The 53304-nt window shown below is 67.0% G+C and carries 65 protein-coding genes (1 of these 65 only partly in view); 21 read left to right on the top strand and 44 right to left on the bottom strand.

Annotation, left to right across the window (positions count from 1 at the left end; translation table 11 throughout):
* Positions 1 to 724: the 5' portion of a type IV pilus twitching motility protein PilT gene (locus tag ACFWZ4_RS08805; protein ID WP_231324242.1), read on the bottom strand. Its footprint begins 314 nt before the window's first position; 724 of the gene's 1038 nt are visible here — the first part of the coding sequence; the start codon lies at positions 722 to 724; the stop codon falls past the left edge of the window.
* 362 nt (positions 725 to 1086) lie between these two features.
* Here ACFWZ4_RS08805 and proC point away from each other — a divergent pair, with 362 nt between their 5' ends.
* Together proC and ACFWZ4_RS08795 are read left to right on the top strand one after the other, a co-directional pair.
* The gene (gene proC, locus ACFWZ4_RS08800) at positions 1087 to 1920 is read left to right on the top strand and encodes a pyrroline-5-carboxylate reductase (protein ID WP_439704321.1); all 834 of its coding nucleotides are present in this window, start codon (positions 1087 to 1089) and stop codon (positions 1918 to 1920) included.
* The gene (locus tag ACFWZ4_RS08795; protein WP_439704320.1) at positions 1917 to 2492 is read left to right on the top strand and encodes a YggT family protein; all 576 of its coding nucleotides are present in this window, start codon (positions 1917 to 1919) and stop codon (positions 2490 to 2492) included. The genes proC and ACFWZ4_RS08795 overlap by 4 nt, the downstream gene beginning before the upstream one ends.
* Positions 2493 to 2610: 118 nt before the next feature.
* Here the strand turns inward: ACFWZ4_RS08795 and ACFWZ4_RS08790 are convergent, their stop codons facing one another.
* Genes ACFWZ4_RS08790 through pdxH form a run of 3 tightly spaced genes read right to left on the bottom strand, consistent with a single transcriptional unit; the run spans position 2611 to position 4435 of the window.
* On the bottom strand, positions 2611 to 3411 hold the full coding sequence (locus ACFWZ4_RS08790; RefSeq protein WP_439704319.1) for a cobalamin-binding protein: 801 nt from the start codon (positions 3409 to 3411) through the stop codon (positions 2611 to 2613).
* Entirely contained in the window at positions 3411 to 3851 is a 441-nt protein-coding gene (locus ACFWZ4_RS08785) for a secondary thiamine-phosphate synthase enzyme YjbQ (protein WP_439704318.1), read from the bottom strand. The genes ACFWZ4_RS08790 and ACFWZ4_RS08785 overlap by 1 nt, the downstream gene beginning before the upstream one ends.
* Entirely contained in the window at positions 3848 to 4435 is a 588-nt protein-coding gene (gene pdxH / locus ACFWZ4_RS08780; protein ID WP_439704317.1) for a pyridoxamine 5'-phosphate oxidase, read from the bottom strand. Before pdxH ends, ACFWZ4_RS08785 begins: the two co-directional genes overlap by 4 nt.
* 39 nt (positions 4436 to 4474) lie before the next feature.
* On the opposite strand from pdxH, the gene ACFWZ4_RS08775 reads away from it, so the two are divergent.
* On the top strand, positions 4475 to 5305 hold the full coding sequence (locus ACFWZ4_RS08775) for a kinase (protein WP_439704316.1): 831 nt from the start codon (positions 4475 to 4477) through the stop codon (positions 5303 to 5305).
* A gap of 68 nt (positions 5306 to 5373) precedes the next feature.
* Here ACFWZ4_RS08775 and ACFWZ4_RS08770 read toward each other — a convergent pair whose 3' ends face one another.
* A complete protein-coding gene (locus ACFWZ4_RS08770) occupies positions 5374 to 6225 on the bottom strand; it encodes an SDR family oxidoreductase (protein ID WP_439704315.1) in 852 nt (283 codons plus the stop codon).
* Positions 6226 to 6231: 6 nt separating this feature from the next.
* On the opposite strand from ACFWZ4_RS08770, the gene ACFWZ4_RS08765 reads away from it, so the two are divergent.
* From ACFWZ4_RS08765 to ACFWZ4_RS08735, 7 genes are all read left to right on the top strand, one after another.
* Positions 6232 to 6771, top strand: coding sequence for a shikimate kinase (locus ACFWZ4_RS08765; protein WP_439704314.1), 540 nt, complete (start codon positions 6232 to 6234; stop codon positions 6769 to 6771).
* Positions 6768 to 7892: a 3-dehydroquinate synthase gene (gene aroB, locus ACFWZ4_RS08760; protein WP_439704313.1), complete on the top strand. Its 1125-nt coding sequence runs from the start codon at positions 6768 to 6770 to the stop codon at positions 7890 to 7892. The genes ACFWZ4_RS08765 and aroB overlap by 4 nt, the downstream gene beginning before the upstream one ends.
* Before the next feature lie 151 nt (positions 7893 to 8043).
* Positions 8044 to 8304 carry a WGR domain-containing protein gene (locus ACFWZ4_RS08755; protein WP_091340633.1) on the top strand — a complete coding sequence of 87 codons (261 nt, stop codon included), beginning with the start codon at positions 8044 to 8046 and terminating at the stop codon, positions 8302 to 8304.
* A gap of 1 nt (position 8305) precedes the next feature.
* The gene (gene hemE / locus ACFWZ4_RS08750) at positions 8306 to 9376 is read left to right on the top strand and encodes a uroporphyrinogen decarboxylase (protein ID WP_439704312.1); all 1071 of its coding nucleotides are present in this window, start codon (positions 8306 to 8308) and stop codon (positions 9374 to 9376) included.
* A 1-nt stretch (position 9377) separates the two neighbouring features.
* Positions 9378 to 9728 carry a DUF3147 family protein gene (locus ACFWZ4_RS08745; RefSeq protein WP_439704311.1) on the top strand — a complete coding sequence of 117 codons (351 nt, stop codon included), beginning with the start codon at positions 9378 to 9380 and terminating at the stop codon, positions 9726 to 9728.
* Between the two features lie 221 nt (positions 9729 to 9949).
* Positions 9950 to 10600: a DUF4328 domain-containing protein gene (locus ACFWZ4_RS08740; protein WP_439704310.1), complete on the top strand. Its 651-nt coding sequence runs from the start codon at positions 9950 to 9952 to the stop codon at positions 10598 to 10600.
* A 176-nt stretch (positions 10601 to 10776) separates the two neighbouring features.
* On the top strand, positions 10777 to 13605 hold the full coding sequence (locus tag ACFWZ4_RS08735; protein ID WP_439704309.1) for a valine--tRNA ligase: 2829 nt from the start codon (positions 10777 to 10779) through the stop codon (positions 13603 to 13605).
* Positions 13606 to 13675: 70 nt separating this feature from the next.
* On the opposite strand, the gene rimI is transcribed toward ACFWZ4_RS08735, so the two are convergent.
* The 3 genes from rimI to pssA are packed head-to-tail and all read right to left on the bottom strand — an operon-like array spanning position 13676 to position 15419.
* Positions 13676 to 14152, bottom strand: a complete 477-nt coding sequence (rimI, locus tag ACFWZ4_RS08730; RefSeq protein ID WP_439704308.1) for a ribosomal protein S18-alanine N-acetyltransferase — start codon at positions 14150 to 14152, stop codon at positions 13676 to 13678.
* Positions 14152 to 14640, bottom strand: coding sequence for a hypothetical protein (locus tag ACFWZ4_RS08725; RefSeq protein WP_439704307.1), 489 nt, complete (start codon positions 14638 to 14640; stop codon positions 14152 to 14154). Before ACFWZ4_RS08725 ends, rimI begins: the two co-directional genes overlap by 1 nt.
* On the bottom strand, positions 14637 to 15419 hold the full coding sequence (gene pssA / locus ACFWZ4_RS08720) for a CDP-diacylglycerol--serine O-phosphatidyltransferase (RefSeq protein ID WP_231324213.1): 783 nt from the start codon (positions 15417 to 15419) through the stop codon (positions 14637 to 14639). The genes ACFWZ4_RS08725 and pssA overlap by 4 nt, the downstream gene beginning before the upstream one ends.
* A gap of 124 nt (positions 15420 to 15543) precedes the next feature.
* Here pssA and ACFWZ4_RS08715 point away from each other — a divergent pair, with 124 nt between their 5' ends.
* The 3 genes from ACFWZ4_RS08715 to ACFWZ4_RS08705 all read left to right on the top strand — a co-directional run bounded on the left by ACFWZ4_RS08715 (position 15544) and on the right by ACFWZ4_RS08705 (position 18285).
* On the top strand, positions 15544 to 15963 hold the full coding sequence (locus tag ACFWZ4_RS08715; protein WP_439704306.1) for a DUF4124 domain-containing protein: 420 nt from the start codon (positions 15544 to 15546) through the stop codon (positions 15961 to 15963).
* An 80-nt stretch (positions 15964 to 16043) separates the two neighbouring features.
* On the top strand, positions 16044 to 17741 hold the full coding sequence (locus tag ACFWZ4_RS08710) for a proline--tRNA ligase (protein WP_439704305.1): 1698 nt from the start codon (positions 16044 to 16046) through the stop codon (positions 17739 to 17741).
* A gap of 223 nt (positions 17742 to 17964) precedes the next feature.
* A complete protein-coding gene (locus tag ACFWZ4_RS08705; protein ID WP_231324207.1) occupies positions 17965 to 18285 on the top strand; it encodes an H-NS histone family protein in 321 nt (106 codons plus the stop codon).
* Between the two features lie 148 nt (positions 18286 to 18433).
* Here ACFWZ4_RS08705 and tldD read toward each other — a convergent pair whose 3' ends face one another.
* The gene (gene tldD / locus ACFWZ4_RS08700; protein ID WP_439704304.1) at positions 18434 to 19873 is read right to left on the bottom strand and encodes a metalloprotease TldD; all 1440 of its coding nucleotides are present in this window, start codon (positions 19871 to 19873) and stop codon (positions 18434 to 18436) included.
* 122 nt (positions 19874 to 19995) lie between these two features.
* On the opposite strand from tldD, the gene ACFWZ4_RS08695 reads away from it, so the two are divergent.
* Positions 19996 to 21177 (top strand): sterol desaturase family protein, encoded by a 1182-nt coding sequence (locus ACFWZ4_RS08695; RefSeq protein ID WP_439704303.1) that lies wholly within the window; start codon positions 19996 to 19998, stop codon positions 21175 to 21177.
* A 165-nt stretch (positions 21178 to 21342) separates the two neighbouring features.
* Here the strand turns inward: ACFWZ4_RS08695 and ACFWZ4_RS08690 are convergent, their stop codons facing one another.
* Together ACFWZ4_RS08690 and rng are read right to left on the bottom strand one after the other, a co-directional pair.
* Positions 21343 to 25227: a YhdP family protein gene (locus ACFWZ4_RS08690; protein WP_439704302.1), complete on the bottom strand. Its 3885-nt coding sequence runs from the start codon at positions 25225 to 25227 to the stop codon at positions 21343 to 21345.
* A 39-nt stretch (positions 25228 to 25266) separates the two neighbouring features.
* Positions 25267 to 26739, bottom strand: a complete 1473-nt coding sequence (rng, locus tag ACFWZ4_RS08685) for a ribonuclease G (protein WP_231324199.1) — start codon at positions 26737 to 26739, stop codon at positions 25267 to 25269.
* A gap of 144 nt (positions 26740 to 26883) precedes the next feature.
* Between rng and ACFWZ4_RS08680 the strand changes: the two genes are divergently transcribed.
* Both ACFWZ4_RS08680 and ACFWZ4_RS08675 read left to right on the top strand, forming a co-directional pair.
* A complete protein-coding gene (locus ACFWZ4_RS08680; RefSeq protein WP_439704301.1) occupies positions 26884 to 27549 on the top strand; it encodes a response regulator transcription factor in 666 nt (221 codons plus the stop codon).
* Positions 27546 to 28898: a sensor histidine kinase gene (locus ACFWZ4_RS08675; protein WP_439704300.1), complete on the top strand. Its 1353-nt coding sequence runs from the start codon at positions 27546 to 27548 to the stop codon at positions 28896 to 28898. Before ACFWZ4_RS08680 ends, ACFWZ4_RS08675 begins: the two co-directional genes overlap by 4 nt.
* A 63-nt stretch (positions 28899 to 28961) precedes the next feature.
* Here ACFWZ4_RS08675 and ACFWZ4_RS08670 read toward each other — a convergent pair whose 3' ends face one another.
* Complete coding sequence (locus ACFWZ4_RS08670) at positions 28962 to 30056, bottom strand: mechanosensitive ion channel family protein (protein ID WP_439704299.1); 1095 nt, start codon at positions 30054 to 30056, stop codon at positions 28962 to 28964.
* 170 nt (positions 30057 to 30226) lie between these two features.
* Between ACFWZ4_RS08670 and ACFWZ4_RS08665 the strand changes: the two genes are divergently transcribed.
* Together ACFWZ4_RS08665 and ACFWZ4_RS08660 are read left to right on the top strand one after the other, a co-directional pair.
* On the top strand, positions 30227 to 30916 hold the full coding sequence (locus ACFWZ4_RS08665; RefSeq protein WP_439704298.1) for an ATP-binding protein: 690 nt from the start codon (positions 30227 to 30229) through the stop codon (positions 30914 to 30916).
* Complete coding sequence (locus ACFWZ4_RS08660) at positions 30900 to 31409, top strand: mismatch-specific DNA-glycosylase (RefSeq protein ID WP_439704297.1); 510 nt, start codon at positions 30900 to 30902, stop codon at positions 31407 to 31409. The genes ACFWZ4_RS08665 and ACFWZ4_RS08660 overlap by 17 nt, the downstream gene beginning before the upstream one ends.
* Positions 31410 to 31457: 48 nt before the next feature.
* On the opposite strand, the gene ACFWZ4_RS08655 is transcribed toward ACFWZ4_RS08660, so the two are convergent.
* A complete protein-coding gene (locus ACFWZ4_RS08655; RefSeq protein ID WP_439704296.1) occupies positions 31458 to 32741 on the bottom strand; it encodes a c-type cytochrome in 1284 nt (427 codons plus the stop codon).
* Positions 32738 to 33469, bottom strand: coding sequence for a c-type cytochrome (locus ACFWZ4_RS08650; protein WP_439704295.1), 732 nt, complete (start codon positions 33467 to 33469; stop codon positions 32738 to 32740). The genes ACFWZ4_RS08655 and ACFWZ4_RS08650 overlap by 4 nt, the downstream gene beginning before the upstream one ends.
* A gap of 119 nt (positions 33470 to 33588) precedes the next feature.
* Between ACFWZ4_RS08650 and ACFWZ4_RS08645 the strand changes: the two genes are divergently transcribed.
* From ACFWZ4_RS08645 to lepB, 3 genes are read left to right on the top strand one after another with little or no spacing between them, the layout of a single operon-like run.
* On the top strand, positions 33589 to 35196 hold the full coding sequence (locus tag ACFWZ4_RS08645) for an amidase (RefSeq protein WP_439704294.1): 1608 nt from the start codon (positions 33589 to 33591) through the stop codon (positions 35194 to 35196).
* Positions 35196 to 35411 carry a GDCCVxC domain-containing (seleno)protein gene (locus tag ACFWZ4_RS08640; protein ID WP_439704604.1) on the top strand — a complete coding sequence of 72 codons (216 nt, stop codon included), beginning with the start codon at positions 35196 to 35198 and terminating at the stop codon, positions 35409 to 35411. The genes ACFWZ4_RS08645 and ACFWZ4_RS08640 overlap by 1 nt, the downstream gene beginning before the upstream one ends.
* Before the next feature lie 57 nt (positions 35412 to 35468).
* A complete protein-coding gene (gene lepB / locus ACFWZ4_RS08635; protein WP_439704293.1) occupies positions 35469 to 36143 on the top strand; it encodes a signal peptidase I in 675 nt (224 codons plus the stop codon).
* Positions 36144 to 36256: 113 nt separating this feature from the next.
* On the opposite strand, the gene ACFWZ4_RS08630 is transcribed toward lepB, so the two are convergent.
* The 30 genes from ACFWZ4_RS08630 to ACFWZ4_RS08485 all read right to left on the bottom strand — a co-directional run.
* Positions 36257 to 37630, bottom strand: a complete 1374-nt coding sequence (locus tag ACFWZ4_RS08630; RefSeq protein WP_439704292.1) for a class II 3-deoxy-7-phosphoheptulonate synthase — start codon at positions 37628 to 37630, stop codon at positions 36257 to 36259.
* A 13-nt stretch (positions 37631 to 37643) separates the two neighbouring features.
* A complete protein-coding gene (locus tag ACFWZ4_RS08625) occupies positions 37644 to 38144 on the bottom strand; it encodes a disulfide bond formation protein B (protein ID WP_439704291.1) in 501 nt (166 codons plus the stop codon).
* A gap of 143 nt (positions 38145 to 38287) precedes the next feature.
* Positions 38288 to 38674, bottom strand: a complete 387-nt coding sequence (rplQ, locus tag ACFWZ4_RS08620) for a 50S ribosomal protein L17 (protein WP_231324176.1) — start codon at positions 38672 to 38674, stop codon at positions 38288 to 38290.
* Between the two features lie 278 nt (positions 38675 to 38952).
* Positions 38953 to 39951: a DNA-directed RNA polymerase subunit alpha gene (locus ACFWZ4_RS08615; protein ID WP_091340547.1), complete on the bottom strand. Its 999-nt coding sequence runs from the start codon at positions 39949 to 39951 to the stop codon at positions 38953 to 38955.
* Between the two features lie 15 nt (positions 39952 to 39966).
* Positions 39967 to 40593: a 30S ribosomal protein S4 gene (rpsD, locus tag ACFWZ4_RS08610; RefSeq protein ID WP_439704290.1), complete on the bottom strand. Its 627-nt coding sequence runs from the start codon at positions 40591 to 40593 to the stop codon at positions 39967 to 39969.
* Positions 40594 to 40603: 10 nt separating this feature from the next.
* On the bottom strand, positions 40604 to 40990 hold the full coding sequence (rpsK, locus tag ACFWZ4_RS08605) for a 30S ribosomal protein S11 (RefSeq protein WP_007513384.1): 387 nt from the start codon (positions 40988 to 40990) through the stop codon (positions 40604 to 40606).
* A gap of 12 nt (positions 40991 to 41002) precedes the next feature.
* A complete protein-coding gene (gene rpsM / locus ACFWZ4_RS08600; protein WP_439704289.1) occupies positions 41003 to 41359 on the bottom strand; it encodes a 30S ribosomal protein S13 in 357 nt (118 codons plus the stop codon).
* A 132-nt stretch (positions 41360 to 41491) separates the two neighbouring features.
* Positions 41492 to 42817, bottom strand: coding sequence for a preprotein translocase subunit SecY (secY, locus tag ACFWZ4_RS08595; RefSeq protein WP_439704288.1), 1326 nt, complete (start codon positions 42815 to 42817; stop codon positions 41492 to 41494).
* A 4-nt stretch (positions 42818 to 42821) separates the two neighbouring features.
* Positions 42822 to 43259 carry a 50S ribosomal protein L15 gene (gene rplO, locus ACFWZ4_RS08590; protein WP_439704603.1) on the bottom strand — a complete coding sequence of 146 codons (438 nt, stop codon included), beginning with the start codon at positions 43257 to 43259 and terminating at the stop codon, positions 42822 to 42824.
* Positions 43259 to 43456, bottom strand: a complete 198-nt coding sequence (gene rpmD / locus ACFWZ4_RS08585) for a 50S ribosomal protein L30 (RefSeq protein ID WP_439704287.1) — start codon at positions 43454 to 43456, stop codon at positions 43259 to 43261. Before rpmD ends, rplO begins: the two co-directional genes overlap by 1 nt.
* A complete protein-coding gene (rpsE, locus tag ACFWZ4_RS08580) occupies positions 43449 to 43958 on the bottom strand; it encodes a 30S ribosomal protein S5 (protein ID WP_209619603.1) in 510 nt (169 codons plus the stop codon). The genes rpmD and rpsE overlap by 8 nt, the downstream gene beginning before the upstream one ends.
* Positions 43959 to 44062: 104 nt before the next feature.
* Entirely contained in the window at positions 44063 to 44416 is a 354-nt protein-coding gene (rplR, locus tag ACFWZ4_RS08575; RefSeq protein WP_439704286.1) for a 50S ribosomal protein L18, read from the bottom strand.
* Positions 44417 to 44513: 97 nt separating this feature from the next.
* Positions 44514 to 45041 (bottom strand): 50S ribosomal protein L6, encoded by a 528-nt coding sequence (rplF, locus tag ACFWZ4_RS08570; protein WP_231324170.1) that lies wholly within the window; start codon positions 45039 to 45041, stop codon positions 44514 to 44516.
* A 9-nt stretch (positions 45042 to 45050) separates the two neighbouring features.
* Positions 45051 to 45446 (bottom strand): 30S ribosomal protein S8, encoded by a 396-nt coding sequence (gene rpsH / locus ACFWZ4_RS08565; RefSeq protein ID WP_231324169.1) that lies wholly within the window; start codon positions 45444 to 45446, stop codon positions 45051 to 45053.
* A gap of 210 nt (positions 45447 to 45656) precedes the next feature.
* Positions 45657 to 45962, bottom strand: a complete 306-nt coding sequence (gene rpsN / locus ACFWZ4_RS08560; RefSeq protein WP_231324168.1) for a 30S ribosomal protein S14 — start codon at positions 45960 to 45962, stop codon at positions 45657 to 45659.
* A gap of 31 nt (positions 45963 to 45993) precedes the next feature.
* The gene (gene rplE / locus ACFWZ4_RS08555; RefSeq protein WP_091340520.1) at positions 45994 to 46533 is read right to left on the bottom strand and encodes a 50S ribosomal protein L5; all 540 of its coding nucleotides are present in this window, start codon (positions 46531 to 46533) and stop codon (positions 45994 to 45996) included.
* A 12-nt stretch (positions 46534 to 46545) separates the two neighbouring features.
* On the bottom strand, positions 46546 to 46860 hold the full coding sequence (gene rplX / locus ACFWZ4_RS08550) for a 50S ribosomal protein L24 (RefSeq protein ID WP_231324167.1): 315 nt from the start codon (positions 46858 to 46860) through the stop codon (positions 46546 to 46548).
* 15 nt (positions 46861 to 46875) lie between these two features.
* Entirely contained in the window at positions 46876 to 47244 is a 369-nt protein-coding gene (gene rplN, locus ACFWZ4_RS08545; RefSeq protein ID WP_231324166.1) for a 50S ribosomal protein L14, read from the bottom strand.
* 15 nt (positions 47245 to 47259) lie between these two features.
* The gene (gene rpsQ / locus ACFWZ4_RS08540) at positions 47260 to 47520 is read right to left on the bottom strand and encodes a 30S ribosomal protein S17 (protein ID WP_209619583.1); all 261 of its coding nucleotides are present in this window, start codon (positions 47518 to 47520) and stop codon (positions 47260 to 47262) included.
* 12 nt (positions 47521 to 47532) lie between these two features.
* A complete protein-coding gene (gene rpmC, locus ACFWZ4_RS08535) occupies positions 47533 to 47718 on the bottom strand; it encodes a 50S ribosomal protein L29 (RefSeq protein ID WP_091340512.1) in 186 nt (61 codons plus the stop codon).
* Positions 47718 to 48131: a 50S ribosomal protein L16 gene (gene rplP / locus ACFWZ4_RS08530; protein ID WP_136259088.1), complete on the bottom strand. Its 414-nt coding sequence runs from the start codon at positions 48129 to 48131 to the stop codon at positions 47718 to 47720. Before rplP ends, rpmC begins: the two co-directional genes overlap by 1 nt.
* An 11-nt stretch (positions 48132 to 48142) precedes the next feature.
* Positions 48143 to 48892: a 30S ribosomal protein S3 gene (gene rpsC, locus ACFWZ4_RS08525; protein WP_091340508.1), complete on the bottom strand. Its 750-nt coding sequence runs from the start codon at positions 48890 to 48892 to the stop codon at positions 48143 to 48145.
* Positions 48893 to 48907: 15 nt separating this feature from the next.
* Positions 48908 to 49243 carry a 50S ribosomal protein L22 gene (gene rplV / locus ACFWZ4_RS08520; protein ID WP_209619580.1) on the bottom strand — a complete coding sequence of 112 codons (336 nt, stop codon included), beginning with the start codon at positions 49241 to 49243 and terminating at the stop codon, positions 48908 to 48910.
* Position 49244: 1 nt separating this feature from the next.
* Entirely contained in the window at positions 49245 to 49517 is a 273-nt protein-coding gene (gene rpsS, locus ACFWZ4_RS08515; protein WP_091340502.1) for a 30S ribosomal protein S19, read from the bottom strand.
* Between the two features lie 12 nt (positions 49518 to 49529).
* Positions 49530 to 50351, bottom strand: coding sequence for a 50S ribosomal protein L2 (gene rplB / locus ACFWZ4_RS08510; protein ID WP_231324163.1), 822 nt, complete (start codon positions 50349 to 50351; stop codon positions 49530 to 49532).
* A gap of 20 nt (positions 50352 to 50371) precedes the next feature.
* Entirely contained in the window at positions 50372 to 50665 is a 294-nt protein-coding gene (gene rplW, locus ACFWZ4_RS08505; RefSeq protein ID WP_439704285.1) for a 50S ribosomal protein L23, read from the bottom strand.
* Positions 50662 to 51264 (bottom strand): 50S ribosomal protein L4, encoded by a 603-nt coding sequence (gene rplD, locus ACFWZ4_RS08500; RefSeq protein ID WP_439704284.1) that lies wholly within the window; start codon positions 51262 to 51264, stop codon positions 50662 to 50664. Before rplD ends, rplW begins: the two co-directional genes overlap by 4 nt.
* An 11-nt stretch (positions 51265 to 51275) precedes the next feature.
* The gene (gene rplC / locus ACFWZ4_RS08495; protein WP_231324160.1) at positions 51276 to 51917 is read right to left on the bottom strand and encodes a 50S ribosomal protein L3; all 642 of its coding nucleotides are present in this window, start codon (positions 51915 to 51917) and stop codon (positions 51276 to 51278) included.
* A 20-nt stretch (positions 51918 to 51937) separates the two neighbouring features.
* Positions 51938 to 52249, bottom strand: coding sequence for a 30S ribosomal protein S10 (gene rpsJ / locus ACFWZ4_RS08490; RefSeq protein ID WP_014402136.1), 312 nt, complete (start codon positions 52247 to 52249; stop codon positions 51938 to 51940).
* A 390-nt stretch (positions 52250 to 52639) separates the two neighbouring features.
* Positions 52640 to 53304, bottom strand: a 665-nt coding sequence (locus ACFWZ4_RS08485) for an EF-Tu/IF-2/RF-3 family GTPase (protein WP_439704283.1), incomplete at its 5' end; no start/stop codon positions are given.

Genomic DNA, 53304 nt, shown 5'->3' with positions numbered 1-53304 from the left:
CGATGATGCGGTCGATGGTCTTGGCCGCCGAGCTGGTGTGCAAGGTGCCGAACACGAGGTGGCCGGTTTCCGCGGCGGTCAGCGCCAGGCGGATGGTTTCCAGGTCGCGCAACTCGCCGACCAGGATGTAGTCGGGATCTTCGCGCAGCGCCGAGCGAAGCGCTTCGTTGAAGCCGTGCGTGTCGCGGTGGACCTCGCGCTGGTTGACCAGGCACTTCTGCGAGGTGTGCACGAACTCGATCGGATCCTCGACCGTGAGCATGTGCCCGTATTCGTTCTTGTTGATGTGGTCGACCATCGCCGCCAGCGTGGTCGACTTGCCCGAACCGGTCGGACCGGTCACCAGGATCAGCCCCTGTGGCTGCTCGATCAGCTCGCGGAAGATGCGCGGTGCGCCGAGGTCCTCCAGCGTCAGCACTTCGGAAGGAATCGTACGGAACACCGCGCCGGCGCCGCGGTTCTGGTTGAACGCGTTGACGCGGAAGCGCGCCAGGCCGGGGATCTCGAACGAAAAATCGGTCTCGTAGAACTCCTCGTAGTCGCGCCGCTGCTTGTCCGACATGATGTCGTAGATCAGCGAATGGACCTGCTTGTGCTCCAGCGGTGGGATGTTGATGCGACGCACGTCGCCGTCCACGCGGATCATCGGCGGCAGGCCGGCCGAAAGATGCAGGTCCGAGGCCTTGTTCTTGACCGAGAAGGCCAACAGTTCGGCGATGTCCATCGGGCGTTTCCCCTTAAAACGTTCGTCTGGATGAATAGCGGTAATGCGCAGGGGACCGCCCGGTCGCGCGCTCGCGCACGCGCTCCGTCGCCTTCGAGCCGGCCATCCGACAACCCCCTCGCAACGAGCCGATACTACTCGCGCGAATGGCTTTGCGACCAGTGGGTTGGCGCCTTCGGATGCGGAAACTGCGATGGCTTCCCGCCGGTTCCCTCGTCCCTTGCAGGAACGCCCTTCTTTGCGCTCGACCGGACATCGCGGTCGCGCACAGGTGCGCTCCCGCAAGGCTTGGGTCGGCCTTGTCACCCGCCCGCCGGCCGCTTCGGGTTAAGGTATCGGGCCCCACAACCCAAGGGACCGGCATGACACGACTTGCCTTCATCGGCGGCGGCAACATGGCCCGCAGCCTGATCGGCGGCCTGCTCAAGACGGGCGCCGCGGCTTCGTCCATCCGCGTGGCCGAACCGCTGGCGCAGGCGCGCGAAGCACTCGCCCGCGAATTCGGCGTGGCGACCTTTGCCGAGAACCGGCTGGCCTCCGAGGACGCCGAGATCCTGCTGCTGGCGGTCAAGCCGCAGATCATGCCGGCGCTCCAGACCGAGCTGCGCGATGTGCTGCAACGCCAGCGCCCGCTGGTGATCTCGATCGCCGCCGGCGTGCGGCTCGACCAGCTCGAGCGCTGGTTCGGCGCACATCTGCCGATCGTGCGCTGCATGCCCAATACGCCCGCCCTGATCGGCGCAGGCGCCACCGGGTTGTGCGCCAATGCCCGGGTCAGCCCGCCGCAGAAGGCCCAGGCGCAGCACATCCTGGATGCGGTGGGCCTGACCCGCTGGATCGACGACGAGGCGCTGATGGATACCGTCACCGGATTGTCCGGTTCAGGTCCGGCCTACTTCTTCGCGCTGGTCGAGGCACTGGAGGATGCCGCGACGGCACAGGGCCTCCCGCGCGAGACAGCCCGCGCGCTGGCCGCGCAGACCTGCCTGGGCGCCGGCCGCATGCTGGTCGAGAGCGGCGAGGCCCCGGGCGAGCTGCGCCGGCGGGTCACCTCGCCCAACGGCACCACCCAGGCCGCGCTGGAAAGTTTCGCCGCCGACGGCCTGCCGCGCATCGCCGCCCGGGCCGTGGCCGCCGCCACCCGCCGCGGGGCCGAACTGGCCGCCGAACTGGACGCCAAGGAGTCACGCCCGTGATCTACCTGCTGAACGCGTTTTCGCTGTTGCTGGAGATCGCCTTCGATGTCGTGGCCACGCTGTTCGTGCTGCGCCTGCTGGCCGAGGCGGGGCGCGCCGACTTCCGCAACCCGATCAGCCAGTTCGTCTATCGCTACACCAATCCGGTACTGGCACCGGTCCGGCGCATGCTGCCCAACTGGCGCCGGCTGAATCTGGCCGCGCTGCTGGTGTGCTACCTGGTGATGCTGGTCAAGCGCGTGGTGCTGTTCGCGCTGGTCGGCACACTGCCGCACGTGGCCGGCCTGCTGGTGCTGGCGCTGGCCGACCTGCTCGACTTCGTGCTGCTGTTCTATCTGGTGCTGGTGTTCGGCTGGTCGCTGCTGAGCATGTTCGCCGTGGACACCTACCATCCCGTGCTGCGGCTGGTGGAGGGCATCGTCGATCCGCTGCTGAAGCCGCTGCGCGGCAAGCTGGTGGTGGGCATGCTCGACTTCTCGCCGGCCGTGGTGATGATCGTCCTGCTGCTCGCGCGCATCCTCGTCGCGGCGCCGCTGTTCGACTGGGGCAACCAGCTGGCGCGCGGGTTCTAGCCTGCTTCACTTCCAGAGCGCACCTGTGCGCGACCTTGGCGCTGCCGGTCGCGCACAGGCACGCTCCTGCAGGCATCAGGGGTGGCAAGCGCCCTGGCGGTCCCGCCCGTGGGCGCTCCTACAGGCGTCGGTTAGCCCAGCCCGCAATGATGCGATGCAGTTCGTTCAGCCCATCGAACAGCGCTGCCGGCCCCGGCTGCAGAATGATCGGCGACTTGACTTCATGCAGCTCGCCGTCGCGTACCGCCGGAATGGCGTCCCACCCGGGCCGTGCCGCTACCTTTTCCGGCCGGAAGCGCTTGCCGCACCACGAACCCAGGATGATGTCCGGCGCCCGGCGCACGATTTCCCCGCCATCGGCCAGGATGCGTTGCTTGGCCAGTGGTTCGCGCGCTAGCTCGGGAAATGCGTCTTCGCCGCCGGCGATACCGATCAGCTCGGCCACCCAGCGGATGCCGGTGATGATCGGCTCGTCCCATTCCTCGAAATACACCCTCGGCCGGCGTGGCAGCTGCGCGGCCGCCGCACGCACCTCGGCAATGTGCGCCTCCGCGCGCTGCGCATAGGCTTCGGCGTTCTCGTACGCACCCACCATCGCCCCCAGCCGGCGGATGTAGGCCAGGATGCCTTCCACGCTGCGGTGGTTGCTGATCCAGACCTCCACGCCGGCCTTGACCAGATCGCGCGCGATGTCCGCCTGGATGTCGGAGAAGCCGATCGCCAGGTCCGGCTCCAGTTTCAGGATCTCGCCGATCTTCGCGCTGGTGAACGCGGAAACCTTGGGTTTCTCCTTGCGTGCCCGCGGCGGCCGCACGGTGAACCCGGAGATGCCGACGATGCGGTGCTCCTCGCCCAGCGCGTAGAGCACTTCGGTCGGTTCCTCGGTGAGACAGACGATGCGCTGCGGAAAACCGTCCATCAGTGCCCCAGCACGGTCACCGAGACCCTGCGCTGGTGCGGTTCGCGGCGGTGTTCCCACAGGTAGATGCCCTGCCACGTCCCCAGCTGCGGCTTGCCGCCGTGGACCGGCACGGTGAGGCTCACGCCGGTGAGGATCGCTCGGACATGGGCCGGCATGTCGTCCGGCCCTTCGGCGTCGTGTTCGAACAGGGGATCGCCATCGCGCACGGCGCGCGCGAACCAGCGTTCCAGGTCCGAGCGCACGGTCGGATCGGCGTTCTCGCAGATCAGCAGCGAGCAGCTGGTGTGCAGGGTAAAGACGTTGGCGATGCCGGTCTGCACGTGGCTGGCGGCGATCGCCTCGGCCACCTTGCTGGTGATGTCGCAGAAGCCACGCTCGCGCGTGTGCACGACGAAACCGTTCTGGGCGACGTGCGGCGCGGGCTGGGCATGGCTCACGGGTAGAGCAGCCGGCTGGTCCATGTCTGCCCGTGACGGCTCCAGCGCACGCGCTCGTGCAGCCGGAACTGCGCGCCGTACCAGAACTCGACCATGTCCGGCTCCACCACGAAGCCACCCCAGTGCGGCGGGCGAGGCACGTCGCGGCCGTCGTACTCCTTCTCGCAACGCGCCATGCGCTGCTCGAAGGTGTCGCGATCGGGCAGCGTCTGCGACTGCAGCGAAGCCCACGCGCCGATCTGGCTGCCGCGCGCGCGACTGGCGAAATAGGCGTCGGACTCCTCCGCCAGCAGCTTGCGCGCCGCACCCTCCACGCGAACCTGCACGCCCTGGCGCAGGTGCTTCCAGTGGAAGCACAGCGCGACCTGCGGATGCGCGTCCAACTGGACGCCCTTGTCGCTTTCGTAGTTCGTGAAGAAGCGGAAGCCCCGCTCGTCGGCGCCCTTCAGCAGCACGACGCGCGAGCTGACCCGGCCCGCCGCATCGGCGGTCGCCAGGTTCATCGCAGTGGGTTCGGGGTCGCCGCCGGTAGTGGCCTCGTCCAGCAGGCCGCGGAAGGTGTCCAGGATCTCGCGTTTGAGCATGACTCTTGCATCGTGGCGGCGCCGCGCCATCATGCGCGGATGACCAACGATGCTAGCACGCAGAACGTCGCCCTCGCCGGCCACCTGCTCGATCACTACGCCGGGCGCATCGCGCGTTCACGCCGCCCCTACATCCTCGGGCTGTCCGGCCTGCAGGGCAGCGGCAAAAGCACGCTCGCGCGGGTGATGAAGGCCGGCGCCGAAGCGCGGGGCTGGGCCACTGAAGTGCTCACGCTGGACGACTTCTATTATCCGCGCAGCGAGCGCGAGGCCTTGGCGCGCGAGGTGCACCCGTTGCTGCGCACCCGCGGCGTGCCCGGGACGCACGAGATCGAACTGCTGCTCTCGGTGCTCGCGGCGCTGCCGCAGGCATCGGAGAAACTGCCGGTCACCTGGCCGCGCTTCGACAAGGGCCGCGACACCCGCGTGCCGCCCTCGCGCTGGCCCAAGGTGACGCGGCCTCCGAAGCTGGTGATCCTGGAAGGCTGGGCACTGGGTCTGCGCCCGCAGTTGCAGGCGGTGCTGGAAACGCCGGTCAACGCGCTTGAGCGCGACGACGACCCGGATTGCCGCTGGCGCCACTGGGTCAACAAGCAGTTGCGCGCCTACCAGCCGCTGTGGCGCAAGCTCGACGCGCTGATCGTGCTGCAGGCGCCCAGTTGGGACGTGGTGCGCCGCTGGCGTGGCGAGCAGGAGGAAGCCCTGCTCGCCCGCAAGGCGCCACTGGCGATGGATGCCGAGGCGATGGTCCGCTTCCTGGCGCACTTCGAGCGCCTCAGCCGCCACGCGCTGGCCACCCTGCCAGCGCTGGCCGACACCGTGGTCGAGTATGACGAGGACCGGCACGTCACCGGCCTGGCACACGCCTGAGCGCTCCGTTCGTCTGCACGAGCCCGCTTGTGGCGAGGCTCCCCTTCAGTCACTTTCGAAGCAGGTTCCTATCGTTCCTCGCGCAGCACGGCGGCGTAGCCCTCCCGCGCATCCGGCCACCGCGGTGCCCAGCCGCTGGCCCTCAACCGTGCATTGCTGAGCCGCTTGCTGCCCACGCCCGCCGGCCCAGCGCCCTGTGGCGGCGGGGGTGCACCGACGAGCGTCGCTAGATGGTCGTACAACACGTGCAGAGGCAGCGGCGTGTCATCCACGCCAAGGTAAAGCGGGCGTGGATCGGGCAATTGCAGCAGGTGCACGATGGCCGTGGCGGCGTCGTCGACGTGGATCCGGTTCGCCCAATGCGGTGCGTCACGAGGCACGGCCGCCTGGCCGGCGCGCAGGCGCTCGATCAGCTGCAGGCGCCCTGGCCCGTAAAGCCCGGCCAGTCGCAGCACCGTGGCTGGCAATGGCTGCGTCGCCAGCCAGCGCTCGGCTTCAAGCAGCACGGCGCCGTTGAAGCCGTGCGGAGCAGTTGGCGTGTCCTCGTCGACCCAGTGGCCTTCCCGCTCGCCGTAGACGGCACTGGAGGAAACGAACACGACGCGCGCCAGTCGCCTGCCATCCAGGCGATCCAGCAATCCACGCAAACCATGGAGGAACACCGCTTCGTACGCCGCCCGCTCGCGCGCGCCCGGCGCGGGCAGGTAAACCAGCCGCGTGATTCCGGCGGGTAGCTGCCCGAGAGTGGCGGGCGCGGTCAGGTCGCCGGCGAGCCAGCGGATACCGTCGTCGCGGTCTGCCGGAGGATGCCGTCGCAAGGCATAAATCTCGTGCCCCAGCGCACGCAGCAGCCGCGCCACGCGCTGCCCCACGTCGCCGCAGCCGGCCAGCAAGACGCGTTCGCCCGTGGTTGCTAGCATGCGCGCATGAACCCCTCGTGCAATCTGTTCCTGATCGGCCCGACCGGTGCCGGCAAGACGTCGATCGGTCGACGTCTCGCCGCGCATTATGGCCTGCCGTTCCTCGATCTCGACCAGGAAATCGAGCGCCATTGCGGCGTGGACGTGCGTTGCGTGTTCGAGATCGAGGGCGAGGCGGGCTTCCGCCAGCGCGAGAGCACGCTGCTCGATGCGCTCAGCGCACGCGCCGGCGTGTTGTTGGCTACCGGCGCCGGCGCCGTGCTGGATCCGGTCAATCGCCGGCGCCTGGTCGAACGCGGTTTCGTGCTGTGGCTCGACACCACGGTCGAACAACAGCTCGAACGGCTGGCGCGCGACACCAAGCGCCCGCTGCTGGCGGGCGAGGATCGCCGCGGCAAGCTCGAGGCGATGGCGCAGTCCCGCGGCCCCCTCTACCGCGAGATCGCCGACCTGCGCCTGCCCGGCGAACACGAAGGCGTGACGGCGGCGAGCGAGCGTTGCCTCGCCCTGCTCGAACAGCACTGGCAACGGCAGCAGGCCGCATGAACGGAACAGACGTCCAGACGATCGACGTGGCGCTCGGCGCGCGACGCTACCCGGTGTGGATCGGCCGCGGCCTGTTGGACGACCGTGCCCGCTGGCGCGCGCGCCTGCGCGGGCGCCATGGCCTGGTGATCAGCAACACGACCGTGGCGCCGCTCTATCTCGATCGGGTCGCGCAGGGACTCGATGGCCTGCATTGGTCCAGCTTCCTGCTCGACGACGGCGAGGCCCACAAGAATTTCGCCAACGTGGGCCGCGCACTGGAGGCGCTCGCCACGCTGGGCGCCACCCGCGACGCCTGCGTGATCGCACTGGGCGGCGGCGTGGTCGGCGACCTGGCAGGCTTCGCCGCGGCTTGCTGGATGCGCGGCATCGACTTCATCCAGATGCCGACCACCCTTCTGGCGATGGTCGATTCCTCGGTCGGCGGCAAGACCGGCGTGAACCTGCCGGCCGGCAAGAACCTGGTCGGCGCCTTTCACCAGCCGCGTGCGGTGATCGCCGACATCGACACTCTTGCAACCCTGCCCGACCGTGAATACCGCGCGGGGCTGGCCGAAGTGGTGAAGGGCGCCGCGATCGGTGACGCGGTGTTCTTCGGCTGGCTCGAAGCCCATGCCGAGGCGCTCGCACGACGCGACACTGCCACGCTCGTCGAGGCGATCGCACGCAAGGTGCGCTACAAGGCCGGCGTGGTCGCACGCGACGAAACCGAACAGGGCGAGCGGGCCCTGCTCAACCTTGGCCATACCTTTGGCCACGCACTGGAAACGGCCGGCCATTACACCGCCCTGCTGCACGGGGAAGCGGTCGCCATCGGCATGGTGCTGGCCGCACGCCTGTCCGAGCGGCTGGGCATGAGCGATGCCGCCGATACCGCGCGCCTGCAGCGCCTGCTCGAGCGCCTCGGCTTGCCCGTCGCCTTGCCGCCCGACATGGTGCCGGAACGGCTGCTCGAACTGATGCGGCTGGACAAGAAGAACACCGCCGGCACGCTGCGGCTCATCCTCTGGCGCGGCATCGGCAAAGCCGAGATCGTGGCAGGTACCGACGAAAGCGCCGTGTTGGGAACGCTGGCTGAGGCGATCTTCGGGGAGCCATTCCTCCGGTCGTCGATGCCGTAGGACGGGTTTCCATCCACCGCACTTCTCCGCAATCGACGATGGGTGGTTTGAAGCCCATCCAAAAGGTGCGCGGTTTCGCGCCTCGCCAGCATCGCGACGGCCCTCTAGAATGTGCGCCTTGCGGCGCCCTTGCCGCACCATCACGGACACCATGCGCCTCTACCTGCAAACCATGCCCGCTTCGGCCGAGGCGCCGCGCTACGTGCAGATCGTGCTCGAGCAGGATCTGCTCGGCGGCTGGACGCTGTACCGCGAAAGCGGCACGCAAGGCGGCAAGGCCACGCTCAAGCGCGAGCAGTTCCTCGAACGCGACGCGGCCATCGCGGCGTTCGAGAAGGCGCGCGACGCGCAGCTGAAGCGTGGCTTCCGAGTGATGTTCGCCCAGGGCCTGGATGGCCCGCACGGACGCTGACATGACTGCTCCGCTCAAGAACGACCGCTTCCTGCGCGCGCTGCGCCGCGAGCCCACCGACACCACGCCGATCTGGGTGATGCGCCAGGCCGGCCGCTACCTGCCCGAGTACCGCGCCACGCGTGAGCGCGCCGGCAGCTTCATGGGCCTGGCGCAGAACCCCGAGTTCGCCTGCGAGGTGACGCTGCAACCGCTGGAGCGCTTCGATCTCGATGCGGCGATCCTGTTCTCGGACATCCTCACCATCCCCGACGCGATGGGGTTGGGCCTGTCCTTCGCGCAGGGCGAGGGACCGCAATTCGCACGTCCCGTGCGCAGCGCCGCCGACATCGCGGGGCTGGCGGTGCCCGATATGGACGGCGAGCTGCGCTACGTGATGGATGCGGTGCACCTGATCCGCCGCGAACTCGACGGGCGGGTGCCGCTGATCGGGTTCTCCGGCAGTCCGTGGACGCTGGCCTGCTACATGGTCGAAGGCCACGGCTCCCGCGACTTCGCCACGCTCAAGGCGATGTGCTGGAACGAACCGAAGCTCGCCCACCAGCTGCTCGCCGTGCTGGCGCGCGCGGTCGCCAGCTACCTGGCGGCACAGGCTGCCGCCGGCGCGCAGGTGCTGATGGTGTTCGACACCTGGGGCGGCCTGCTCGGCCCCGCATCCTTCCGCGAGTTCTCGCTGCGCTACATGAGCGAGGTGGTCGCCGCCTTGAAGGCCGACCCGCACGCCCGCGACTTGCCGGTGATCCTGTTCTCCAAGGGCGCCGGCCCGCACCTGGGCGAGATGTCTGACACCGGCTGCGACGCGTTGGGCGTGGACTGGACCATTGATCTTGCCGACGCCCGCCGCGCCGTGGCCGGCAAGGTCGCCCTGCAGGGCAACCTCGACCCCGCCGTGCTCCGTTCCAATCCCGAAGTCATCCGCCGCGAGGCGCGCGCCGTGATGGACAGCTACGGCAACCATCCCGGCCACGTCTTCAATCTTGGCCACGGCATCACGCCGGAGGTGGAACCCGATCACGTCAAGGTGCTGGTCGACGAGGTGCACGCCTACGGCCGCCGGCTGCGCGAGGGCTGACATGGCCTGGCTGATCACCAAATACCTGGTTACCGCCGCCGTGGTGGTTCTGGTATCTGAGGCCGCCAAGCGCAGCGACCGGCTGGGCGGCCTGCTCGGCGCGCTGCCGATGGTGACGATCCTGGCGCTGATCTGGCTTTATATGGAACACCAGTCGTCGCAGAAGATCGCCAACCACGCCTGGTACACCTTCTGGTACGTGCTGCCGACGTTGCCGATGTTCCTGGTCTTCCCGGCCCTGCTGCCGCGATTGGGATTCTGGTTCACGCTGCTCGCCTGCGCCGCCATCACGGTGGCGTGCTTCGGCCTGTTCGCACTGGCGGTGCGCCGGTTCGGGATCGAGCTGCTTTAGCGGGAAGCGCCCACCTACCATACCCCCGCTTGCCCTGTCCATACCTCAGGCGCATAGTGGGGCCGCCGGCGACTGGCCGGTCGGCAAAAAGGCATGGGGGTGCCGTTATGTCGCGAGTCAATCCTTTCAGCACGCCGGGCTCGGTCGCGAGCGAATCTTCGGCGCCATCGGGGCAATACGTCTTTCGCTCTCCGAACTCGCTCGGCAATGGGGCCCGGGGCGTGATCGGGGCCTTCGTCCTGCTGACGCTGGCGGTCCTGGGCGTCATGGCCTACGGCCTGCAACTGCTCCAGCAGGGCATCGACAGCGGGATCACCGCAACACTGCAGGACAAGCTGGCGGGGGCCGGCTGGCTGCAACTGAACCTGTTCCGCCTGCAATTGGTGCTCATGCTTGCCTGCTACATCTGGGCCGGCTGCTGGGTGTACCGGATGGCCTGCAATGTCCGGGCGCTCGGGGCCAGGGGCCTGGATGACTCGCCCGGCTGGGCGGTGGGCTGGTACGCGGTCCCGGTCATGAACCTGGTGCGGCCGTTGCGCGCGATGACGCAGATCTGGCTGGGCTCCCAGGCACCGACGCGCTGGCAGAAACTCGGCACGCCGTCGTTGCTTCGCCTGTGGTGGGTCTTCTGGGTCGCCGGCAACCTGTCCTACTGGTTCGTGACGCAGTACCTGAAGCCCGAGCACACGTTCGATGGGCTTCATACCCAGCAGTTGCTGCTGATCGGTGGGCAGGGCCTTAACCTCTGCGCCGCGGCGCTGTTCCTGTTGGTCGTGACCCGCCTGACGCGCATGCAGGTGGAGCAGCACGAGCAACAGCAGGCCATGCCTCCGGTACACGCGGCGTCGCTGGCCGACGCCTTCGTGGCCTAGCTCCGGCCACCATCTGGCAACCGTGGGCCCTGGCTCGTCACGAGCCGGGGCCTTTCGGCTGTCCGCCGGAACCTTGCCGGCGGAGGCCTGCGCTTGGGACGATCACGCGCGCCCCGTACAATCACCCGCTTACCTTCATGACGCGCGCGCCGCACGGCGCGCATCGCGAGTTTCCGATGGACAAGAGTTTCGAACCCGGCCAGATCGAATCGAAGTGGTACGCCCAATGGGAAAAGCGTGGGGCGTTCAAGCCGACCGGCCAGGGCGAGCCCTACTGCATTCTGCTGCCGCCGCCGAACGTGACCGGCACGCTGCACATGGGACACGCGTTCCAGCAGACCGTGATGGACATGCTGATCCGCTACCAGCGCATGCGCGGCATGAACACGCTGTGGCAGGTCGGCACCGACCACGCGGGCATCGCCACGCAGAAGATCGTCGAGAACCAGCTCGCCGCCGAGGGCAGGTCGCGGCACGACCTGGGCCGTGAGCCGTTCGTCGAGCGCGTGTGGCAGTGGAAGGAGGAGTCCGGCTCGACCATCACCAATCAGATGCGCCGCCTGGGCGTGGCTGCCGACTGGTCGCGCGAGCGCTTCACCATGGACGAGGGTCTCTCGGCCGCGGTGCGCAAGGTGTTCGTGCAGTGGTATCGCGACGGCCTGATCTACCGCGGCAACCGCCTGGTGAACTGGGATCCGGCGCTGGGCACGGCGGTGTCCGACCTGGAGGTCAACAATGTCGAGCGCGACGGCCACATGTGGTCGATCCGCTACATGACCGCCGACGGCGCCGGCTCCGTGGTGGTCGCCACGACCCGCCCGGAAACCATGTTGGGCGACGTCGCGGTGGCAGTCCACCCCGAGGACGAGCGTTACGCGCACCTGATCGGCTCGATGCTGCACCTGCCGCTTTCCGGCCGGCAGATCCCGGTCATCGCCGACGACTACGTCGATCGCGATTTCGGCACCGGCTGCGTGAAGATCACCCCGGCGCACGACTTCAACGACTACGCCATCGGCCAGCGGCACAAGCTGGCGCCGATCAACATCTTCACGCTGGACGCCAAGGTCAACGACAACGCGCCGGAGAAATATCGCGGCCTGGACCGCTACGACGCGCGCAAGGTGGTGCTGGCCGACCTGGAAGCCGCAGGCCTGCTGGTCGAGAGCAAACCGCACAAGCTGCAGGTGCCGGTCAGCCAGCGCTCGGACGCGGTGATCGAGCCGATGCTGACCGACCAGTGGTTCGTCGATCTCACCTCAGACGTGCTGGCCGATGGCCGCCCGGGCGGTCGCACGGCGATCACCGAACCGGCGCTCGAAGCGGTCCGCTCGGGTGATATCCGCTTCGTGCCGGAGAACTGGACCACTACCTACACCCAGTGGCTGGACAACATCCAGGACTGGTGCATCAGCCGCCAGCTCTGGTGGGGCCACCGCATTCCGGCGTGGTATGACGAGGCGGGCAACATCTTCGTTGGCGAGGACGAAGCCGATGCCCGCCGTCATGCCCCCACCCCGCCGGTGGGCGAGCTTCGCCAGGACGAGGACGTGCTCGACACCTGGTTCTCCTCCGCACTGTGGCCCTTCTCCACGCTCGGCTGGCCGATGCAGGGGCCGGTAAAGAACGAGCGCGGCGAGATCGTCGCCAACTGGGAGCAGGACAAGCTGTTCCTGCCCAGCGCGGTGCTGGTCACCGGCTTCGACATCATTTTCTTCTGGGTCGCGCGCATGGTGATGGCGACCTTGTACTTCACCAAACAGGTGCCCTTCCGCGAGGTCTACATCAACGCCATCGTGCGTGACGCCGAAGGCCAGAAGATGTCCAAGTCCAAGGGCAACACGCTCGACCCGCTGGACCTGATCGACGGCATCGAGCTGGAACCGCTGGTGGAGAAATCCACGCGCTCGCTGCTGATCCCGCAGGTACGCGAGAAGGTCGAGAAGCGCATCCGCAAGGATTATCCGCAGGGCATCCCTTCGATCGGCACCGATGCGTTGCGTTTCACCTTCGCCGCGCTGGCCAGCTACAGCCGCACGATCAACTTCGACATCAAGCGCGCCGAGGGCTACAAGGCGTTCTGCAACAAGTTGTGGAACGCGGCGCGGTTCGTGTTGATGAATCTCCCCGAGGCTCCGATCGACGCGCCTACCGGCGCACCGGTGACCGAGGCGGAGCGCTGGATCCTCACGCGCCTCAAGCAGACCCTGACCGAGGTGGAGGAGCACTTCGCCACCTACCGCTTCGACCTTTTGGCGCAGGCGCTCTACGAATTCGTCTGGAACGAATATTGCGACTGGTTCCTGGAGCTATCCAAGCCGGCACTTGGCGGTGACGATGCGCGGGCTGCCACCTCCACGCGGCACACCCTGCTGGTGGTGCTGGAAACCGTGCTGCGCGCACTGCATCCGGTCATACCTTTCATCACCGAGGAGATCTGGCAGGCGGTGGCGCCGCGGCTGGGCATCGGGGCGTCGAGCATCATGGAACGACCCTGGCCGAAGGTGGCCGAACTGCCGGTCGACGAGGCCGCAAGCGCCGAGATCGAATGGTTCAAGGCGGTGCTCTCGGGCATCCGCCGCATCCGCTCGGAAATGAACATCGCGCCCGGCAAGACCATTCCGCTGCTGCTGGCCGATGGCGACCCGGCCGATCGCTCGCGCACGGCCAAGTTCGCCGCGCAGATCGCCTTCCTTGCACGCACCGAGGCGCCGCAGTGGATCGAGCCGGGTGCAGGCGAGCCGGCGTCGGCCGCGGCGGTCGTCGGCAGCTTGCGCGTGCTGATTCCGCTGGCCGGGTTGATCGACCTCACCGCGGAAAAGGCGCGCCTGGCCAAGGAGATCGCGCGCATCGAGGGCGAGATCAAAAAGTGCGAGGGCAAGCTGGGCAACGCCAACTTCGTGGCCAACGCACCGTCCGAAGTGGTGGCGCAGGAGCGCCAGCGGATCGTCGACTGGGGCACGCAACTGGAAGCGCTGCGGGAACAGGCACGCAAGCTGGGCTGAGCCAGCTCTGTAGAGCGCACCTGTGCGGATGATCTGGTCGCGCACAGGGTGCGCTCCCACGGACGTTGCCTCAGGGAGACGCGGATTCCCGATCCAGCGCCATCACGATTGCATCCTCGCGCCCGCCTTTGGCCGGGTAGTACCGCGGGCGCCGGCCGATCTCCTTGAAGCCGACCGAAGCGTAGAGCTCCTGCGCCACCGGATTGGAGGGGCGTACCTCCAGGAACACCCGTTCGGCGCCGCTCCAGCGAGCCACGTCGAGCAGCCGGCCGAGCAAGTGCCGACCCAGGCCGCGGCCGCGCCAGTCGGGGCCGATACACAGGTTGAGCACGTGCGCTTCGCCGGCGGCGACCGAGAGGATTCCGTAGCCGGCGACGTCGCCCTCGCAACACAGCACCCAGCATGGATGGCCGGCCTTCAGGCAATCACTGAAAATGCCGGAAGACCACGGGAAATCGTAGGACGCGCTTTCGAGCGCACTGACCGCGACCACGTCCTCGCGCCGCATCGCGCGGATCTCGATGCGCGGACGTGCCACCGCCACCATCACGCACCTCCCGCCAGCGCGCGCCGCAGTTGGCGCAGCGCGGTCCACAGCCTGCGCTTGCCAGCACCGTTGGCGAGCACCTCGTTCGGTTCGTCGGCCAGCACGATCTGCGCCTGGTTCATCACCGCCGCGGGCAGTTCCCGCCCCAGCGCGTGCGCCTGCGCCTGTCCGAACACGAGGTAGGCGCGCACCGGCGGCACGGTGGCGGTGGGCCGCCCGTCCCTGACCGTGATGCGTCCCGCGCGCGCAAGCCCGGGACCATAGGCGGCCAATGCCCGGCCGAGCAGGTCCAGCTCACGCGCGGCGCAACCATCCGGCAACAACACCACGCAAGAGGCTGGAGGCGCCATCGGCTCCGCGGCCGCGTCGCCTGGCTCGTCCGGCTGCGCTTGCGCAGTCGCGCGGCGCACCCAGGGCGTCACGCCGAGCACGCGCAAAACCCTCGTGCGGCGTGAGGCCGGTCCGCGGCTGGCGGGCGCCGGGCTCATGGCCTGGCGCGACGGGTCCGCCGGCGATGGGCAGCGCGGCCCCACAGCGTCACCACCGGGCCGGACAGCAGGTACAGCGTGAACACCACGAACAGCACCCGCGGCGGGTCGATCAGGAAGGGCACCAGGACCAGCACCGCAACCAGTACCCAAAGGAACGGCACGCGATCACGTTCGCCCATCGGCAGCGACTTGAAGCTGTAGTAGCGGAAGCGGGAGACCATCAGCAGGCCGACCACCACCGCCATGGCCAGGGTGAGGAAACACAGGCTCGGCCCGGGAACCTGGAACTTCTCCATGGTCCACACGAACGACATGCACACCGCCGCCGCCGCCGGACTGGCCAATCCCTGGAAATAGCGCTTGTCGATCACCCCGACCTGGGTATTGAAGCGCGCCAGGCGCAGCGCCCCGCAAGCGGCATAGAGGAACGCCGCGGCCCAGCCGATCTTGCCCCAGACCAGCCCGTAGTCGCGCAACGAGGACAGCGACCAGTTGTACATCACCAGCGACGGCGCCAGGCCGAAGCTGACCAGGTCCGACAGCGAGTCGTACTGCACGCCAAACTCGCTCTGCGTGCCTGTCAGCCGCGCCACGCGCCCGTCCATGCCGTCCAGGACCGCCGCCACGAATACGGCGATGGCGGCCTCGGTGAAGCGATGGCCAATGCTCGCCACCACGGCGTAGTAGCCGGCGAACATCGCCGCCGTGGTGAACAGGTTCGGCAGCAGGTAAATGCCCCGGTGGCGGGGCGTTCGGACTGGCGTGTTCTCGCTCATGCAACGATCCGTGACGGAATGCGCGAGAGTGTAAACCATCGCCCGTCAACGGCCCCGCCATGCTTGAGTCCGGCCGTTGGGAGTGTTAACTAGTGCCGGGGCCCCATGCCCCTCGGAGAATCCCATGCGCCGCCTGCCCTTCGCCCTCGTGTTGCTGCTGCTCGCGCCCGCGGTCGCCGCGCAGGTGTACAAGTGGACCGATTCCCACGGCACCGTGCACTACTCCGAGACCCCGCCGCCGCAGGGCACCAAGTACAACCGCATCGACACCAACGGCATGGAACAACCTGCGGCGCCTGCACCGTCGACCGCCGCGCCAGCAGCCGCCGCCAAGGCTGCATCCGCGGGTACTGGCGGAATGGCCAATACCCCGGAGAATCGCGCCAAGCTGTGCGCCTCGCTGAAGGCCAACCTGGACCTGCTCAAGGGCAAGGAAGGCGTGGTGCTCGAGCAGGACGGCAAGTCGGTGCCGCTGGACGAGACCCAGCGCAGCCAGCAGGTCGCCCTGGCCGAACAGCAGTACCAGCAGTTCTGCAGCCAGTAGGACTCAGCGACGGCGTCGTTGACGCGTAAGCCGGGGATGGCCCACGTATAATCGGCCTCTTTGTCCCCGGATTACCCGCCATGCGCCTCAGCCAATTCCACCTGGCCACCGTCAAGGAAGTACCCGCCGACGCCGAAGTCGCCAGCCACCGGCTGATGCTGCGCGCCGGCATGATCCGCAAACTCGCCTCCGGCCTCTACACCTGGACGCCGCTGGGCCTGCGCGTGCTGCGCAAGGTCGAGAACGTGGTGCGCGAGGAAATGAACCGCGCCGGCGCGATCGAATTGCTGATGCCCGCGGTACAGCCGAAAGAATTGTGGGAAGAGACCGGCCGCTGGGAAAAGTTCGGCGGCCAGCTGTTGAAGATCCGGGATCGCAAGGACCAGGAATTCTGTTTCGGTCCCACGCACGAGGAAGTCATTACCGACTTCGCGCGCAACGAACTGAAGAGCTACAAACAGCTGCCGGTCAATTTCTATCAGATCCAGACCAAATTCCGCGACGAGATCCGTCCGCGCTTCGGCGTGATGCGCGCGCGCGAATTCCTGATGAAGGACGCCTACTCCTTCCATCTCTCGGCCGAATCGCTGGGCGATACCTACGAGGTGATGTACCAAGCCTATTCGCGTGTTTTCGAACGGCTCGGCCTTTCGTTCCGCGCCGTGCAGGCGGATACCGGTGCGATAGGCGGCAACGCCAGCCATGAATTCCAGGTGCTCGCCGATTCGGGCGAGGATGCGATCGCGTTCTCCGACGGTTCCGATTACGCCGCCAATATCGAAAAGGCCGAAGCCCTGGCGCCCGCCGTCGGGCGACCTGCCCCGCAGGCAGCGCTCGAGCGTGTTGACACCCCCACGCAAAAGACGATCGCCGAGGTCAGCGCCTTCCTGGGTGCCCCGCCCCAGCGGTGCGTCAAGACGCTGCTGGTTCGCGGTCGCGACGGATTGGTTGCGCTCTGCCTCCGCGGCGACCACGAGATCAACGAGATCAAGGCCGGCAAACTGGCCGAATTGCCGGACGAGCCGGTGCTCGCGACGGAAGAAGAGATTCTCGCCGCGACCGGCACGCGTCCCGGCTTCATCGGCCCGGTCGGGCTGCCCGATGCGATCCCCGTAATCGTCGACCGCAGTGCCGCCGTGCTGGCCGATTTCGTCTGCGGTGGCAATGCCGACGGCACCCATTACACCGGTGCCAACTGGGAACGCGACGCGCGTATCACCCGCGTGGAAGACATCCGCCAGGTAGTCGAGGGCGACCCCTCCCCCGACGGTCTCGGCACGCTGCGACTGGCTCGCGGCATCGAGGTCGGCCACATTTTCCAGTTGGGCCAGAAATACGCCCAGGCACTGGGCGCCACGGTACTGGACGACCAGGGCAAGGCGCAGGTGATGATGATGGGTTGTTACGGTATCGGCGTGAGCCGCATCGTGGCCGCCGCGATCGAGCAATCGCACGACGAGGCCGGGATTATCTGGCCGGAAACCATGGCGCCCTGGCGGGTAGCGGTCTGCATCATCAACCCCAAAAACCTGCCCGACGTGCGCGCGGCTGCCGAAGCCCTCTACCGCAAGCTCGAAGAACGCGGTATCGAAACGGTGCTGGACGACCGTGGACTACGTCCCGGCCAAATGTTTGCCGACCTGGAATTGATCGGCATTCCGCACCGGGTCGTGGTAAGCGAGCGGGGCCTGGCTGCCGGCACACTCGAATACCGCCGGCGCTCGGAATCGGAAAACCGCGCCATTACCGAGGACGAATTGTTCACATTGCTGGCGTAACAGTAAGTGGCGATCCGGCAGTACGGTAAATTACCGTGCCGCCGGGTTTGGCAATGAACCGGGCGGTTTTTATGCGGTGGATCGCATTATTCCCTCCCGCGGGATAATCGGCCGTTTTGCAATCGCCCCCGTCGTTGGGCGAGAATGCCTCCGACAGGAAGCACCGCTCTCAATGACGAGAGGCAGAAAACACATAATCGAAGACTTATCCGGGAGCCCACGCATGGCAGTCGACATCAAGAACCTCAATCACAACCAGCTCAATGAACTGATCAGCAAGGCGCAGGTGCGCCAGAACGAGCTGCGCAAGGAGAAGGTCGCCAAGCTGCGCGAGAAGATCCATGCCATGGTCAAGGCCGAGGGCTACAACATGGAAGACATCTTCGGCGGCACCCGCAAAGCCCGTCGCAGCACCGGCACGGTGGCGCCGAAGTATCGCAATCCGGCCAATGCGGAGCAGACCTGGTCCGGCCGCGGCAAGCGTCCGCGCTGGTTCAACGACGCGCTGAAGGCCGGCAAGAAGGAAAAGGATCTGGCAATCTGATCCGGCGACTGCAATGAACTAAAAAAACACCGGCCTTGCGCCGGTGTTTTTTATGCGTTGGATTGGTCTCTCTTCCCCCGTCGAAGTTGGGACGGCATCGCTCCACGGGATCGGTAAAGAGACGGAAGGGAGAGAGATCAACTGCGCGTCAGGCGGCAGTGCCGCCTACGGTCATGCCGTCGATCTTCAAGGTTGGCTGGCCCACACCCACCGGCACGCTCTGGCCGTCCTTGCCGCACACGCCAATGCCCTCGTCGAGCTTGAGGTCGTTGCCGATCATGGACACACGGGTAAGCACTTCCGGGCCGGCGCCGATCAGGGTGGCGCCCTTGACCGGGGCGGTGATCTTGCCGTCTTCGATCAGGTAGGCCTCGCTGGCGGAGAACACGAACTTGCCGCTGGTGATGTCGACCTGGCCGCCGCCGAAGTTGACCGCGTAAAGCCCGCGCTTGACCGAGGCGATGATCTCGGCCGGATCGTGCGAGCCGGCGCGCATGTAGGTGTTGGTCATGCGCGGCATCGGCAGCTGCGCGAACGATTCGCGGCGGCCGTTGCCGGTCGGCTTCATGCCCATCAGGCGCGCGTTCAACCTGTCCTGCATGTAGCCCACGAGGATGCCGTCCTCGATCAGCGTCGTGCATTCGGTCGGCGTGCCCTCGTCGTCCACGCTGAGCGAGCCCCGACGGTTGGGCAGCGTGCCGTCGTCGACCACGGTTACGCCGGGCGCGGCCACGCGCTGGCCCAGGCGTCCGGCGAACGCCGAGCTGCCCTTGCGGTTGAAGTCGCCTTCCAGCCCGTGGCCGATTGCCTCGTGCAGCAGCACGCCGGGCCAGCCGGGGCCGAGCACGACGGTCATCTGCCCGGCCGGGGCGTCGACCGAGTCGAGATTGACCAGTGCCTGGCGCACGGCCTCTTCGGCGAAGGCCAGCGCGCGGCCGTTCTCGATCAGCTCGCGATAGCCGTAGCGTCCGCCGCCGCCGCCGCTGCCCTGCTCGCGACGGCCGTTGGATTCGGCGATCACCTGCACGTTCAACCGCACCAGCGGGCGCACGTCCGCCGCCAGGGTGCCGTCGGCGGCGGCCACCAACACCGTGTCCATGGTCGCGGCCAGACTCACGATCACCTGCTTGACGCGCGGATCGCGCGAGCGCGCCCAGGCGTCAACCTCGCGCAGCAGCGCGATCTTGTCGGCATTGGGCAGGCTCTCGACCGGGTCCAGCGCCGGATAGAGCGACCGCCCACCGTTGAGCGCCAGCGGCTTGCCGGCGCCCTGCCCGCCCTGGGCGATCGCGCGCGCGGCTTTGGAAGCCTCCAGCAATTGCGGCAGCACGATCTCGTCGGAATAGGCGAAACCGGTCTTCTCGCCACTGATGGCGCGTACGCCCACGCCCTGTTCGATCGAATGGCTGCCGTCCTTGACGATGCCTTCCTCAAGCAACCAGGACTCGCTGCGCGAATGCTGGAAATACAGGTCCGCCGCGTCGATGTCCGGTCCCATCAGCTGCGCGAACACGCGCTCGAGGTCGGTGGTCACCAGGCCACCGGGGGCCAGCAGCTTGTTCTCTACGTGGGCAATGAGTGAATCCATGGAGCCGGCAACCTTGGGCGAAAGGGATGACTATCCCACATGGGGTCGCACCCGGCCCTTTAAAGCACGACGCGCGCGGCTGCGGCTACCATGCGCCGACATCACCAAGGAGAGGCCGCATCATGAGCAGGGATACCAGGCACAGGCTCACCCGCGAGCTGCTGGACAACGCCGTGAAGGCGCCCATCGGCGAGACGCACGACCTGCTGCAACGCCACGGCGCGCTGCGCCCGGGCGCGGGCAAGCTCAGCAGCGTGGTGGCCTTGTCGCTGGGATTCCTGGGCCTGCTGGCTGTGCTGGCCTTCCATTTCCCGCAGTACCTGACCACGCCGGACCTGCGCCACCAGTACTCGGTCGACGTGCTGCGCCAGCTGCTGCTGGTGGCGCTGCTGGTCGCCGGTGGCATGTCGCTGGGCAACCTGGTGCTGGGGCGCCGACGCAACCTCAACCTGGTCGCCTTTGCGCTGGTGCTCGCCGCCACCGCGCTGGGCGGCTCGCGGGTGCCGGTGGGCAACTTCCCCGACCACACGCCCTACATCGGGCTGGACTGGTTCATCCTGGACCTGCTCGGCTCCACGTTGGTGTTCGTGGTGATCGAGAAGCTGTTTCCGTTGTACAGGGGACAGACGTTGTTCCGCGCCGAGTGGCAGACCGACCTCAAGCACTTCGCGGTCAACCATTTCATCGTCGGGCTGGCGCTGCTGAGCGTGAACTTCCTGCTGCACCATCTGTTCGGCTGGCTGGTCAGCAGTGGCTTCCAGCAGGCCGTACGGGATGTTCCGTTCCTGCCACAGTTGCTGTTGTGCGTGCTGGTGGCGGACCTGGCGCAGTACTGGACGCATCGCGCGTACCACGAGGTGCCGTTCCTGTGGCGTTTCCATGCCGTGCACCACAGCGTCAAGACGATGGACTGGCTGGCCGGCTCGCGCCAGCACATGCTGGAATTGATCGTCACCCGCGTGTGCGTGCTGGCGCCGCTATACATCCTGGGCTTCTCCGAAGCGGTGATGAACGGCTACATCCTCATCGTCGGCTTCCAGGCAGTGTTCAACCACGCCAACGTGCACCTGCCCTGGGGCCCGCTGAAGTACCTGCTGGTGACGCCCGACTTCCACCACTGGCACCACGCCTCCGACGAGGAGGCGATCGACCGGAACTACGCGGCGCATTACGCCTTCCTCGACCACCTGTTCGGCACGGCAGTGAAGTCGCCCAAGGTGTTCCCGGAGAAGTACGGCGTGGTGGGCGATTACATGCCGGACGGTTTCGTGCGGCAGCAGCTGTTTCCCTTTCGGCGGAAGTAGGCGCAAGCGCGCCGCAAAGGCGACCCTGCCCGCCTTTTGGGCTCCCCGACGAACGGGGCACGGATTCGGCACGCCGCGTCACGCTAAGGAGCCTTGCCCGCGATCGCGAGGGAAGGTGCCGACAGGCGGGGCGGATGGGGCGCGACCTTGCGATGCCGCCGGTTTTCAGCGCCCCGCGCTTGCCGCCGGTGCCGGCACCGAAGCGGCCGGCGCGGGTTGCGCTTCGTGTTTCTCCACCAGCGTGAACACCGGCTTTTCCCAGCTCCCGGTGACGTGGTAGCGCGCGCTGGCGGCCTTGTTCAGCCCCTTGCCGAGCAGCCCCTGCACGGCGAAGCCGGCAGCGGCACCCACCGGTCCGGCGACCACCGCGCCGACCACCGGCAAGCTGTTGCCGACGTGAGGCAGGACGTAGACCTGCTGGTCGTAGTCGCGCGTGCGCAGGCCGGTGCGGCCATGAATGTCGATGTCCGCGGCGGGCCCTCGGATCTGCAGGTTGTCGGTGGTGGCATTGCCGGCGGCGAAGCGGAAGTCGCCCTTGATCGAATCGAACGCCAGCCCCTTGCCGAACACGTCGCCGAAATCGAGCGTGAGGCGTCGCGGCAGCTCAGCCACCGAAACCAGCCCGAACAGGCGTCCCACGCCAGGAGCGAGCTCGGGAATACGACCGTGGCTGACGTCGATGCCGAGCGTGCCGGTCATGTTCGCAAGCGCGAAGGACGTGGGCGCTCCTGGCCAGCTCGCATCGAGCACCGCATGTGTCTTGCCACCGCTGAACAGGCCTTCGTACCCGAAGGCTGTGAGCATGCTGCCCAGGTTCTGCGCCGCGAAGTCGATGCGCATCTGGGTGTGGCTGGCCTGCGCCGTGCCGTTCCAGTCGCCGCCGGCGTTTAGCTGCACGCTCTTGGACAGCGCACGCAGCTGGTCGATGTGCATGCCCTGCGACGTGGGCCAGGTCTCCAGCCGCGCCTCGCCGAGCCGGGCCGCGCCCAGTCGCAGGTCTCCTACCCACAGGTGGAACGGCGGCAGCGACCCCGGATCGATGCCCGTGGCGGACGGGTCGCCCAACGGTTCGGGTGGGGGTTGCGCCGTGGCAACAGGCGATGACGGCGCTGCGGCCCGGGCCGGACTGGCCGAGGGCTTGCCCGTAGGCGGTGGCGCCGCCTGCGGCCAGTACAGGCGTTGCAGGCGTGCGGTGATGCCACGCTTGCGCAGGTCGGCCGAAGGCACGTCCACATGACCGGCCAGCGCCGGACTGTCCACGTCGATTGCCAGCCCGTCGGTCCCGGGCATGGCCTTGATATGCATCTGCGGGAAATCGTGTTCGAACACCAGCGCGCGATCGGCCTGGGCATCGATGCTCTCAAGCCCGGGGCCATCACTGCCGGTGCCGGCCACCGCATGCTGCACCCAGCCGGACACGTCGAGCGCCGTGGCGTGGCCGCGGATGCGCAGGCCCCTGTCCGGCAGGCTCTCGGGCATGGCGGTACCGAAAGCGATCGCCGCGGCCAGCGGCTGAGTGTCGCCCGCGGGGAGGCGGAAGCGCGCGCGCATCACGTCGCCCAGCGCCACGTCCAGCCTGGCGTTGTCCACCGGCACGCCCACGGTCAGATGCAACGGCAGCTCGGCATCGGCCGGTTTGGACAGAGGCACCGGAAGCTTCAACGTGGTGCCGGCGAGCGTGCTGTCGGCGCTGAGCGTCTGCACCGACTCCCCGCCGCTGCCGTGGGTGATGTCGAAGCCGATCGTGTAGTCGCTGCGCCCCTGGGCGGCCTTGCCCAGCCATTCGAGTTGCGGATAGCCCTGCACCAGTTCGGCGATGGCATAGCGCCCCTGGAGCCGCGCCGAAAGTACCGTGTCCGGCTGGCCGGTCGCATCGGCGATCGCCAGGTCCAGCGACGAGGGCTGGCCGCGGAATCCGCCAGCGAGCGGACCGGCATGCACGCCGTGGGCGTCGAAGCTCACCGGGCCATCCAGCTTGTCCAGTTCCAGCTTCCATTCAGGCGCGTCCACGTCCATGCCTGTGAGCTGGGCGCTGCCATCCAGTCGCAGCGCCCGGGTGTCCTTCACCGGCAGCGACAGGTGGAACCCGAACGCACCGCTGCCGCCCAGGTGCAACTTGGCCAGCGTGTCGGCCTGGTCGCGCGCGATCGGGCTTTGTCGCAGGAACTTGATCAGGTTCGCGCCGCTGCCATTGCCCTGCGCGTTGAGATCGACCGTGGTGTCGGAGAACTCGGGGATCAGCGCCACCGCACGATCGATCTTGATGCCGAGCGACTCGCCACCCTGCGCCTCGGCCAACATGCCGTTGCCTACGAAGCTCGCTTCCACGGATAGCCCGGTGGCCAGCGGCCAGCCCTCGCCGTAGTCGAAAGTGAGGCCGCTGATGCGCGCATGCGCCTCGAAGCGGCCCTCGTTGTGGCGGAACGGCCAGTCGGCCAGGTTGCCGCGCACGACGAGGTCGCCCTCGTCCACCGTTCCCGCGACCAGTGCGCGGTCCAGGTATTCGATGGCGGTCGGCGACATGGCGTCGACCGGCCAGAACATCTTGGCGGCCACCACCTGCGCCTGGTCGACGTGCGCATACAGATCGAGAAAGGGCCGGCGTCCATCGTCGGGCAGCGCCATCGTGCCGCGCACGCTGCCGGCGAAGCCATTGCCCTGGAACGCCAGCGGGTCGATGCCGACCTGCCACGCCCCGTCGGCATGCCAGGCAGCTACGGTGGCGGCCAGTCGCGTCAGCCCGAACGGCTTGCGGAAGCCGGGAGTTGCGTCCACCACGGTGGCCTGCGCCGGCAGTTCCAGCGCAAAGCCCTGCGCATCCCCGCGCAACGTGCCGTCGAGGCGGCTGATGCCAGGCAACTTGCCGATCGCGTTGATGCCGGCGTTCGAGAATGACACCTGCAGATCCCGCACGCCGCCGGCACGCGACCATTGCAGCGCGGCCTGCTTGAGCAGGCCATGCGGATGTCCGCTACCGAGCCAGGCGCCCAGCGACGGCGCCAGGCCGGGCTTGAGCGCCAGCCATGGCAGCAGCGGCGCGAGGTCGAGATCACGCGCTGCCAGGCTCACGCGCGGCGTGCTCTCCGCCTGGTGCAGCGCCAGTGCCAGCGCACCGCCGTTATCGGCGGCATAGCGAACCTCGTAACCGTCCACGCTTTGGCTGACGCCCGCCATGCCGCGCAGGACGGGCACCTTCGCGGTTCCTGCAGGCCCCTCGACGGCAAGGTCGGCAAGGTCCAGGCGCAAGGTGGCGCGCACGACCTTGCGATCCTTCCAGTCGAGCCAGGCGGCCAGGCTGCCGGTACCGGTCTTGGCCACATAGCCGTCCATGGCCACGTCGCCAAGCAGCGCGCGCAGGTCGAGCCGGTCGCCGGCCAGCCACAGGCGGCCCTCGCTGCCGTCCTCGCGAAAGCTGCCGGCACCACGCCACTGGCCGCTCGCACCCTCACGCTGCAGCGCCACGCCAAAGCGGACGCGGCTGCCCTGCCGGCTTAGCCGCAGTTGGTCGGCAAGCACGGTGTAACGATGCCCGCTGGCCTCGTCGGTGACGATCAGGCGCAGGTCGCGCAGCCAGATGCCCAGCGAGACCGGGCCCATCGAAAAGTCCTGCCGCGCGCCGCCCCCGGGGCCGCCGATGCCATTGACGTGCCAGCGGCCCTGCCCGTCGCGGCTCAGGTCCAGCTCCAGTCCGCGCGCCCGCAGATCGAGCATGTGCCGCGAGGGCAACAACCAGCTGCCGAAGTCGATCTTCAGTTCCGACTCGGGCAAATGCAGCGGGCTACCGCCGCCGGGGCCTGGGCCGATGGTGACGTCGCGCATCACGAACAGCGGACCGGAACCGCGCCAATGGCCTTCCATCGAGGCGAAGCTCACTGGGCGATGCAGGCGCTCGGAGAGCTGGGCGGCGACCCATTGCGGATGCCGCGCCAGCAGCGGCAGCAGCAATTGCGCCAGCGCGACCAGCACGGCCAGCGTGATCACCGCGATGCCGGCGCCCCAGCCGAGGGCGCGCAATGCCGGGTGCAGGCGCTGTCGCCAGCGCGCGTTCACCTCGTTCCGTCCCGGCCGGCGTTGCGGGCAATCCTTCGCTTACAGCAAGACCACATCGAACTGTTCCTGCGAGTAATGCTCTTCCGGCTGGAAGCGTATGCTCTTGGAGATGAACTCCTCCAGTTCGGCCACCGCCGCCGATTCCTCTTCGAGGATGCGCGAGACGACCTTGGGGCTGGCCATCACCAGCAGCTTTTCGGCGTTGAACTGGCGTACCGCGCGGGTGATCTCGCGGAAGATTTCGTAGGTGACCGTCTCGGCGGTCTTGATCGTGCCGCGCCCGCCGCATGCCGGGCACGGTTCGCACAGCTGGCGCTCCAGGCTTTCGGTGGTGCGCTTGCGGGTCATCTCGACCAGGCCCAGCGCCGACATCGGATAGACCGTAGTCTTGGCGTGGTCGCGCGCCAGACCCTTCTCCAGCATGCGGATCACCTGGCGCTTGTGCTCCTCATCGTTCATGTCGATGAAGTCGATGATGATGATGCCACCGAGATTGCGCAGGCGCAGTTGCCGCGCGGCTGCCTGGGCGGCCTCCAGATTGGTGCGATAGACCGTCTCCTCCAGGTTGCGCGTACCGAGGTAGCCGCCGGTGTTGACGTCGATCGTGGTCATCGCCTCGGTCTGGTCGACGATGAGGTAGCCGCCGGACTTGAGCGGCACTTCCTTTTTCATCGCACGCTGGATCTCGTCCTCCACGCCATAGAGATCGAAGATCGGCCGCTCGCCGGCGTAGTGCTCGATGCGGTCGTCCAGGCTCGGCATGAACTTGTGCACGAACTTGACCACCTTCTCGTGCGTCTCGCGTGAGTCGACGCGCACCTTCTCGATGTCGTCGGTGAGCATGTCGCGCAGGCTGCGCAGCGGCAACGAGAGTTCCTCGTAGACGCGCTCGCCGACCTTGGCCTTGGCGATGTTCTCCTGCACCACGCGCCAGACCTTGCTGAGGTAGGTCACGTCGAAGGCCAGCGATTCTGCCGACTGCCCTTCGGCGTTGGTGCGCACGATGTAGCCGAGCGGATTTTCGCCGATGAGCCCGCCGAGCACGTCCTTCAGGCGCGCACGCTCGGTTTCGTCCTCGATGCGCGCGGAGATGCCCAGCGTGCGTGCGTGCGGCAGCAGCACCAGGTAGCGCGAGGGAATCGACAAATGGCTGGACAACCGCGCGCCCTTGGTGCCAATCGGGTCCTTGACCACCTGCACCACGATCTCCTGGCCCTCGTGCACCAGCTCGCTGATCGAGGGCGTGTGGCCATTGCCATGCACCTCGGCACCCTCGGGCAGCGGCGGGCGCACGATGTCCGAAGCGTGCAGGAACGCCGCGCGCTCCAGGCCGATCTCCACGAAAACCGCCTGCATGCCAGGCATCACCCGCTGCACGCGGCCCTTGTACACGTTGCCCACATAACCGCGCCGGGAGGCGCGCTCGACGTGCACCTCCTGCAGCATGCCGTTCTCGACTACGCCCACCCGGGTTTCACGGGGCGTCACGTTGATCAGGATCTCTTCGCTCACACCCACCCCCGTTGATCTGCGTCTTTATAGCGGGTGGGCGATGAAACTGTCGATGCGCCAGAGCACGGGGCCGGGCGGACGATTTCCAGCCCCGCCGTCCTTCGGGCGGGCGCAACGGCCGCCCACTGAGTAGACTCCGCCCACATGAAACTCCTGCTGGTGGAAGATTCCGAACGCCTGCGCGGCACCCTGCAGCACGGTCTGCGGGGCGCCGGCTTCACGGTCGACGCGGCGGCCGACGGGATCGAGGCCAAGGGCTTCCTGGCGGGCTACGACTATGACCTGGTCGTACTGGACCTGATGCTGCCGCGGCTGGATGGCCTGGGCGTGCTGCGCACCCTGCCAGCCGGCGGACGGCGCCCGCGCGTGCTTGTACTGTCCGCGCGTGACCAGGTGGGCGACCGCATCGAGGCGCTCAACACCGGCGCCGACGATTACCTGGTCAAACCCTTCGCCTTCGACGAACTGGTCGCCCGCCTGCATGCGCTGGCGCGCCGGCCGCTGCAGGCGCAACCGGTGGTCTTGACGCTGGGCACGCTGGCGTGGGACCCGCTGGCCCAGCGCGCCAGCGTGGATGGCCAGCCCTTGCCGCTAACGCCGCGCGAGTTTGCCGTCCTGGGCTTGCTGCTGCGCCACCGCGGGCGCGCCTTCACGCGCCAGGAAATCCTCGAACGCACCGCCGGCAGCGATACCGACGTCTCCGATCGCAGCGTCGAGGTGCTGGTGTTCGGCCTGCGCCGCAAGCTCGATGCCGCCGGACTGGCCGGCCTGATCGAAACCCGCCGCGGCGCCGGCTACCTGATCCCGTGAAACCGCCCTCGCTCGCCGCACGCATCACCCTGCTGCTGGTGGGTACCAGTCTGGCGCTGCTCGGCGGCGGTGCGCTGCTGATGGACTGGCGCATCGACCACGCGATGGAAACCCGCTATCGCGAGAACCTTCTGACCCAGGCGCAGGCGCTTACCACGGTGGTGGAGATCGAGCAGGAGGCCGGCGAACCGCAGGGGCCCGCCGGGCTGCTCGGGAGCGACGGCGAATGGTACGAGTTGCGCTGCGAGGGCATGCCGGCCCAACGCAGCACGCCACCGCCACCGGCGATGCCTCGCGACTGGCCGGCGGCCGCCGGAGCCACGCCGCGCTTCGTCAACCTGCACCACGGGTCCGGACGGCTGGGTGCGGTGATGTTCGCCTTCCAGGAGCCCTCCGCCACCCGGCCGCCCACGCAGCGCTGTGCGTTGCTTTTCGTGCAGGACCGCCGCGCGTTCGATCGCTTGCTGACCACGCTGGACTGGATTCTCGCCCTGAGCCCCGCGCTTGCGCTGCTGGTCGCGCTGGCGGCCGTGCCGCTGATCGTGCGACGCGGCCTCAAGCCGGTGCGCGCGCTGGTCGAGCGCATGCGCGACATCGGCCCGCATGCCCCCGGGCGGCGATTGCCCGCCAGCGGCATGCGCGAGCTCGACCCGTTGGTGGCGCGGTTCAACGACGTGCTGGCGCGGATGGACGAAGGCCTCGCCCGCGAGCGCCAGTTCGCCAGCGGCCTGGCCCACGAGACACGCACGCGGCTGGCCGAACTGCGTGCGCTGGCCGAGGTGGAGGCGCGCTATCCGAGCGGGCGGGAGCTGGGCCAGATTCTTGGCGAGATCGGCCAGATCGGCGCCGAGCTGGAAGCGACCGTCGCTGCGCTGCTGTTGCTCACCCGCCTGCAGTCGGGCCTGGAGCACCCTCAACGCCAGCCGCTGGAACTGGCGCCCTGGCTCGAGCGCCAGTTCCAGCGCCAACGCGCGCACGTTGTCGGACAGGGCGTCGGGCTATCCGTGTATGGCACGCCGCCGGCCAGCCTGCACACCGATCCGGCGTTGCTGGAGGTCGTGCTGGGGAACCTGCTCGGCAACGCCTGCGCCTATGCGCCGGCCGGCGATACGGTGCGGATCGACCTGGATGCCGAAAGCCTGCGCATCAGCAACGCCGCACCCGGGCTGGAACCGGCCGACCTCGCGCGCTTCGGCCAGCGCTTCTGGCGCAAGCAGCCGCCGCACGCCGGGCATGCAGGCCTGGGGCTGGCACTCTCGCACGCGGCGGCCGAAGCGCTTGGCATGGAACTGCACTTCGATCTGCGCGACGGGCGGGTGCATGCGCGACTGGCATGGGCGTCGAGCTGAGCGGCGCAGGGTGGGCTTCGGCCCGCGGGTTTTCCGCGGAATGGCGATGGGCTGGGGCCCGCCTTACGGATGTTCTCGCGGCCGGCCGACCACTCCCGGCGGCTCTCCTATCTCGGCCCGCATCCGCGGCAGGCTATCCGGATAGTTCTGCTGGACGAACGCGATCATGCCCTCGCGCACGTGGCAGCGAAGATCGAAGTTGCTGCCCGAGTCGGCCGAGCTGGCGAGGATGCGTATCTGCAGCGTGCGATCGGTGGCGTCGGTCACCTGCAACACACAGACGCGTCCGTCCCACTGCGGCGCTTCCTTGCACAACCGCTTGACCTCCTCGCGAAGCGGTTCCAGCGGCACGCGGTAGTCCAGCCACAGGTAGACGGTGCCGATCAGCTGCGAACTGGTGCGCGTCCAGTTCTGGAACGGGTTCTCGATGAACCAGTTCAGCGGCACCACGAGGCGCCGCTCGTCCCAGATGCGCACCACCACGTAGGTGCCGGTGATCTCCTCGATGCGGCCCCACTCGCCCTCGATGATCACCACGTCGTCCAGCCGGATCGGCTGGGTGATGGCGATCTGCAGGCCGGCGATCAGGTTGCTCAGCACGGGTTTGGCGGCCAGGCCTACGGCCAGCCCCGCCAGGCCCGCCGAGGCGAGCAGGCTGGTGCCGATCTGGCGCACGCCGGGGATCATCATCAGGCAGGCGGCGAGGCCGATCAGGATCAGCAACACGGAGCCCGTGCGCCCCAGTACGCGCGCCTGGGTCAGCACCCGCCGCGCGCGCAGGTTGTTCTCGGTGTTCACCGGGAAGCGCCGGCAGAAGAAGAACTCGACGGCGTTGATGCAGCGCACGCCCAGCCACGTGGCCACCGCGATCAGGGCGATCACCAGGATCTGTTCGGCCGGCGCAGCGAGGTGCAGCTGGTCCGCCTCGGGCCGTGTACGCAGTGCCAGCACCAGTACCAGCAACGGCACCAGCCAGCCCATCGGCGCGCGCGCCTGCCTGAGCATCTCGCGCGCCATCGGATGGCCATCACTGAAGCGCCACAGCAACGCACGCACCAGCCGGTGGACGACGATCGCGACCAGCAACGCCACGATGATCGTCACGCCCAGGCGGATCCAGGGCTGGTCGTTCCAGATCTCCAGCAGGTTTTCCGTCATGTCCCCACCCTGCCTGCCCGCGCGTCCACGTCGTGTGGGCAGGCCATGGCCGGAACGTTCAGGCGGCCAGCCTGACACCGCAGGGCGGGCTTCAGCCCGCCAGCTTTTCTCCACCGCCAGGACGAGCCGAAGCCCACCCTGCGCAGTTCAGCGTGCCGTAGAGTAGGCCGATGACTGCGACTCCCATTCTCCTCGCCTGGAGCGGCGGCAAGGATTGCCTGATGGCCCTTGAGCGGCTGCGAGCCGATCCGCAGTGGCAGGTCGCCGCGCTGCTGACGACCGTCAATCGCACCTACGGGCGCATCGCCATGCACGGCGTGCGTCGCGACGTCCTGCTCGCGCAGGCCGATGCGCTGGGCCTGCCGCTGCTGGAAGTGGAGATGGACTGGCCCGGCAGCAACGAAGCCTACGAAGCGGCGCACGAACGCGCGCTGGCCGAGGCGCGCATGCGCTGGCCAGGCATTCGCCATTGCGCCTTCGGTGACCTGTTCCTGCAGGACGTGCGCGACTACCGCGTGCGCCAGCTCGGTCGCGCCGAGTGGCGCGCGGTGTTTCCGATCTGGGGCGAGGATACCGACGCGCTATCTCGCCGCTTTGTCGGCGAAGGGCATCGCGCGCTGCTTTGCTGCGTGGATACGCACCAGCTGGCGGCGGAATACTGCGGCCGCCCCTACGATGGGGCCCTTCTCGACAGCCTGCCCGCCGGCGTCGACCCCTGCGGCGAGCGCGGCGAATTCCACACGCTGAGTTTCGGCGGACCGCTGTTCGCCCACGCATTGCGCTTGCGCCGCGGCGAGTCCGTATTGCGTGACGAGCGTTTCCAGTTCACCGATTTCCTCCTCGATGAAGCTGCCGGCTGAGCTGCACGTCCTGCCCGACCTGCTGCGTCCGGGCCTGGCGCTGGTGTTCTGCGGCACCGCCGCCGGCGAGCGCTCGGCGCGCGAGCGCGCGTACTACGCGCACCCTGGCAACCTGTTCTGGCGTGCGCTGTTCGAGTCCAGCATCACGCCGCGCCGCCTCGTACCGACCGAGTACCCGCAACTGCTGGACCTGGGTATCGGCCTCACCGACCTTGCCAAGCGTCACAGCGGCAACGACGCCGATCTGCCGCGCGATGCGTTCGACGTCCCCGCGCTGCTCGCCAAGATCGAACGCTTCCAACCGCGGCTGCTCGCCTTCACCAGCAAGGCGGCTGCGCGCGCGGCGCTCGGCCGGCCGATCGGGGACTGTGGATTGCAGCCCGAGCGGATCGGACAAACCCGGGTGGTCGCCCTGCCCTCGCCTTCGGGCCAGGCGCGCGGTCACTGGGACCTCGAGCCCTGGCGCGCCCTGGCACGACTGGCCGCCGGATAGCGTGCGACCCGTGCGGCGCGGCGCGCCTAGCACCGACCCGCCGGCGGGTTACTCGACAGGCGTGTGTCGATACGCGGCGACGTCGCGCTCCATCACAGGAGCGGCGTTGTTGTCCCAGGCGTGGCGGATGTAGCTGACGACCGAGGCGACGTCGCCATCGCTCAGCTGCTGGGCGAACGGGGGCATCGAGTAGGGACGTGGGTGGGCGGCGGTGGTGGGTGAGAAACCGCCGAGCAGCACGATGCGGATGGCGTTGATGCCGGTCGGTTCGGTCACCGAGGTATTGCCGGCCAGCGGCGGGTACACACCCGCCACACCTTGGCCGTCCTTGCCGTGGCAACTGGCGCACTGCCGGCCATAGAGATCGGCGCCGCGGTCGAGCAGCGCGGTAGCGTCGACCTGGCTGCCTTTGGTTGCGGGTGCGGGACGCGGCGGCAGCGACTGCAGATAGACCGCAATGGCGCGCAGGTCGTCTTCATGCATGTGCTGCGTGCTCTGCATGACCACATCGGCCATCGGGCCGAAGGCGGCACCCTTGCGCGACTGCCCGGTCCTGAGCAAGGTCACGATGTCGTCCGTACCCCAGCCTTCCAGACCACCGTGGGCATGCGTGCTCAGGTCGGGGGCGTACCAGTTCTGCGCGGGAATCTGTCCGCCGGTGAGCGTCTCGTTGCTGGGCAGGCCGCCGAGGTTGTCGCGCGCGATGTGGCACTCGTTGCAGTGGCCCAGGCCCTGCACCAGGTAGGCGCCGCGATTCCACTCGGCCGATTGCTTCGGATCGGCGACGAATTCACCGGGGCGGAAGTAAAGCGTGCGCCAGGTGGTCAGGCCCGCGCGCAAGTCATAGGGAAAGCGCAGCGATGGCGCGGCCGTCTGGCTGCGCACCGGCGGCAGTGTCTTGAGGTAGGCGAATAGCGCGAAGGCGTCCTCGCGGCTCACCCGCGTGTAGGAGGTGTACGGAAAGGCCGGATAAAGCGCGTGGCCGTCCCGACCGACGCCTTCGTGCAGCGCGCGCCAGAACGCGTCGAACGACCACTGCCCCAGGCCCGTGGCATCGTCGGGCGTGAGGTTCGGCGCAGGAACATCGCCGAACGGGGTGGGCAGCGCGCGCCCGCCTGCGTAGGGCTTGCCGCCCTGCGCGGTGTGGCAGGCCGCGCAATCGCCGATCGTGGCGAGGTACGCGCCGCGGGCGACCAACGCAGGTTCCTGCAGTTTGGCCGCAGTGGTCTGCGAGGGCGGCAAAGCGTCGTGGTGACGCGCGAACAGCCACCAGGCCAGGACGGCTACGGCCAGCAACAGCAGGGCCAGGAATGCACGCAACAACCACTTCATCGCTTCGCGCCCTTCGTGCCCAGGACACCGCAGGCCAAGGGAGGCCTCACGGATCCGGCCGGCTGGGCATGGGTGTCGGCCGGCACCTCATGGCTGGCCAGCCAGGCCGATACGGCGGTGATGTCCGCCTCGCTCAGGCGGCTGGCGATGGCTGACATGCAATCGGGGGCCACCATCGCGCGGGTGTGGGTGCGCCACGCGCCCAATTGGGCACTGATGTAGTCGTAGGGGAGGCCGATCAAGCCGGGAATATCCGGATCCACACCGGTCAGGCGCTCGCCGTGGCAAGCGGCACAGGCAGGCACCTTGCGCGCGGGATCGCCCCGCGTCGCCAGCACCTGGCCGCGCTCGAGGATGGCATCGGTGACGCGCGGCAGCGGCGAGGGCTGGTAGGGCACCTGCTGCGCGGCGAAGTAGCTGGCGATCTCGTGCATATATTCGGGCGTCAGTCCGCGCACCGTGTATTCCATCGGCGCGTACTTGCGCAAGCCATCCTGGAAATTGCGGATCTGCCGCGCCAGATAGCCGGCCGGTTTGCCGGCCAGGCGCGGGAAGAAGCCGCTCTCGGGCGTACCCTCGCCGTGTTCGCCATGACAGGCGGTACAGGCGGCGATGCGCTGCTTGAGGGTATCGGGCACGGTCGGGGCATCGGCGGCCCGGACGACGGTGGCGGACAGCGCGACAACCAGAATGGCGGGCGCCAGGCACACGGAGGAAAGCAGGCTCATGCGTCGGATTATAGGTAGCGTCTGATGCGCGACCGGCGCGCGGGAGGGATATGCTGCGCCAGCGCGACACCATGCCGCACCGTCATGCGCCATTGCACACCGACCCACCGGAGGCCGCCGTGAAACCCTCGCCCGCCCGCCTTGCCCCGCTCATCGCCCTGTTGCTTGCCGCCCCGGCGATGGCCGCCCAACCGGCCCAGCCGCTGGCCTGGGCCTCGATCGACCATCTGCAGCAGCAGATGGACGCCGGCTCGCTGGACAGCCGTACGCTGGCGCGGCAGTTCCTCGACCGCATCGCGCAAATCGACCAGGCCGGCCCCACGCTGCGGTCGGTGATCGAAACCAATCCGGATGCGCTCAAGCTTGCCGCGGCGCTGGATGCCGGGCGCGCCAAGACCAAGCGCGGGCCGCTGTACGGCGTGCCGGTGCTGCTCAAGGACAACATCGATACCGGCGACCGCATGCTCACCACCGCCGGTTCGCTGGCGCTCACCGACGCGCCGGCGTCGCGCGACGCGGGGCTGGTCGAGCGGCTGCGCAAGGCCGGCGCGCTGGTGCTGGGCAAGACCAACCTGAGCGAGTGGGCCAACTTCCGCTCCAACCATGCCAGTAGCGGCTGGAGCGGCCGCGGCGGGCAAACGAAAAACCCCTACGTGCTCGATCGCAACCCGTGCGGCTCCAGCGCGGGTTCCGGCGCGGCGGTGGCGGCCGGCCTGGTGACCGTGGCGATCGGCACCGAGACGGACGGCTCGATCATCTGCCCGGCCGCCAGCAACGGCATCGTCGGCATCAAGCCGACGCTGGGCCTGGTCAGCCGCAGCGGCATCGTGCCGATCGCGCACAGCCAGGACACCGCCGGCCCGATGGCGCGCAGCGTGGCCGATGCGGCGGCCTTGCTTAGCGTGATCGCCGGCAGCGACCCGCGCGATCCGGCCACGGCCGAAGCCGACGGGCACGCCACCGACTACACCCGCTTCCTCGACCCCAACGGCCTGAAGGGCAAGCGCATCGGCGTGGTGCGCCAGCTGGCCGGGGCCGAACCCAATGCCGACCGCGTGCTCGAGCAGGCGATCGCGCTGATGAAGGCGCAGGGCGCGATCATTGTCGATCCGGTAACCGTGCCCCACCTGGCTGACCTGGGCGGACCGGAGATGACCGTGCTGTTGTACGAGTTCAAGCACGACATCAACGCCTATCTCGCCACGCGGCCGAACCTCCAGGTGAAGACACTGGCCGACCTGATCGCCTTTGATAAGGCGCATGCGGAACAGGAGATGCCCTGGTTCGACCAGGAACTGTTCGAACAAGCGCAGGGCAAGGGTCCGCTGACCGACAAGAAGTACATTGACGCGCTGGCCAAGGCGAAGCGGCTGGCGGGCCCCGAGGGCATCGACGCCGCGCTGGCAAAAAATCATCTGGACGCCCTGCTCGCGCCGTCCTGGGGTCCGGCCTTCGTCACCGACCCGGTGCTAGGCGACCATATCGTCAGCGGCGATCCGACCGTCGGCGGCGCATCGCAGCCCGCGGCGGTGGCCGGCTATCCGTCCGTCACCGTGCCAGCCGGATTCGCGCACGGCCTGCCGGTGGGCATCGTGCTGTTCGGTGCCAGGTGGAGCGAGCCTACGCTGATCTCGATCGCCTACGGCTTCGAGCAGCATGCCCGCGCCTGGCAGCCGCCGCGCTTCCTGGAGACGGTGGGCGGCAAGCCGGTGACGGGCTCGCCCTGATCGCCGTGCAGTTGCGCCTGCAAAGCACGTTGACCTGCCCGCAATGCGGGCATCGGTCGGTGGAAACCATGCCGACCGACGCCTGCGTGTTCTTCCACGACTGCCCCGGCTGCAGTGCGTTGCTCAAGCCGAAGCCCGGCGACTGCTGCGTGTTCTGCTCCTGGGGCGACGTGCCGTGCCCGCCGGTCCAGGCGCAAAAGGGATGTTGCAGCTAAGGGAACCGCCGGGCCCGGTGGCGGTCTGACACCGGCACTCTGGCAAAGGACATGGCCATGCACGCCCTCTCGCGCTTCCTGCTGCGCAACCGCGGCTTCTTCCTTTTCCTGCTCGGCATGCTGATGTTCCGCAGCGCACTGGCCGACTGGAACACCGTTCCCACCGGCTCGATGCAGCCGACCATCCGCATCGGCGACCGCATCGTGGTCGACCGGATGGCCTACGACCTGAGGCTACCGTTCACGCACCTCTCGCTGCTGCACCGGGCGGACCCGAGGCGCGGGGACATCGTGATCATCGACTCGGCCGCGACCGGCGAGCGGTTGGTCAAGCGCGTGATCGGCCTGCCGGGCGATACCGTCGCGCTGCGCGGCAACGTGCTCTACGTCAACGGGCACGCGGCCCATTACCAGTCCGCCCGCGTGGCGGGCATAGAGGCGGACCGGACGTTACCGGCAAGCTATGCGGTGGAATCGCTGGGCGGGCCCGGCCATCTCATCCGGCTATCGCGCTACCTGCCGAGCCCGGCCAGCAACTACGGTCCCGTCACCGTAACGGCGGGGCATTACCTGGCCATGGGCGACAATCGCGACGACAGCTATGACTCGCGGTTCTTCGGCTTCGTACCCCGCGGAGAGATCGTCGGGCGGGCGCGTTTCGTGGCCTTGTCGCTCGATCCGGCGAGGCACGGCCTGCCCCGGGCGGATCGGTGGGGCCTGACGCTGCACTAGCGCGACAGCTACCTCGGCCTCCGTACGCTCAACCGAGCAAGGTGGACGGCCCAGCGATCCGCTCTCTCCCGTTCAAGAGTGGGATGGCTGGACGGTCATGCGAAGGACCGGCATCAACCAGCGGCGCCCTCGGACTTGCGCACGATAAGCATGGCCAGCTCCAGCGACTGCTCGTAATTGAGCCGCGGATCGACCATCGACTTGTACGCGCGCTTGAGGTCCGATTCGGACAGGTCGCGCGCGCCGCCCATGCATTCGGTGACGTCCTCGCCGGTCAGTTCCAGGTGGACACCGCCCAGGCGCGTGCCGGACGCCGCATGGATGTCGAAAGCCTGGTCAAGCTCGCCACGGATATTGTCGAAGCGGCGCGTCTTGTAGCCGTTGGAAGTGCTTTCGGTATTGCCGTGCATCGGATCGGCCACCCACAGAACACGCCGCCCCTCGCGCCTGACCGCCTCCAGCAGCGGCGGCAGCGCGCGGGCGATGCCGGCGTTGCCCATGCGATGGATCAGGGTCAGACGCCCCGGTTCGTCGTGCGGGTTGAGCGCGTCGATCAGCGGCAGCAGCTGATCGGCGGTGACCGAAGGCCCGACCTTGACCGCGACAGGGTTGCGGATCCCGCGGAAGTACTCCACGTGCGCACCGTCCAGCGCAGCCGTGCGCATGCCGATCCAGGGGAAATGCGTGGACAGGTTGAACCAGCCGGGATTGCGCGGCACCTCCCGCGTCAGCGCCTGCTCGTAGTGCAGGAGCAACGCCTCGTGCGAGGTGAAGAAATCCACCCGCGAGAAGCTGGCGATGGGGCCGGCCAGGGTTTCCATGAAACGCAGCGAGTCGCCGATGGCGGCGACCATGCGCCGGTAGTCGGCGGCCAGCGGTGAATGCTCGACCCAGGCCAGATCCCAGTATTCGGGATGATGCAGGTCGGCAAAGCCGCCGTCGATCAGCGCACGCACGAAGTTCATGGTGAGCGCGGAGTGCGCGTGCGCCTGGATCAGTCGCTGTGGATCGGCGCGGCGCGCCTCGGCAGTGAAGGCCGGGCCATTGACCACGTCGCCTCGAAAACTGGGTAGCGTCACGCCGTCGCGCGTCTCCGTATCGGCCGAACGCGGCTTGGCGTATTGGCCCGCGAACCGGCCAACTCGCAGCACGGGCTTCTTCAGGCCATGCACGAGCACCAGGCTCATCTGCAACAACACCTTGAGCCGGTTGGAAATCACCGGGCTGGTGCAGTCGGCGAAACTCTCTGCACAGTCGCCGCCCTGCAGCAGGAACCGCTCGCCATCCTGCGCTTCGGCCAGGGCCTGCTTGAGCGCAAGCACTTCCCAGGAAGTTACCAGCGGAGGCAGCGCGGCCAGTTGCGTCGTGGCTCGCGCCAGTTCTGCCGCATCCAGGTATTGCGGCTGCTGCAATGCCAAGCGCCGCTGCCACGATGCCGGCGTCCAGTCTGCGGGCAGTTCGGCCAATCGGTCCGGTCGGTTGTTCACGATGATGTCCGAATCAGCTATTGCGGCGGCGCGCGGTGGCGACGAGTGCGAGGATCGCCAGCAGCACGAACCACAGCAGGGTCCAGGCGGGCATCGGCAATCCGAGAACAGGCTCGACCTTGGCGCATTCGCCCGAGCCGGTAAACACCATGCGCAGCACCTGCGCGAACGGGAAGGCGTCGAACATGTAATCGAGCGGCGGCCCGCACGAAGGCACCTGGTCGGCCGGCAGCGACTGGATCCACAAATGCCGACCCGCCACGGCGATGCCCCATAAGGCGCCCAGCAACACGCCAGCGGTGTAGACCCAACGCGACCCGCGCCGTGGCGCGTGCAGTGCACCGATCAGGAAGAACACTGCCATCACCAGGAAACCGATGCGCTGGAAGATGCACAGCGGGCAAGGGATGAGTCCCCACGCGTACTCGGTGTACAGCGCGAAGCCGAGCAAGGCCACGCAGGCGACGAAGCCCATGAGGAAGCTGATGCGGTACGACCAGTGCAGAGGGTTCATGGCGGGTTGTTGCGTTGCGGAAAGTCGACATTACCCGCTTGCCGGGGCGCTGTCAGCAAGCGGTCCCGAAAAACAAAAAACCCCGGCAGGTTGCCCGCCAGGGTTTCGTGTTTGGACGTCTGGACGCCCGAATAGCAGGAGGCTTACTCGGCCTCGGCCGCCGTGGCGTTCTGCGGGCGGTCGACCAGCTCCACGTAGGCCATCGGGGCATTGTCGCCCGGGCGGAAGCCGCACTTGAGGATGCGCAGGTAGCCGCCGGGACGCTCGCGGTAGCGCGGGCCCAGTTCGACGAACAGCTTGCCTACGGCTTCCTTGTCGCGCAGGCGCGAGAAGGCAAGGCGGCGGTTGGCGACGCCATCGGCCTTGGCCAGCGTGATCAGCGGCTCGGCGACGCGGCGCAGTTCCTTGGCCTTGGGCAGGGTGGTGCGGATCAGCTCATGCTTGATCAGCGAGGCGGCCATGTTCTTGAACATGGCTTCGCGGTGCGAGCTGGTGCGATTGAGCTTGCGGCCCGATTTCTGGTGGCGCATGGTGAGAACTCTCTTCAGTCTGTTGTTATGAAAAACCGGCGGTTGTGTCCGGCTTTCCGCGGTTGCCCGCTGTTCCGAGCCCTTTGAGGACAGGCTCTCGTGAGAAGTGCGACCATGGATGGCCGTCTATTGCTCTGGCGATCGCAAGGATCGCGTGGGACCAAGCAGGTCCCTCAACGGGCGGTCAAAACGACCGCTCCAACAAGGACTGGCAGGAACCGATCGGAACCCGCCAGCTTGAAACGTCGGCGGCGATCTCGCGATCGCCGCCGCAAACATCAACCCAGCTGCATGCCGTGCGAGAGACCCGGCGGCGGCCAGTTTTCCAGCTTCATGCCGAGGGCCAGGCCGCGCGAACCGAGCACGTCCTTGATCTCGGTGAGCGACTTCTTGCCCAGGTTCGGGGTCTTGAGCAGCTCGACCTCGGTCTTCTGCACCAGGTCGCCGATGTAGTAGATGCTCTCGGCCTTCAGGCAGTTGGCCGAACGCACGGTCAGCTCCAGGTCGTCGATCGGGCGCAGCAGCAGCGGATCGAAACCGCCCTTCTCCGCCTTGTCCGACGCGCTCTCGCGGCGCGAGAAGTCGCCGAACACCGACAGTTGGTCGTTGAGGATCTCGGCGGCCTTGCGGACCGCGTCTTCCGCACCGATGGTGCCGTTGGTCTCGATATCGAGCACCAGCTTGTCGAGGTTGGTGCGCTGTTCCACGCGGGCCGCGTCGACCTCGTAGGCCACGCGCAGCACCGGCGCGAAGGAGGCATCGAGCTGCAGGCGGCCGATCGGGCGCGCCTCGTCGTCCGGATGCTGGCGCGCGCTGGCCGGCTGGTAACCGACACCACGACGCACCTTCAGGCGCATGTTGAGCGCGATGTCCTTGGTCAGGTGGCAGATCACGTGTTCGGGGTTGACGATTTCCACCGTGTGGTCGACGACGATGTCGCCGGCCGTGACCACGCCCTTGCCCTTCTTCGACAGGGTCAGGGTGACCTCGTCGCCGGAGTGTTGGCGGATGGCCACGTCCTTGAGGTTGAGCAGGACTTCGATCACGTCCTCCTGCAGGCCCTCGAGCGTGGTGTACTCGTGCAGCACGCCATCGATTTCCACTTCGATGATGGCGCTGCCCGGGATCGACGAGAGCAGCACGCGGCGCAGCGCGTTGCCCAGGGTGTGGCCGAAGCCACGCTCGAGCGGCTCCACCACCACCTTGGCGCGGTTGGCTCCGAGCTGCTCGACGCTGAGGCCACGGGGCCGCAGCACACTAGTTGACGAAACTGCCATGCAGGGCTCCGGTAATTACTTCGAATACAGCTCGACGATCAGGGCTTCGTTGATGTCCGACGGCAGGTCGCCGCGGTCGGGCATCGACTTGAAGGTGCCAGTAAACTTCTTGGCATCGACTTCGAGCCAGATCGGACGCAGGTCCATGGTGTCGAACACGGTCGCCGCTTCCTGCACGCGCAGCTGGTTGCGGGCGCGCTCGGTCAGCGCAACCTCGTCGCCAGGCTTGACCTGGTACGACGGGATGTTGACCTTCTTGCCGTTGACCAGCACCGCCTTGTGGGCGACGAGCTGGCGGGCCTGGGCGCGGGTCACCGCGAAGCCCATGCGATAGACGACGTTGTCCAGACGGCTCTCGAGCAGGCGCAGCAGGTTCTCGCCGGTGTTGCCCTTGAGGGTCGACGCCTTGGTGTAGTAGTTGCTGAACTGGCGCTCGAGCACACCGTAGATGCGCTTGACCTTCTGCTTCTCGCGCAGCTGGACGGCGTAGTCGGACATGCGCATGCGCTTGTTGGCGCCATGCTGGCCGGGCTTGTTTTCCAGCTTGCACTTGGAGTCCAGCGCACGCGCCGGGCTCTTCAGGCTGAGATCCGCACCCTCGCGGCGGGCGAGCTTGCAGGTAGCTCCACGATAACGGGCCATGGGTTACTCCTTAGACTCGACGCTTCTTGGGGGGACGGCAGCCGTTATGCGGGATCGGCGTGACGTCAATGATGTTCAGGACCTTGTAGCCCAGCGCGTTCAGCGAACGCACGGCCGACTCGCGGCCCGGGCCGGGGCCCTTGATACGCACTTCCACGGTCTTCACACCGTAGTCGCCGGCCGCGCGGCCAGCCTTCTCGGCAGCGACCTGGGCAGCGAACGGCGTGGACTTGCGCGAACCGCGGAAACCCGCGCCGCCGGCAGTTGCCCACGACAGCGCGTTGCCCTGGCGGTCGGTGATGGTGACGATGGTGTTGTTGAAGGAGGCCTGCACGTGGGCCACGGCATCCGTGACAACGCGCTTGATCTTCTTCTTGGTCTTGACAGGCTTGGCCATAATTGGAATCCGTTACTTCTTGATCGCGCGACGCGGACCCTTGCGGGTGCGTGCATTGGTACGCGTGCGCTGACCGCGCACCGGCAGGCCGCGACGGTGGCGCAGGCCACGATAGGTGCCCAGGTCCATCAGGCGCTTGATGGCGATACCCACCTCACGGCGGAGGTCGCCCTCGACAACGTATTTGCCGATTTCGTGGCGGAGCTTCTCCACCTCGCCCTCGCTGAGGGACTTGATCGGCGTGGTCGGAACCACCCCGGCATCCGCACAGACCTTCTTGGCCCGGCTGCGGCCGATGCCGTAGATGCTCTGCAGGCCAACCCACACATGCTTGTGGACCGGCAAATTGACACCCGCGATGCGCGCCATGATGTACTTTCTCCGATGCGTTTCTTGCGCGGTAAACGCGCAATTTTAACCTGAATTACCCTAACAGGAAAGCCCTGCGGCGCCGTGCCGCCCGCTTCCCGACGTGACCCGCCTCCACCGCCCCAGCAGCCACTAGCTGCGGCGGAGATTGGCCTTCTTGAGCAGACTTTCGTACTGATGGCTGACCAGATGCGCCTGCACCTGGGCGGTAAAGTCCATGACCACCACCACGATGATCAGCAGCGAGGTGCCGCCGAAATAGAACGGAACGTGCCAGTAGTTCTGCATGAACGTGGGCACCAGGCACACCAGCACCAGATAGATCGCACCCACGCCCGTCAGCCTGGTCATCACGCCGTCGATGTACTCGCCGGTGGCCCGGCCCGGACGGATGCCCGGGATCAGTGCACCCGACCGCTTTAGGTTGTCGGCCGTTTCCTGCGAGTTGAAGACGATCGCCGTATAGAAGAAGGCGAACACGATCACCAGCACCGCGTAGATGATCTCGTACAGCGGCTGGCCCGGCGCAATCGCCTGGGTCAGGCTCTGCAGCCAGCGCGACTGATGGCCTGCGCCGAACCAGCTCACCGCGGTCGCCGGAAACATCAGCAGACTCGAGGCGAAGATCGGCGGGATCACGCCCGACATGTTGATCTTCAGCGGCAGGTGCGAGGTCTGGTTCATGTATGCCCGCTGGCCACCCGAGCGCCGAGCGTAGTTCACGGTGATGCGCCGCTGGGCGCGCTCCATGAACACCACGAAGGCAGTTACCGCCAACACCAGGCCCACCACCATGATCAGGCGCAGCACCGACAGCTCACCATTGCTGGCCATGCCAAGGGTGCTGGATACCGCGCCGGGAAGACCCGCCACGATGCCGGCGAAGATCAGCAGAGAAATGCCGTTGCCGATACCGCGCTCGGTGATCTGCTCGCCCAGCCACATCAGGAACATCGAACCGGCGGTGAGACCGACGACCGACGCGAGGATGAAGCCGAACCCGGGGGTATAGACCACCGGCGCACCGCCCGCAGCCGTCTGCGACTGCAGCGCGGCGGCAATACCGAACGCCTGGAACGCCGACAGGCCCACCGTGCCGAAGCGCGTGTACATGGTCATCGTGCGACGACCCGCCTCGCCCTCTTTGCGCAGCGCCTGCAGGCTCGGCACCACCGACCCCATCATCTGCACCACGATCGAGGCCGAGATGTACGGCACCACGCCGAGCGCGAACACCGAGAAGCGCTGGAGCGAGCCGCCGGAGAACATGTTGAACATGTTCAACAGGCCACCGCCGCCCTGGATCAGCCGCGTCATGGCTTCCGGATTGACGCCCGGCACCGGAATGAACGAACCGAGGCGGAACACAACCAGCGCACCAATCACGAAGAAGATGCGCTGGCGGAGTTCCGTCAGCTTGCCGAGCGCGCCGAGCGCATTGCCCTGGGCTTGCGCCACCGTCTTACTCCACGCTGCCGCCGGCAGCCTCGATGGCTGCCTTGGCGCCGGCCGTGGCGAGCACGCCGGAGAGCTTGACCGCGCGGCCGATTTCGCCCTTGGCGACGACCTTGATCCTCTTCGCCTTGCTGTCCACCAGACCGGCCTGGTGCAACGCGATCGGATCGATCACGTCCGCCTTCAGGTTGGCGAGCTGGTACAAGAACACTTCCTGGCTCTCGGCCTTCTTCTTCGAGCGAAAGCCGACCTTGGGCAGGCGACGCTGCAGCGGCATCTGGCCGCCCTCGAAGCCGAACTTGTGGGTGCCGCCGGCGCGGGCATGCTGACCCTTGTGGCCGCGGCCGGCAGTCTTGCCCAGGCCCGAACCGATACCGCGACCGACGCGAAGGCGCGTCTTGCGCGCGCCGGCAGCCGGCTTGATGTCGTTGAGACGCATGATGATTACTCCTCCACCCGGACCAGGTAGTAGACCGTGTTGATCAGGCCACGCACCTGCGGGCTGTCCTTCAGTTCACGGACATCGTTGAGCTTGTTCAGGCCCAGCGCCTTGACGCTCAGGCGGTGACGCCCCTGCACGCCGCGCAGCCCCTTGACCAGGCGCACGCGCACGGTGGCGGCGGTGTTGTTGTTCTTAGCCATTGCCCATCACCTCTTCCACGGTCTTGCCACGCTTTGCGGCGATGCGCTTCGGCGAGGCGATCGCCTGCAGGCCCTTGATGGTGGCGCGCACCAGGTTGATCGGGTTGCGCGAACCGACCGCCTTGGCCAGCACGTTCTTGACGCCGACCACTTCGAGCACCGCACGCATGGCGCCACCGGCGATCACGCCCGTACCCTCGGCGGCCGGCTGCATGAACACGCGAGCCGCACCGTGGTTGGCCTTGATGGCGTACCACAGGGTCCCGTTGTTCAGATCGATGCTCACCATGTTGCGACGAGCGCGGTCCATCGCCTTGGAGATGGCGACCGGCACTTCACGCGCCTTGCCATAGCCAAAGCCGACCTTGCCTTCGCCGTCGCCGACCACGGTCAGCGCAGTGAAGCTCATCTGGCGGCCACCCTTGACGGTCTTGGCCACGCGGTTGACGGCAATCAGCTTCTCGAGCAGGCCGTCCGAATTTTCGCGATCGTTCGAAGACATTTCTCTATTCCGTGTGCCCGGACCATCCGGGGCTTTTGCTTGCGGCTTGGCCGCTTGTTGTTGTGTGTGACGCTACAGGACCGGGAGCAACCGCTCCCGGATCCTCAGAATTTCAGGCCCGCCTCGCGCGCCGCATCGGCCAGGGCCTGGATGCGACCGTGATAACGGAAGCCAGAGCGGTCAAAGGCGACCGACTCGATACCCGCGGCGAGCGCACGCTCGGCCACGGCCTTGCCCACCGCCGCGGCGGCGGCCAGGTTCTTGGTGCCCTTAAGCCCTTCGGCCACCGACTTCTGCACAGTGGACGCAGCCGCCATGACTTTTTCGCCGGAGGCGTCGAACACCTGGGCGTAAAGATGCTGACCGGTGCGATGCACCGACAGGCGAGCCACGGCGAGCTTGCGGATGTGGGCGCGCGTGGACTTGGCGCGGCGCAGGCGGGATTCGTTCTTGTTCATCTGTCTGTTCCTCGAAAGCGGATCGGCGGTAGTTACGCAGTGCACTTGTGAGCAGTGCGGCCATGGACGGCCGCTCCCACACGCAGGGGACGCGCACTCAGGCCTTCTTGGCTTCCTTCAGGGTGATCTTCTCGCCGGCATAGCGCACGCCCTTGCCCTTGTAAGGCTCCGGCGGACGGAAGCCACGGATCTTGGCGGCGACTTCGCCGACGCGCTGCTTGTCGGTACCCTTGATCAGGATCTCGGTCTGCGTCGGGGTCTCGAGGGTGATGCCCTCAGGCGCGTTGAACACGACTGGGTGCGAAAAGCCCAGGCTGAGGTTCAGCGCCTTGCCGGCCATCGAGGCGCGATAGCCCACGCCGACCAGCTCGAGCTTACGCTCGTAGCCGTCGGACACGCCCTTGACCATGTTGGCCAGCAGGGCGCGCGCGGTACCGCCGAACTTGTCGTCGGCGCCATCGGCGAGCGTGATATTGGCGACACCATCATTGACGGCCACCGACACGCCCGGCAGGACATGGATCGACAGCGTGCCCTTCGGGCCTTTGACGGAAATGCCGCTGGCGTCGGACTTCAGTTCCACGCCCTTGGGCAGATTGATCGGTTGTTTGGCAACGCGGGACATGGAAACTCCTTACGCCACTTGGCCGATGACTTCGCCGCCCAGACCCTTGGCGCGGGCCTGCGCATCGGTCATGAGACCGGCGGAAGTCGAAATGATCGAGATACCCATGCCGCCGAGCACCTTCGGCAGCTCGTCCTTGCCGCGATACACGCGCAGGCCGGAGCGGGAAACACGGGAGATGGCCTCGATGGCCGGGCGGCCTTCGAAATACTTGAGCTTGATCTCGAGCACCGGCTTGCCTTCCTGGGCGGAAGACTTGGCGTCGAGGATATAGCCCTCGTTCTTGAGGAGGTTGGCGATCGCCAACTTCAGCTTCGACGACGGCATGCTTACGGCCTGCTTGCCCGAGAGTTGGGCATTGCGGATGCGCGTAAACAGATCGGCGATGGGATCAGTCATGCTCATGAAAACATCCTTCAGAGTGCACCGATATCCGATAAAACCGGAAATCAATCAAATTGTGAGCTGGCAAAAAGCAGCCAGCCTGCGTTGCGCAGACCGACGACTATAGCAGCTATTTCCACTTTTAGCGAACGTCGGCGCGATTTATGCACCGGGCAGCCGCGAAGGCGGCCTGCGGAGCGGCGGGCGCAAGGACGCCCGCCGCCTGGAGACTTACCAGCTGGCCTTGCGCAGGCCGGGCACGTCGCCGCGCATGGTCGCTTCGCGCAGCTTGTTGCGGCCCAGGCCGAACTTGCGGTACACGCCGCGCGGGCGACCGGACAGCTCGCAGCGGTTGCGCTGGCGAACCGGGCTGGCGTCGCGCGGCAGCTTCTGCAACTTGGACTGCGCGTCCATTTTCTCGTCGTACGAGGCGTTCGGGTTCACCACGATCGCCTTCAGTTCGGCGCGCTTGGCGGCGTACTTCTTGACGAGCTTGGTCCGCTTGATGTCGCGGTTGACCATCGAGGTCTTTGCCATTGCGTTTTTCTCGCTCTTAAGTTCGGCGCGATCAGTTGCGGAACGGGAAGCTGAAGGCTTCCAGCAGCGCCTTGGCTTCTTCGTCCGTCTTGGCGGTGGTGGTGATGGAGATATCCATGCCACGCATCGCGTCGATCGCGTCGAAGTCGATTTCCGGGAAGATGATCTGTTCCTTGATGCCGAAGTTGTAGTTGCCACGGCCATCGAAGGCGCGACCGGACACACCGCGGAAGTCGCGGGTACGCGGCAGCGAGATGTTGATCAGGCGATCCAGGAATTCCCACATGTTGGCGCGGCGCAAGGTGACCTTGCAGCCGATCGGCCAGCCGTCGCGGATCTTGAACGAGGCCACGGACACGCGCGCCTTGGTCGTGATCGGCTTCTGACCGGCGATCTTGGTCATGTCGGCCACGGCGTTCTCGAGGATCTTCTTGTTGCCGGCAGCCTCGCCCACACCCATGTTCAGGGTGATCTTGGTGATGCGCGGAACCTGCATCACGTTCTCGTAGCCGAACCGCTCGGTGAGCTTCGGAACGACCTGTTCTTTGTAAAAGCTTTCAAGGCGCGTCATGACATTTGTTCCTTACACGTCCAGCTGTTCGCCATTGGAGCGGAACACGCGGACCTTGCGCCCATCTTCGAGCGTCTTGGCACTCACGCGCTCACCCTTGCCCGTGGCGGGGTTGAACGGCTGCACATTGGAGATATGGATCGAAGCCTCGCGCTCGACGATGCCGCCGGCCTGGTTGGCCTGCGGATTCGGCTTCGTGTGGCGCTTGACGATGTTCGCGTTGGATACGAACACGCGGTCACCATCCACGCGCAGCACGTCACCGCGCTGACCCTTGTTCTTGCCGGCGATCACGAGGACCTGATCACCCTTGCGGATACGGTTCATGGTTCTTATCTCCGCTCAAAGCACTTCGGGCGCGAGGGAGACGATCTTCATGAACTTCTCGCCGCGCAGCTCACGCGTGACCGGCCCGAAGATGCGGGTGCCGATCGGCTCGAGCTTGTTGTTGAGGAGCACCGCTGCGTTGCCGTCGAAACGGATCAGCGAGCCATCGGCGCGGCGCACGCCCTTGGCGGTACGAACCACCACGGCGTTGTAGACCTCGCCCTTCTTTACCTTGCCGCGCGGAATCGCATCCTTCACGGTGACCTTGATCACGTCACCGATCGCGGCGTAGCGGCGGTGGGAACCGCCGAGCACCTTGATGCACATCAGTTCCTTGGCGCCGCTGTTGTCGGCCGCGGAAAGCGTGCTCTGCATCTGGATCATGTCTGCACCCTCCCGTTAGACCGCTGCGCGCGTGACGATTTCGACCACGCGGTGATGCTTGGTCTTGGACAGCGGACGGCACTCGGTGATGCGCACCAGGTCACCCTCGTTCGCACCCAGGTCGTCCTGCGCGTGCAGCTTGGTTGACCGACGGATGATCTTGCCCAGCAGGCCGTGCTGCACCTGGCGCTCGATCAGGACGGTGACCGTCTTGTTCATCTTGTTGCTGATGACGCGACCCTCGAGGGTTCGCGCCTGCTTCTGGTTGTCGCTCATGTCGGCGGTCCCTTACTTCTTCGTGCCGAGCACGAACTTCGTGCGGGCGATGTCGCGCCGGACGCGGCGCAGCTGGTGCGGCTGGCTGAGCTGGCCGGTGCCCTTCTGCATGCGCAGGTTGAACTGCTCCTTGCGCAGGTCCAGCAGGTGCTGCTTCAGCTCGTCGGCCGACTTGGTGTTCAGATCGTTGGTGGCCATCACATCACCGCCCGGGTCACGAATTGGGTCTGCACGGAGAGCTTGGCGGCGGCCAGGCGGAACGCCTCGCGTGCCGTGGTCTCGTCGACGCCCTCGATTTCATAGAGCATGCGGCCCGGCTGGATCGGGGCGACCCAGAACTCGACGCCGCCCTTGCCGGCACCCATACGCACTTCGATGGGCTTCTTGGTGATCGGCTTGTCCGGGAACACGCGGATCCACAACTTGCCGCCACGCTTGACGAAACGGGTGATGCAACGACGGGCCGCCTCGATCTGGCGCGCGGTCAGCGCACCGTGAGTGGTCGCCTTCAGGCCGTACTCGCCAAAACTGACGAGGTTCGAGCACTGGGCCAGGCCATCGTTGCGGCCCTTGAACTGCTTGCGGTATTTGGTTCGCTTCGGTTGCAACATGGCAACTCTCCTTACTTCGCCGTCCGCTCGCGGCGGCCTTCACCGCCCTCGCGACGCGATTCACGACGACCCTCGCCACCTTCGCGGCGCGGCTGCGACTGCTCGTCCTTCGACTCTTGCGACGCTGCCGCCAGATCGAAGATCTCGCCCTTGTAGACCCACACCTTGATGCCGATGATGCCGTAGGTGGTCTTCGCCTCGGCAAAACCGTAGTCGATGTCGGCACGCAGGGTGTGCAGCGGCACGCGGCCCTCTCGGCTCCACTCGGAGCGGGCGATCTCGGCGCCGTTCAGACGGCCGGACACGTTGATCTTGATGCCCAGGGCGCCCAGGCGCATCGCGTTACCAACGGCGCGCTTCATGGCGCGGCGGAACATGATACGGCGCTCCAGCTGCTGGGCGATCGACTCGGCAACCAACTGGGCGTCGAGCTCGGGCTTGCGCACTTCGTTGACATTGATGTGCGCCGGAACGCCCATCATGTCGCTGACTTCCTTGCGCAGCTTCTCGATGTCCTCGCCCTTCTTGCCGATCACCACGCCCGGGCGGGCGGTGTGGATCGTCACGCGGGCGGTCTTGGCCGGGCGCTCGATCTGGATCTTGGAGATGCCGGCCTGCGCCAGCTTCTTGCGCAGCATCTCGCGGACCTTGAGGTCAGCCGCGAGGTACTGGGCGTACTCGCCCTTGTTGGCGTACCACTTCGAATTCCAGTCCTTGGCGATGCCGAGGCGGATACCGGTGGGATGAACTTTATGACCCATCGTCTTCTGTCCTCTTTATTCGCCGACGACCACGGTGATGTGGCTGGTGCGCTTCAGGATGCGCGAGCCGCGACCCTTGGCGCGGGCAAACATGCGCTTCATCGACGGACCTTCGTCCACGAAGATGCGCGAGACCTTCAGCTCGTCGACGTCGGCGCCAAGGTTGTTCTCGGCGTTGGCGACGGCCGAGAGCAGCACCTTGCGAACAAGGTGAGCGGCCTTCTTGTTGGTGAACTGGAGCACGTCGCTGGCACGGCCGACGGGCATGCCGCGGACCAGGTCAGCAACCAGGCGTGCCTTCTGCGCCGAGATGCGGGCGCTGCGCAGGATCGCTTTGGCTTCGGTGCTCATCTTACTTGCCCTTCTTGTCGCCGCCGTGGCCCTTGAAAGTACGGGTCACCGCGAACTCGCCGAGCTTGTGCCCGACCATGTTCTCGTTGATCAGTACCGGCACGTGCTGGCGACCGTTGTGGATGGCGATGGTCAGGCCCACCATTTCGGGCAGGATCATCGAGCGACGCGACCAGGTCTTGATCGGACGCTTGTTGTTGGCGGAAACGGCGGCTTCCACCTTCTTTGCGAGGTGCAGGTCGATGAACGGACCTTTCTTTAGGGAGCGCGGCATGATCGTTTCCTGTTACTTGCGACGACGCACGATGAACTGCTGCGTGCGCTTGTTGTTGCGGGTCTTGTAGCCCTTGGTCGGCGTGCCCCACGGGCTGACCGGATGACGGCCGCCGGAGGTACGGCCTTCACCACCGCCATGCGGATGGTCGACCGGGTTCATCACCACGCCGCGCACGGTCGGACGGATACCCTTCCAGCGCTTGGCACCGGCCTTGCCCAGCTTCTTCAGGCTGTGCTCGGAGTTGCCGACTTCACCAATGGTGGCGCGGCAATCGACCGGCACGCGACGCATCTCGCCGGAGCGCAGACGCAGCGTGGCGTAGCCGGACTCGCGGGCGACCAGCTGCACGGAGGCGCCGGCGCTGCGGGCGATCTGCGCGCCCTTGCCTGCCTTCATCTCGATGCAGTGAATGGTCGAACCGACCGGAATGGCACGCAGCGGCAGGCTGTTGCCCGCCTTGATCGGCGCGTCGGAACCGGACACCAGACGGTCACCCACCGCCACGCCCTTGGGCGCGATGATGTAGCGGCGTTCGCCATCGGCGTAGCACAGCAGCGCGATGTGCGCGGTGCGGTTCGGATCGTATTCGATGCGTTCGACCTTGGCGGCAATGCCTTCTTTGTCGCGCTTGAAGTCGATGATGCGGTAGGCCTGCTTGTGGCCGCCACCGCGGTGACGCGTGGTGATGCGACCATAGTGGTTGCGGCCGCCCGTCTTGGACTGCGATTCGGTCAACGGCGCGTACGGCGCGCCCTTGTGCAGGCCCTCGGTGCGGACGCTGACGGAGTCGCGGCGGCCCGGCGAGGTCGGCTTGTGAGTGATCAGTGCCATCTCAATTCAACTCCTTGAGCTCAGGCCTTGGCCGACACGTCGATGGACTGGCCATCGGCGAGGCGGACATAGGCCTTGCGCTTGCCCTGGCGATTGCCAGTGCGGAAACGGAAGGACTTGACCTTGCCCTTGGCGTTGACGAGGTTCACCTGCTCGACCTTGACGTCGAACATCTGCTCCACCGCCGCGCGGACGTCGGCCTTGGTCGCCTCGGGGGCGATCACGAATACGTACTGGTTGTTCTCGGCCAGGCGCGCGGACTTCTCGGAGATGTGCGGCGCACGCAGCGTGTTGAGAATGCGTTCGTTGCTCATGCCAACCATTCCTCGATCTTCTTCACGGCCTCGGCGGTCAGCACGACATAGTCGGAGCCGACCAGGCTGACCGGGTTCAGCGCCATCACGTCGACCACGTGCAGGTACGGGATGTTGCGCGCGGCCAGGAACAGCGCCTCGTTGGCATCCTCGGAGACCAGCAGCACGCGACCGCCAACCTCGAGCTCGGCCAGCTTGGCGACCATTGCCTTGGTCTTGGCTTCCTCGATGCCGAAGCCGTCGACGACCTTCAGGCGATTCTGGCGATTTAGCTCGGAGAGGATCGAGCGGATCGCGACGCGGTAAGCCTTGCGGTTGACCTTCTGCTCGAAGCTGCGGGGCTTGGCCGCGAAGGTGACACCGCCGCCGACAAAGATCGGGGCGCGGTAGTCGCCGTGACGGGCACCGCCGCCCTTCTGCTTCTTGAACTTCTTGGTGGTACCCGACATCTCACCGCGCGACAGCTGCGCCTTGGTACCGGCGCGACCGCCGGCCTGGTACGCAACCACCACCTGGTGGATCAGGGCCTGCTTGAGCTCGGCGCCGAAGATTTCCTCGGACACGCTGAGCGGCTTGGCGCCAATGACATTCAGTTCCATGGCGTCTCTCCTCAACCCTTGGTGGTCGGGCGGATCACGACGTCGCCGCCGGTTGCGCCCGGCACCGCGCCCTTGACCGCGATCAGGTGACGCTCGGCGTCGACCTTGACCACTTCCAGACCCTGCTGCGTGCGGTTGACCGCACCCATGTGGCCGGCCATCTTCTTGCCCGGGAACACGCGGCCCGGCGTCTGGCGCTGACCGATCGAACCCGGCGCGCGGTGCGACAGCGAGTTACCGTGCGTCGCATCGCCCATCGAGAAGTTGTGGCGCTTGATGGTGCCCTGGAAGCCCTTGCCCTTCGAGACGCCGGCGACGTCGACGATCTGGCCGGCCGAGAAGATCTCGTCCGCCTTGATCTCGGCACCGACGCTGTACTTGCCGAGATCCTCGGCAGCAACGCGGAATTCCCACAGGCCACGACCCGGCTCAACCTTCGCGCTGGCGTAATGCCCCTTGAGCGGCTGGGTCAGCAGCGATGCGCGCTTGACGCCCGCAGTGACCTGGATCGCGGTGTAACCATCATTGTCTTCGGTCTTCAGCTGGGTGACGCGGTTCGGGGTCGCTTCAATCAGCGTCACCGGAATCGAGCGTCCGTCTTCAGTGAAGAGCCGGCTCATGCCGCACTTGCGGCCAACCAGTCCGATACTCATCTTCGTATCCTGTCTATCGCTCAGCCGAGCTTGATCTGGACGTCCACGCCAGCGGCGAGGTCAAGCTTCATGAGCGCGTCCACGGTCTTGTCGTTGGGGTCGACGATGTCGAGCACACGCTTGTGGGTGCGGGTCTCGTACTGGTCGCGCGCGTCCTTGTCGACGTGCGGCGAAACCAGGATGGTGTAGCGCTCGATCTTGGTCGGGAGCGGAATGGGGCCGAGCACCGTAGCGCCGGTGCGCTTGGCCGTCTCGACGATCTCGCTGGCCGAACGGTCGATCAGTCGATGATCGAACGCCTTGAGGCGGATGCGAATCTTCTGGTTCGCCATAAAACCGTGTCCTGTTATCGAAAGAACAAATGCTTGTTTCGAGGTGGCTTCTCACCGCCCCGCACAACCCTTCTGGAGCTGCCCGGCACGCCACGGCGCACTGAGCGAAAAAGCTAGGCGAGCACAAACGGCTCGCCTAGACAGAAAATTATAGATCGCGCAACACACAAAGGTCAACAGAACGTCGTCTGCGACCAATGAAGATGTTGCGAGGGCCATCCCGGCCTGCGAACTCGAAGTACTTCCTGTACCTCATTTCGCGGTAGCGGTCCCGGGCAACACGGGAACCGTCAAGCTGACAAGTATAGCAGCCAACCGGCGCAAGATGCCAGCCTTGCCGGCATCTACCCCGAAAAAAAACGGCGGCCTCGAAGGACCGCCGTTTGGGTCTTACTTGATGACCTTGGCCACCACGCCGGCGCCGACGGTACGGCCACCTTCTCGGATGGCGAAGCGCAGGCCCTCGTCCATCGCGATCGGGTGGATCAGGCTCACCACCATCTTGATGTTGTCGCCCGGCATGACCATCTCCACGCCCTCCGGCAGCGTGACCGCGCCGGTCACGTCGGTGGTGCGGAAGTAGAACTGCGGACGGTAGCCCTTGAAGAACGGGGTATGACGGCCACCCTCGTCCTTGCTCAGCACATAGACCTCGGCCTCGAAGTCGGTGTGCGGGGTGATCGTGCCCGGCTTGGCCAGCACCTGGCCGCGCTCGACGTCGTCACGCTTCAGGCCGCGCAGCAGCAGACCGGCGTTGTCGCCCGCCTGACCCTGGTCGAGCAGCTTGCGGAACATTTCCACGCCGGTGACGGTGGTCTTCTGGGTGTCACGGATGCCCACCACTTCCACTTCGTCGCCGACCTTGATGATGCCGCGCTCGATACGACCGGTCACCACGGTGCCGCGGCCGGAGATCGAGAACACGTCTTCGACCGGCATCAGGAACGGCTTGTCGATCGCACGCACCGGCTCGGGGATGTAGCTGTCCAGCGCATCGACCAGCTGGATGATCGCCGGCACGCCGATTTCGCTCTGGTCGCCCTCGAGCGCCTTCA

This window comes from Frateuria sp. GZRe12 (assembly GCF_051900535.1).
Lineage (GTDB): Bacteria > Pseudomonadota > Gammaproteobacteria > Xanthomonadales > Rhodanobacteraceae > Frateuria_A.
Note: the sequence above shows the minus strand (reverse complement) of the source record. Positions and strands in the feature narration are given on the sequence as shown.

Bases quoted from the DNA above. Each gene is read 5' to 3' on its own strand.
- tldD (WP_439704304.1), bottom strand. From the start codon at position 19,873: ATGGATTCACTCATTGCCCACGTAGAGAACAAGCTGCTGGCCCCCGGT.
- rplE (WP_091340520.1), bottom strand. From the start codon at position 46,533: ATGACGCGCCTTGAAAGCTTTTACAAAGAACAGGTCGTTCCGAAGCTC.
- ACFWZ4_RS08710 (WP_439704305.1), top strand. From the start codon at position 16,044: ATGCGCCTCAGCCAATTCCACCTGGCCACCGTCAAGGAAGTACCCGCC.
- rpsE (WP_209619603.1), bottom strand. From the start codon at position 43,958: ATGTCTTCGAACGATCGCGAAAATTCGGACGGCCTGCTCGAGAAGCTG.
- rplD (WP_439704284.1), bottom strand. From the start codon at position 51,264: ATGGAACTGAATGTCATTGGCGCCAAGCCGCTCAGCGTGTCCGAGGAA.
- rplF (WP_231324170.1), bottom strand. From the start codon at position 45,041: ATGTCCCGCGTTGCCAAACAACCGATCAATCTGCCCAAGGGCGTGGAA.
- rpmD (WP_439704287.1), bottom strand. From the start codon at position 43,456: ATGGCTAAGAACAACAACACCGCCGCCACCGTGCGCGTGCGCCTGGTC.
- ACFWZ4_RS08755 (WP_091340633.1), top strand. From the start codon at position 8,044: ATGCGCCTCTACCTGCAAACCATGCCCGCTTCGGCCGAGGCGCCGCGC.
- rpsK (WP_007513384.1), bottom strand. From the start codon at position 40,990: ATGGCCAAGCCTGTCAAGACCAAGAAGAAGATCAAGCGCGTTGTCACG.
- lepB (WP_439704293.1), top strand. From the start codon at position 35,469: ATGCACGCCCTCTCGCGCTTCCTGCTGCGCAACCGCGGCTTCTTCCTT.
- ACFWZ4_RS08745 (WP_439704311.1), top strand. From the start codon at position 9,378: ATGGCCTGGCTGATCACCAAATACCTGGTTACCGCCGCCGTGGTGGTT.
- rpsM (WP_439704289.1), bottom strand. From the start codon at position 41,359: ATGGCGCGCATCGCGGGTGTCAATTTGCCGGTCCACAAGCATGTGTGG.
- pssA (WP_231324213.1), bottom strand. From the start codon at position 15,419: ATGAGCGAGAACACGCCAGTCCGAACGCCCCGCCACCGGGGCATTTAC.
- aroB (WP_439704313.1), top strand. From the start codon at position 6,768: ATGAACGGAACAGACGTCCAGACGATCGACGTGGCGCTCGGCGCGCGA.
- rplC (WP_231324160.1), bottom strand. From the start codon at position 51,917: ATGAGTATCGGACTGGTTGGCCGCAAGTGCGGCATGAGCCGGCTCTTC.
- ACFWZ4_RS08765 (WP_439704314.1), top strand. From the start codon at position 6,232: ATGAACCCCTCGTGCAATCTGTTCCTGATCGGCCCGACCGGTGCCGGC.
- ACFWZ4_RS08670 (WP_439704299.1), bottom strand. From the start codon at position 30,056: ATGACGGAAAACCTGCTGGAGATCTGGAACGACCAGCCCTGGATCCGC.
- ACFWZ4_RS08775 (WP_439704316.1), top strand. From the start codon at position 4,475: ATGACCAACGATGCTAGCACGCAGAACGTCGCCCTCGCCGGCCACCTG.
- rplN (WP_231324166.1), bottom strand. From the start codon at position 47,244: ATGATCCAGATGCAGAGCACGCTTTCCGCGGCCGACAACAGCGGCGCC.
- ACFWZ4_RS08770 (WP_439704315.1), bottom strand. From the start codon at position 6,225: ATGCTAGCAACCACGGGCGAACGCGTCTTGCTGGCCGGCTGCGGCGAC.
- rplP (WP_136259088.1), bottom strand. From the start codon at position 48,131: ATGTTGCAACCGAAGCGAACCAAATACCGCAAGCAGTTCAAGGGCCGC.
- rpmC (WP_091340512.1), bottom strand. From the start codon at position 47,718: ATGGCCACCAACGATCTGAACACCAAGTCGGCCGACGAGCTGAAGCAG.
- rimI (WP_439704308.1), bottom strand. From the start codon at position 14,152: ATGGTGGCGGTGGCACGTCCGCGCATCGAGATCCGCGCGATGCGGCGC.
- ACFWZ4_RS08665 (WP_439704298.1), top strand. From the start codon at position 30,227: ATGACTGCGACTCCCATTCTCCTCGCCTGGAGCGGCGGCAAGGATTGC.
- hemE (WP_439704312.1), top strand. From the start codon at position 8,306: ATGACTGCTCCGCTCAAGAACGACCGCTTCCTGCGCGCGCTGCGCCGC.
- rplR (WP_439704286.1), bottom strand. From the start codon at position 44,416: ATGAACAAGAACGAATCCCGCCTGCGCCGCGCCAAGTCCACGCGCGCC.
- rpsJ (WP_014402136.1), bottom strand. From the start codon at position 52,249: ATGGCGAACCAGAAGATTCGCATCCGCCTCAAGGCGTTCGATCATCGA.
- ACFWZ4_RS08660 (WP_439704297.1), top strand. From the start codon at position 30,900: ATGAAGCTGCCGGCTGAGCTGCACGTCCTGCCCGACCTGCTGCGTCCG.
- ACFWZ4_RS08725 (WP_439704307.1), bottom strand. From the start codon at position 14,640: ATGAGCCCGGCGCCCGCCAGCCGCGGACCGGCCTCACGCCGCACGAGG.
- rplW (WP_439704285.1), bottom strand. From the start codon at position 50,665: ATGAGCAACGAACGCATTCTCAACACGCTGCGTGCGCCGCACATCTCC.
- rplX (WP_231324167.1), bottom strand. From the start codon at position 46,860: ATGAACCGTATCCGCAAGGGTGATCAGGTCCTCGTGATCGCCGGCAAG.
- ACFWZ4_RS08625 (WP_439704291.1), bottom strand. From the start codon at position 38,144: ATGAACCCTCTGCACTGGTCGTACCGCATCAGCTTCCTCATGGGCTTC.
- rpsH (WP_231324169.1), bottom strand. From the start codon at position 45,446: ATGAGCATGACTGATCCCATCGCCGATCTGTTTACGCGCATCCGCAAT.
- ACFWZ4_RS08735 (WP_439704309.1), top strand. From the start codon at position 10,777: ATGGACAAGAGTTTCGAACCCGGCCAGATCGAATCGAAGTGGTACGCC.
- rpsC (WP_091340508.1), bottom strand. From the start codon at position 48,892: ATGGGTCATAAAGTTCATCCCACCGGTATCCGCCTCGGCATCGCCAAG.
- ACFWZ4_RS08790 (WP_439704319.1), bottom strand. From the start codon at position 3,411: ATGGACGGTTTTCCGCAGCGCATCGTCTGTCTCACCGAGGAACCGACC.
- ACFWZ4_RS08715 (WP_439704306.1), top strand. From the start codon at position 15,544: ATGCGCCGCCTGCCCTTCGCCCTCGTGTTGCTGCTGCTCGCGCCCGCG.
- ACFWZ4_RS08655 (WP_439704296.1), bottom strand. From the start codon at position 32,741: ATGAAGTGGTTGTTGCGTGCATTCCTGGCCCTGCTGTTGCTGGCCGTA.
- proC (WP_439704321.1), top strand. From the start codon at position 1,087: ATGACACGACTTGCCTTCATCGGCGGCGGCAACATGGCCCGCAGCCTG.
- ACFWZ4_RS08695 (WP_439704303.1), top strand. From the start codon at position 19,996: ATGAGCAGGGATACCAGGCACAGGCTCACCCGCGAGCTGCTGGACAAC.
- rplQ (WP_231324176.1), bottom strand. From the start codon at position 38,674: ATGCGCCACCAGAAATCGGGCCGCAAGCTCAATCGCACCAGCTCGCAC.
- rplV (WP_209619580.1), bottom strand. From the start codon at position 49,243: ATGAGCACCGAAGCCAAAGCGATCCTGCGCAGCGCCCGCATCTCGGCG.
- ACFWZ4_RS08705 (WP_231324207.1), top strand. From the start codon at position 17,965: ATGGCAGTCGACATCAAGAACCTCAATCACAACCAGCTCAATGAACTG.
- ACFWZ4_RS08615 (WP_091340547.1), bottom strand. From the start codon at position 39,951: ATGGCAGTTTCGTCAACTAGTGTGCTGCGGCCCCGTGGCCTCAGCGTC.
- rpsD (WP_439704290.1), bottom strand. From the start codon at position 40,593: ATGGCCCGTTATCGTGGAGCTACCTGCAAGCTCGCCCGCCGCGAGGGT.
- rpsQ (WP_209619583.1), bottom strand. From the start codon at position 47,520: ATGAGCGACAACCAGAAGCAGGCGCGAACCCTCGAGGGTCGCGTCATC.
- ACFWZ4_RS08650 (WP_439704295.1), bottom strand. From the start codon at position 33,469: ATGAGCCTGCTTTCCTCCGTGTGCCTGGCGCCCGCCATTCTGGTTGTC.
- rpsS (WP_091340502.1), bottom strand. From the start codon at position 49,517: ATGCCGCGCTCCCTAAAGAAAGGTCCGTTCATCGACCTGCACCTCGCA.
- rpsN (WP_231324168.1), bottom strand. From the start codon at position 45,962: ATGGCAAAGACCTCGATGGTCAACCGCGACATCAAGCGGACCAAGCTC.
- ACFWZ4_RS08680 (WP_439704301.1), top strand. From the start codon at position 26,884: ATGAAACTCCTGCTGGTGGAAGATTCCGAACGCCTGCGCGGCACCCTG.
- pdxH (WP_439704317.1), bottom strand. From the start codon at position 4,435: ATGCTCAAACGCGAGATCCTGGACACCTTCCGCGGCCTGCTGGACGAG.
- rplB (WP_231324163.1), bottom strand. From the start codon at position 50,351: ATGGCACTGATCACTCACAAGCCGACCTCGCCGGGCCGCCGCGACTCC.